This window comes from Paenibacillus dendrobii, from assembly GCF_009807035.1.
Classification (GTDB): Bacteria; Bacillota; Bacilli; order Paenibacillales; family Paenibacillaceae; genus Paenibacillus_AQ; species Paenibacillus_AQ dendrobii.
In genome coordinates this window covers 610999-668669 of sequence record NZ_WUBI01000003.1, presented here as the reverse complement: position 1 = coordinate 668669, position 57671 = coordinate 610999, and the positions used below count along the sequence as shown (strand labels likewise).

The following is a 57671-nucleotide window of genomic DNA, read 5'->3' as shown; positions in this document are numbered from 1 at the left end:
AAAAGTGCTGTGCGACTTTCTGCAGAGAAGAAGAGCAGCACGTTGAGTTGATCTCAACACAGTTGTGTCACTTCGTATTCGAATGGTTCTTACGATCGCTGTTGCCCCCGGATTTATTGAATGTTTTTTAGTTGTAGAAATCCGGTGGCAAAGGCGAACGCTACGCTTCTTCAGAATCCATTCGTCTACTACGTTCAGATGTTTGATTTTTAAGAAATGGACTCATTCACTCATCTTGAACACTCATCGGTGAAACCGAAATCAAGCTAAAGAAGTATCTTTGATTGCTCGATCCTAGGAAGAGACCATGAGACAACAGCGATCGGAAGCACGATCCGTACTCGGAGCGGTCTCATTCACGAGAAGCCCAAGCACGATCCGTACTCGGAGCGGCCTTCCCCGCACCCCAACTCCATTTTCACAAACCATTAAATATAAAAAGTGAGGGATTTACGACCATGTCCAAAACGATTAAAGGAATGCTGCTTACATTATTCGCGATCAGCCTGGTCATTGCCATGGCAGGATGCAGCAGCGGCAAAGCTGAGGAAGCCAAGAAAGTTGTCATTTACACGAATGGTGATGAAGAAGCGGTCGCATCCATGGAAACCGCACTGAAAAACGCAGGCTATGACGGCAAATACGTGCTGCAATCGCTGGGAACTTCGGAGCTCGGCGGCAAGCTTATGGCAGAGGGCAGCAAAATCGAAGCGGATCTGATCACGATGAGCTCCTATTTTATCGAAAGCTCGCAAACCCAGTACTCCATGTACAAAGACCTTGCGTTTACAACGAATGCAATGGATCAATACCCGTCTTACTATACGCCGATTTTGGCGAACACCGGCTCTATTTTCGTGAATACCGAAGTACTGAAGCAAAAAGGGCTGCCAATGCCGACATCGATCAAGGACTTGACGAAGCCTGAGTTTAAAGGCATGGTCTCCATTCCGAACATCATGGACTCCTCCACCGGTTGGCTGCTCGTTCAAGCGATCATCAGCCAGTACGGCCAGGATGAAGGCAAAACCGTTCTCCACGATCTGATCGCGAACGTCGGCCCGCATCTGGAAAGCTCCGGCTCCGGTCCGATCAAGAAGGTTGAGGCGGGAGAGGTTGCTGCCGGCTTCGGTCTGCGCCATCAGGCGGTTAAGGCCAAAGCAGCCGGAGCACCAATCGATTATGTCGACCCAACCGAAGGAAACTTCTCGCTGACCGAATCCGTGGCCGTGGTCGACAAGAAAAATGCGACGACAGACCTGGCGATGAAGATGGCCGAGACGATTATTAAGGATGCAAGAAAAGATCTGATTACCAACTATCCGGTGGCTTTGTATCAAGGCGAGACCGTGGAAGATGTCAACAAGCCAGCCAAATCGATGAAATTTACGAAACCGTTGACCGTTGAACTGCTCAAAGAACACCAGGATTTCTTCAATAGCGCAAAATAATTCAACAGGGAGCGAAGCGAAATGAACCAATATAAGCTGTTAACACCAGGACCGCTGACCACGACGAGCACCGTAAAGGAAGTTATGCTGTTTGACCGCTGCACATGGGATGATGATTATAAATCCATTACGCAAAAAATCAGAACGCAGCTGCTGAACTTTGCAGGAGCTGATCCGCAGGAGTATACAACTGTGCTGATGCAAGGCAGCGGTACGTTCGCTGTGGAATCGGTGATGACCTCGACCATTTCTGATGATGATAAGGTACTGATTATCACCAACGGCGCTTACGGCGAGCGGATTGTCCAGATGGCGGAATATATCGGATTGAATTTTACGGAATATCGCGTAAGCTATGATGAACAACCTGAGGAAGCGGAACTTAGAGCCCTGCTTGCGACAGACCAGGAGCTGACGCATATCGCAATGGTTCATTGTGAGACGACGACGGGTATTTTGAATCCGATCGATATGGTTGCTGGCTTGTCCCAAGAATACGGGAAAACATTAATCATTGATGCCATGAGCAGCTTCGGCGGCATTGAAATCGATGTGGCAGGGCTTGGAATCGACTATCTGATCAGCAGTGCGAACAAATGCATTCAAGGCGTTCCCGGCTTCGGATTTGTCATTGCCAAACTGGAGAAGCTTAAGGCTTGTCAAGGCATCGCGCGCAGCTTGTCCCTCGATTTATACGATCAGTGGAAGGGAATGGACAAGGACGGCAAATGGCGCTTTACATCCCCAACCCATGTCGTTGCCGCATTCTCCAAGGCCATTGATGAACTGGTCGAAGAGGGCGGGGTACCTGCAAGATATGCACGCTACCGGGAAAATAACCGTCTACTCCGTCAAAAACTTGCGGAAATTGGCATTCATGCCTATATTTCAGATGAAAAGCAGTCTCCCATCATTACAACGTTCCTGTTTCCAAGCGAAAGCTTTAGTTTTGGAGACTTCTACGCTTACGTGAAGGAAAGAGGGTACGTGATCTATCCAGGTAAATTGACTGACGTGGATACCTTCCGCATTGGCAATATCGGGGAAATTTACTTGGAAGATATCGAAAGATTATGTGCTATCATCGGAGAATACATGGGAGGAGTGGGACAATGAACAAAATCGAGGGCATTATCCTGGACTGGGCTGGAACGGCGGTAGATTTTGGATGCTTCGCACCGGTAAACGTATTTGTGGATATTTTCAACCATGCCGGTATCGAGGTCACGATGGAGGAAGCCAGAGGCCCGATGGGCATGCTGAAGATCGATCATATCCGCGCTATGCTGTCCATGCCAAGAGTCTCGGCACTTTGGGAAGACAAGTACGGAAGATCCTTTAACGAAGAGGATGTGAAGCATCTGTACGCTGAATTTGAGCCTGCATTGATGGCTTCTCTGTCCGAATACACTGATCCGATTGATGGTGTCATCGAGACGGTACAGGAGCTTCGCGCCCAAGGACTGAAAATCGGCTCCACAACGGGCTATACCAGCTCCATGATGGAGGTCGTCGTGTCCAATGCCCGGCAAAAGGGCTACAGTCCGGATCATGTCGTAACACCGGATGACACCGACTCTTACGGAAGACCATATCCTTATATGATCTACCGGAATATGGAGCAGCTGAAGCTGTCCGCCTCTTGGAAGGTCATCAAGATTGGCGATACGACTTCTGATATCAAGGAAGGTGTACAAGCCGGCGTGTGGTCGGTTGGGGTTGCTGTCGGCAGCTCCGAGATGGGACTGACGGAAGCCGAGTACCAAGAACTCTCTGAATCCGAAAAAGAAGCAATCATCTCCAGAACAAAACAAACGTTTATGCAGCATGGAGCGGATTTTACAATGAATACGATACGTGAGCTCCCGCAGTTGATCGAGAGCATCAACGGGCTGCTGGCGGAAGGAAAGAGACCAGGCTCCGTCAAATAATTGAACATATAAAAAACCACAACCATGCCGGTTGTGGTTTTTTTGCATCTGTGAAGCTGTTATTTGCGATTGGAATCCGTATAGAGCCCCAAGTGTTCTCCAAGGTCGGTTTTACTATTGGGTTTCAGATCTACATTCGAATACAGGGTTTCCATCGCTTTCGTCAAATCATCCTTGTTCCAGTAGACATACGGGCTTTTCCAATCTCCCTCTACCGTCAGCAGATTGGTGCTATCGGGCTTCATTTTTTTGAAATTCAGCAGCCACCGCGTCAAGCTTTTTTCAGGGATGTCCGTATTGACATTGTCGCCAATAATGTCCAGGATGCTGCCCCATTGACTGATGCCATTCAGGGAAGTCAGCTTGTCCAGCATTTGGCTCAGCACCTGCTGCTGGCGCTTGTTGCGGTCAAAGTCCGATGAAGGCGAGGAGCCGTCGTTGGATTTGCGATATCTCACGAAATCCAGCGTTTCCTTCCCGCTCAGATGCTGCGGTCCTTTGGTCAAATTAATATTGGTACCGTCTGCGGTATCGATATAGTGCATATCCATGTCGACATCGACATCAACGCCGCCTACGGCATCGATCGCTTGTCGGAATCCGTCAAAATTAATAAGTACCATGTAATCGATTGGGAGGTGGAACAAGTCTCCTATAAGCTGCTTGGTTTCGTTCATGGCGGTTGATTTATCTTTAATATAGTTATGAGCATAGAAATAGTTCGCTTTGTGGCTGGATTGGCCGGCCGGCGTGATTTTTAAGTCGCGCGGGATCGACAGCAGGCTGGCGGACTTGGTTTTTGGGTTCAACGTCACCAGCATCATAACGTCGGTATTCATCGTTCCTCCGCTGCCCTCACGGTTGTCGACTCCGGCAAGCAGGAACGTCATGGGCTTCATATCATCTTCGGTCACGTTTTCAGTGACTTGCACCGCATTTTTCGTTTCCTCATGCTGGGGTGACTGATACTCGGCAGCGGAAATTTTATGTACGGCTGACATCGCTTTATGATGTAAAAATCCCGCATAGGATCCGGCGATCAGAATCAAAAGTCCGATAACGCTGACAAAGCTCCATATGACGGTACGGTAAACATTCTTTTTTTTCTTGGGACGGGCCATAGAATCCTCCAATTACTGTGATAAATCAGCTCCGGAAAGTTACCAGGCTGCCGGCATGAAGCTGGAGTCGTACGAATGATGCACACGACTCAGTCATCGATTTCCGAAGAGGGTCTTCTTATTCCCTCCTTTCCGTTGGTTCCACATTATCTATGTATACTATAAAAACCTATCATGGATCAAATGCTGGTGGCAAGCAGAGCCGCCGTAGCATCAGTCGGGGCAGTCCGACATGCGGCAACCGCACAGGCGGACATACGGGCAATTGTACAGGAAACAGGGGCAAATATTAGCAGAGGAATACGTAGAAGTCGCGAAGTCGCAGGGGATGAGGTGCCAACGAATAAGGAGCAGGAGTACAGCCCGTCCGTTCCATAAAAAAACCATGTGCACGAACCGGGCTTGAGGAAAAAAGGATGAATGGAAGATTCTACGAATTCAACACTGGAACACGGCAGGGCATGAATCAGCAGTCACCTCGGGCTGTTCACGTCTGATTTGGACACGGATGCCCGATAACGGTCCAATGCCTGCTGCTGGATATCGATAGCCCGCTGGATGTCCAGCAACCGAATTTTTTTCACGTATTCGTCAAAGGCCGATACCGGTTCCATGCCCATGATGATCTTCAGCGACATTTCGGTGACGACCTGGTTGACTTCCTGCTTGATGACAGACAGTTCCGTGCTTTCCTTCTCCGTGGTCGGAAGCGCAGGCAGCGTATGAAGCACTGCATCCGTATCGGACCACACCCGAACCGCTTCCTTCTGTTCGGGCAGGGAATAGTACTGTTCCATATAACGGACATCTTGGACGAAGGGTCCGAAATAGCTCGCTCTGGTGTACATCGCCAGCGCCTGCGACGGAGCCAGCTTATCCGGGTTATGCAGAATGGCGTCCGTATATGCCGGATATCCGTCTTTCATCACGTAGCTGACCCCTTCGATCCCGAAGTTGAAGAGCAAATGTCCTTCCGTTCCGTAGCCGTAATCCAACATTTTTACAGCTTCTTCTACGTGCTTGCTCTTCGCCGAAATGGCCACGCCGCTGGACCCGATAGCCGGGGCAAGCTGGCCGAACTTGGGACGTTCCCCTTGGTGAAGCACCGGATACGGCGCGGGAACCAACTCCACGGACGGATCCTTCGACTTCATGACGGGCAGCCAGGTACCGATGCCGGCGCCTGCATTCCAAATGCCTGTTCCGCTTCGGCTCAGGATCATGCTTGTATCTTGCGTCTCGGAGTCTACCGTGGCAAAGTTCCGATCGATCAATCCTTCTTCATACCATTTCCGGAACAGCGTTAGAAAATCTTTATATCCGGGCTCAACCGGGCCGAACTTGACTTTTCCATCCTCCTGGTAAAAGTCTTTCTTGATCCCGAATGCGCCGATAAAACCGCCGCCCTCAATGCCGAATAGCGGGTTCGGCACGCCAAGGAAGGTCAGGGGAGCTTGCGCTCCTTTTTTATCTTTGAAGGCTTGGAGAACCGTATGCCAATCGTCGATCGTTACAGGCACGTCCAACCCCAGCTCATCCAGCCAGTCCTTGCGGATAATCGGTCCCTGGTAAGTCCGCAGCTTGTCGTCTCCCTGGATAAACGGAAAAGCGTAATAGCTTCCTCCGGCCGTACGGATTTGCATGTCGATATCGGGATGGTCCTGAAGGTACCGCTTCAAATTCGGGGCATACCGGTCGATGGCTTCGTTCAAGCGCAGAATATAGCCGTCGTTGATCGCCTTCTCGGGTCCTCCCGGATAATTGATCCATTCATACTCCATCATGTCCGGCAATTCACCGGATGCCAGCAGCACGTTAATCGCTTCCTTAGCCTGGTTGGCCGGCGGTTGAATGAACGTCAGCTGGACACCGGTTCTTCGCTGCCATTCCTGAAAGAACGGCACCTGGTTGAAGGTGGTCTTGATTCCAGCGGCGTTGCCGTTCAGTTCCGCCCAATAGGTGAGCTTGCCTTCCGAATGGAATGAACCTTTGCTGTCGCTCGGCATAGACGTTGATTCGGCGGACTGCTCCGTACTTGGTTCCTGCGCTGTGCGTTCGGCACGGTCGCAAGCCGACAGCACGAGCATCAGCAGCGCGATGCACGCCATCCATTCCCAAACCGCTGATCTTCTGCTTCCTTTCCGCTTCATAGGTACCTCCCGAAGAAAACCATTAGATAGTTTCTTTGTATTTGCCTGGCGTAATGCCTTCGTATTTTTTGAACACGCGAATGAAGGTCGCCGGATCGTTATATCCGACCTGTCCGGAAATCTCGCTGACCGACTCCGCTTTGGTCTGCATCAGGCGTTTGGCTTGCTCAATCCGGTACTTGTGAATGCTGTCCAGTATGCCTTCGCCGGTCTGGGTCTTGTACAGCTTGGACAGGTAACTTCCCTTTAGCTCGAAATGCTCGCCGATGGCGTTCACGTTCAAGTTCAGGTCCATATAATTCGCTTGGATATACTGGAGGACTTCCTCCGTCAGGTTACGCAGGGAATCCTCCCGCTCCCGGGATACATGGGAGGATCGTTTGGCCGATGCGTAAGCGCACACTTCCTGAAGGAGGGCCTGCAGCTTATCCTGCATTTCCCGAACCGTGCCGCATGCCATGATATCGTCGATCCAGCGGGGATTGTCGGCAAGCGTAATGCCGCCGCTTCCTTCGCCGAGCTCGTTGATCGCCTTGATCATCGTCCCGACAAGGTTGAACATCAGGCATCTCGCCAGCGTGAGCGTGAGCGGCATGACGGGCTTGTCCAGATTTTTCTCGATGATCTCGTTCATGTACGATGCGGCCTGATCCTGATCTCCGGCCTTGATCACGTTAATCAGCTGCTGTTCCGCCTGAAGCGGATAATAATAGCCGTAACCGATGCCGGCGGATCCGTCGGCACGGACATCCTCGTACGCAATGATGCCTTTTTTGCCAAGGACCATCTTGTATTCCATCGCGTCAACCGCTTCCCGGTACGCCTCGGAGATGCCAATCCAGGAAGCATGGCGTCCGCTCAGCGATATTGTCAGCTCCATGTCGTACCGCTCCAGGAACCGCTGAGCTTCGGCGGCGATGTCATGGAGATCCCGCTCCCAATCGGGAGAATCCGCTTTCAAATTAACGAGGCAAGCGGTCATGTCATCCGTTTCGACCACGTATCCGGCATGTCCCTTCCGTTCCGCCAGTTCTTCCACCACATTGGAAATGATCAATTGGATCAGCTTATCCCGTTCATTCATGTCGATGCCCGGCAGGAACTCGTACAGTTTCTCTTCGTTTTCGATCACGAACAGGATGACGGCGAATTCCGTGGAAATCTGCTTCATCTGAAAGGATCGGAATGCCTCCTCATAGGGAACGAGGGTGTCCGGCTTGCCTTTCAGAAGCCGGTTGATCATATTGGAACGCAGCGCTTGCTGGTGCTTTCTAAGCTGCAGGGCAATCTCGTCATTTTCGGTCCGGGTACGGGCAACCACCTTCTGGATGAACCTGAATTCGTTCGCATCGGCATAGGTTCGGTCCGTGTTCTTATCCATGAGCGACTCGATCAGCTGCTGTACCGGCGAATAGTTACGGCGCATAAAAAACCAGGTCAGAACCCCGGCTCCCGCCAGGCTGACGAGTATGCTGACATACGTAAATTTGCGCACGTATTCCGCCTTCTCCCAATAAATCCCGCTCGGAATGATCAGTGCGTATTTGAGGTCCGAAACGGATGAGTCGATCGAGAACAGCTCCGATGTTTCGGCCTTATCGGGATCGATCTGAATGCGCTTACCATTCATGAAGGGCGCCAGCTCCTTCGATTCCGGATGGTTGGACATGAGGATCTCATTGTTATGGTTAAGGATGAGCAGCGTCGCTCCGCTGAAGCCCGATATGCCTTCCACCGCTTCCTGAAACCGGCGGGTATCGGACATGACCACCACGCTGCCCGTGCTCCGCCCGTTCATGTCCTTCGGCAGCTGCGTAATATAGGCGATCGCCGTTTTGGCATCGGCCGCATTGGCATGGGGCAGCACGACGAAGGAATTGCTCACCCCGTTAAGCACGGTGTTTTTCCAGTCATCGAACGAGAGCGCACCGGTTTGGTGAATCGTATGGAATGCGGTGTTCAAGTCGCGGATATTCCCGGACCGGTACACGGCGCCATCCCGGCTGGAGACGACATAAAACTCGTCGATCGACGCATAAGACGTCTTGTAGAGGCGAAATTCGTTCACAAGCTGGTATGCCGTGTACGGCACTTCCTGGGCCGGCATGCTGGAATACATCAGATGCTGCAAGTTCGCGCTCCAGGTCATTTCCATATTCAGACGCTTCATCAGGTCGATTTGATTGTCAATCGTGTACCTCATCTGCTTCAGGAGCGAGTCGTTGGCCCGATGGATCTCGCTCTTCAGCGCATGGCTGGCCTGGGCATAGATCACCAGACTGATCACGATGGGAATGAACAGCACAGCACTGTAAGATACGAGCCACGTGACGATGATGCTCTCCCGCTTCCGCCATAGATTTTGAATGTTCAGCAAAGACCATCACCCGTATTTCAATAGTTTTGTCTCGATTGATTAGACACTCATTATATCGAATATCGCCCGGGACGCGTATAGGCAAAAAGTTCAAACCGATTGACAAAAGCGCAAATCGCCGCGGTTTACGCCGCATCAACGCGAATAAGCCCGGGAGACCTTGCGGTCTTCCCAGGCTCTGCGAATGAATAGGACAAAATATCATAAACGCCCTTTTTCGCCGATGGTAGATTCAATTAAAAGATTCGGTGCTTCCAGCCGTTCAGCTTAGAGAACGCCTCGACGAAGAAGTAATCGCCGTAAATGAGAGACACGTCCACATTTTGCGAGACCGGCTTATGGCCGGTTCCGTGCAAAAGGATAGCCTCATGCTCAGGATTCGTCCAGGTGCTGTAGTCCGTGTACAGCGAATGCAGCATCCGTTTTGCGGCGTCCAGGTACCCTCTGCCCCGGATACCGCCGAGCGCGTCCGCAAGCTCCAGCAGTCCGGAAGCAGCGATGGCGCCAGCCGAACTGTCGCGCAAGATGCCGCCTTCTTCCGGGACTGCTTCCGCACGAAAGTCCCAATACGGCACGTAGTCCTCCGGCAAGTGCGCAATGAAAAAGTGAGCCACGCGCTGTGCAGCCGCAAGATAATCCGGCCGGCCCGTATAACGGTACGCATTCGTTAAACCGTACAGAGCCCAAGCCGCTCCCCGGCTCCAGGCCGAATCCGGCGCAAAGCCCTGACCGCCGATCGCTTCAAGGGCTTCCCCGGTTTCAGGATCGAACCGGATGATATGATGCACGGATCCGTCCGGACGGACAAAGTGACGGACAACCGTGTCCGCATGCTGCTGCGCAATCTGCGCAAACCGCGGATCGCCGCTCTCCTCCGACGCCCAGAACAACAGCGTCAGATTCATCATCGTATCGATGATGGACCAGCCGTGCATGTCGCCGTTCCAGGCGCGGATGAACTTGCCGGCTGTATTGAAGCGTCCGGCCATGAACCCGGCGGCGAGCAGCGCGCGCCTTGCGGCATCCGCGTCTCCGGTCAGCTTATGCTTCATGACTGCGGTCGGCAGAAATTGAAAGCCGACGTCATGATCATAAGAATTTGGAGCGAGCCACAGCTCCGACAGCCGTTCATCCCAGCTCCAGGCTGCCTCCCGGTACCGGTCTTCACCGGTCATGTCGTACACCAGCCATAAAATGCCCGGCCAAAAGCCCGAAGTCCACCAATCGAGCCGCATATCGTCATATTTGCCGTCCTGGCCGGCGACATGCGGCGATTTGTCGCCAATCAATTCCAGCATCCGTCCCGCCTTACGGACGATCTGCTGCCACATCTCCTGCTTTTTCGTCTCGAATTCCTTCATCCGAAGACCTCCTTTTTATGACCCATACCAAGCATCGCAGCTTTACGAATCAACCTTTCAGCGACCCGACCATGACCCCTTTCACGAAAAACCGCTGCAGGAAAGGGTAGACGCATAGAATCGGCAGCGTCGCCACCATAATTGTTGCGTATTTGATCGTCTCCCCGATTTGGAAACGGTCCCCCGCTGAAGCTCCCGCCGACATGCTCTCAGTCGAGTTGGAGATCAGAATTTCGCGCAGTATCAGCTGCAGGGGGAACAGGTCTCTGTCTTTGATAAACACCGACGCGTAGAACCATCCGTTCCACTTGTCCACCGCATAGTAAAGGATCATCACGGCGATGACCGGCATCGACAGCGGGATAATGATCCGGAACAAAATGGTGAAATGATTCGCGCCGTCGATTTTGGCTGATTCCTCCAGGGCGTCCGGAATGCCCATAAACGCCGTCCGCATAATGATCAGATTAAACGTGCTGACGCTGAACGGAATGATGGTGGACCACAGCGTGTCGAGAAGTCCGACCCCTTTGACCACGAGATACAATGGGATCAGTCCGCCACTGAAGAACATGGTGAAGATGATGACGAACATGAGCACCTTGTTCCACATCACGTTTTTACGGGACAGGACATAAGCTCCCATGGAGGTGAGCAGGAGGTTGACCGCCACCCCGAAGACAAGAATAAACAGCGTGTTGCGAAAACCGATGCCGATACCGGGGTTATCCAGCACGCTCTTGTAAGCGTCTAGACTGAAGCCGACTGGCTTCCACAAAAATCCTTTATGCCCGAGCAGCTGGGCCGAATCGCTGAAGGAAGCGAATAGGACGTACAGCAGCGGGTACAAGGTCACGATGACCAGCATAATCATCAGGCTGTAGTTTATGACATTAAATATACGGTCACCCCAACCGTTCTCTCTTTTCAAGCTTACCACCTCACCATAGGCTGTTTTGGCTCACCCTCCGGCTGATGGCGTTGGCCGTGATCAGGAGGACGAGATTGATGACCGAGTTGAACAAACCGACAGCGGAGCTGTAGCTCCAGCCGAACTCCAGCAGACCTTTCCGGTACACGAAGGACGAGATGACGTCAGCCGTTTCGTATGTAACCGGATTGTATAAGAGGATGATTTTTTCAAACCCGACGTTGAGCAGATTCCCCATCCGGAGAATGAACATGATCATGATGGTCGGGAGCAGGCCGGGCAGTGTAACGTACAGCATTTGCTTGATCCGGCTGGCTCCGTCGATCCGGGCGGCTTCGTATTGCTCCAGATCGATGCTCATCAAAGCCGCGATGTAGATAATGGATTCCCATCCGATCCGCTGCCAGATTTCGGACAGCACGTAGATGGGACGGAACAGCTCGGGCTTTTGCAGCATCGCCTGGCCGTCATAGCCCAGGAACATGAACAGGCGGTTAATGAGCCCGTCCGCGTTCGTAAAATCGGTAATAATGCCGCAAATGACCACGAGCGAAATAAAATAAGGCATGTATGTGACCGTCTGCACGACCCGTTTGAACTTCTTCTTGCGGACCTCGTTGATCAGAAGTGCCAGCAAGATAGGCGCCGGAAACTCAAATACCAGCGTATACAGGCTGATCAAGACCGTATTTTTCAATACTCTCAGAAAATAATAGCTGCCGAAAAAATCTTGAAAATGCTTCAGTCCGACCCAGTTGCTGCCCAGAATCCCCTTCATGGGCGAATAATCCTTGAACGCGATCAACGCCCCGTACATGGGCGCATAATGAAAGATCAAATAATAGGCGATCACCGGCAGCATCATGATGTACAAATATTTGTTGAGCACAAAATCACGAACCAGCCGACTTCGAAACGATTGCCGATTTGCCATGCCTGAATGTTCACCTCAATTTCATGAGGGGAGGGAAGGCCCTCCCCTTTGTTTGTGCTTACCGGCTGTTGTACCGCTGCAGCGCCGCCGTTTGGATTTCGATCGCCCGGTCTAGGCCTAGCGATTTCATTTTGGCGACATAGCTGTCGTATTGATCGACCGACTCGGAGCCGAGAATGATCTTGATCGTCATTTCATCCACCAGTGTATTGATATCGTTCATGATGGTAGCATACTCGGAACTCTCTTCCGGCGTCGGCGTGATGGACGGCAAGTTGTACTTCGCCGCATCGGTGTTTTTCCAAATATCCACCGCATCCCGCTGGGTCTGAAGCGCAAAGAACTGCTCCGCATAGCGCTTGTCCTGTACGAACGGTCCGTTATAGCTGCTGCGCGCATACATGGAAATCGCCTGGGCGGGAGCTAGCTTGTCCGGATTTTTCATCAAGAGATCGGTGAATTTCGGATAGCCGTTCTCCATGTTGTAGCTGACGCCTTCTTCACCGAAATTGAAGAACATATGCCCTTCTTCGCTGTAGCCGTAATCCAGCATACGCACTGCGAGAGCAGGATCCTTGGCGGATGTCGTGACCGCTACGGTTCCTTCGGAGGCGTAGGCCTGGTTCAGTTGTCCAAATTTGGGCTTGTCTCCTTTGTTCAGCACCGGATAAGGTGTCGCGACGAGAACGGCTTTCGGATCGTTTGCCGCAACGAGCGGCTGCCATTTTCCGATGCCGCCCCCGGCGTTTCCTACCGACGCTCCGGTAGCTCCGGAAGCGAAGTTGCCGTCGACCGCCTTCGTGTCGGCCGTCGCAATGTTTTTGTCGATCAGGCCTTCCTTATACCAGTCATGAAACTGCTTCATATACTCTTTAAATCCAGGCTCGGCGGGGCCGAATTTAACCTTCCCGTCTTCCTGGTAGAATCCCCGGTTCACGCCGAATGCGCCGATAAACGCGCCGTTGCCGGACTCGTTGAAGAAGCGCGGTTTGCTCACTACCGAGAACGGTGCTGCTGCGCCTTTCTTCTCTTTGAAGGCTCTCAGCGTTGTCGTCCATTCATCGATCGTCTCCGGCACCGGCAGTCCGAGCTCATCTAGCCAGTCCTTCCGGATGATCGGACCCTGGAATACGCGTAAATACTCATCGCCCCGGATGAACGGGAACGCGTAATAGCTGCCGTTGTCCGTCTTGACCATCTTGTCGATGTCGGGATTCTCCTGCAAGTACTTCTTCAGGTTCGGAGCATACTTGTCGATCAGATCGTTCAGCTTCAAAATGTAGCCGTCACTGATGGCCTTCTCCGGCCCGCCAGGGAAATCGCCGATAAAGTTATATTCGATCATATCCGGCAAATCTCCGGAAGCCAGCATCACGTTGAAGGTTTCCTTGACCTGACCGGTCGGCGGCGCGTTGAAATTCAGCTTCACCCCGGTTTTTTCCTGCCACTTTTGGAAGAATGGAATTTCGTTATGCGAAGCCTTGACCCCGACCAGGTTGCCGTTGATCTCTCCCCAATAGGACAGCTTCTCATCCGTTTTGAGCGGGTATGCAGTCGATTCGGCCGCCCCGTCCGAACTTGCCCCCTTGGCCGCACCTTCGTCACTCTTGCCGCCGGATGAACAGCCCGCCAGCAGAGAAGCCAGCATTGCGAAGATCAGACCCGCAGCTGCAATTTTTTTCATGCTTCTACAACCTCCACTTGGATATGTGTGATTCTTACCATTTCAGATTATCGAAACGCCATCCCGGCGGATATGTGCAGAAACGCTAAAGCGATCGTCTTTTTTGGCATGCCCGATGACGATTTCTCCAATCGAATGAACAAAATCGGAAATTCCCCGGTACGGGCAATAAGCAGGCCTAGGGTCTGAGTGAAGACGAATAATATAGGCAGCGCTGAGGCGCGATTATTTTTGAGAATCCTCTTCCATCTGGAGTTACTCCATCCTTTATAATTAGGGCGAACCAGTACTGATGCAGGTAAGGGTTATATGCAGATAAGATCAAACAAAAGGAAATCTTGCGTTCAACAGCCACGCCAAATGAGGAGGGCGGTCAGATGAATAGCCCGCTGCTTAAGCTGAAATTTACGATTGGAGAAGTCTCAAAGATCTTGGATGTTCCCATGGATACCCTGCGCTACTATGACAAAATCGGACTGCTGCCTTCCAATGCCCGGGATGGGAACGGCTACCGCTACTATGATCTGGAGCAGTTCGATTCACTGATCACTATCCGAATGCTGCGAGCGATGGATGTTCCGATCGAGCGGATTCAGGGGCTTTTGACCAGTGACAGTCTGGAGGATGTCCGCAGGCTGATTGCCGATAAAAAAGAGGATATCAGCCGTCAGCTTACGTTTTTGACGCAGTTGTCCCGCAAACTGGATACGCTGGATGAGCAGTTCCGCAGATTCGAGGATACAGACATGATCGAGCTGGTCAAAAGGAATCCCTATTGGGTACTGCTCACGGATTCGGTGATGGAAAGCGGAGACAAAAAGCTGGGAAGCCGTGTTCAGCAGCAGGTGCGCAGTATTAGCGCCCATCAGGAGTGGCTGGCGTTCTGCCATATTATCTCGGTGGTCTCCAAGGAGAACCTGGAGTCCGGACAATTCCACAGTTACCTGCATAACGGCATTCTCTCGACCTTCCCGATGGAGGAACATACGGGCGGCTTCCATAGGCTTGCTCCCTGCTACTGTGCAAGAAAATGCGTCGTGATCAGAAAGGACGGTTATGCCGAGCTGGATGGGCATTACGAACAGATGAAGGCTTTTATCCGCCGCAGGGGAATGCGCATTGACGGCCATTCACTCGAAATCAATCTGTATAACCAATACGACAAGCATTACATCGAGATGTATATTCCGGTTGCGGAAGACAGGGGCATGGAGGGCGGAGATTACATATGAAGAAGCTGAAAATCGATGGGCAGCGGATTGTAAATGAAGATGGGCAGCAGGTGATTTTAAGCGGGGTGAACCTGGTCTGCAAGGAGAAGGAAAAGGGCTATGTTACTCCCTGCGGCCCTGAGCTTTTCGCCTGGTTTCGGGAACAGGGCTTTAATGTGATCCGTCTTGGCCTCATCTGGGATGGCGTGGAGCCGGAGCCGAGCGTATATGATGATGTTTACCTGGGCCGGATCAAGCAGCAGATCCACTGGGCAGAGCAGCACGATATCTATGTTTTTCTGGATATGCATCAGGACCTGTACAGCTCACTGTATGGAGATGGAGCGCCCGGGTGGGCGACGCTGCATGATAATCTTCCCCACGCGGCAGGCAGTCTGTGGAGCGATGCTTATCTGGAAAGCCCGGCGGTGAACCGGTCGCTGGATCAATTTTGGGCCAATGCGCCGGCTGGGGACGGAATCGGCCTGCAGGACCATTATGCGGCGATGTGGAGACATGCGGCGGCTTTTTTTGCGGATTGTCCCAATATCATCGGCTATGACATCATGAACGAGCCTTATCCGGGTACCCAGGGACAAGAGGTGTTCGGCAGGATGATTGCCGCTTATGCCCGCGAGGTGATGGGCCAGGAGGATGCGGACATGTCGGATTTGGCAGAACTCTGGTTCGATGAGGAGAAGAAGCAGGACGTACTGGCAGGCATGGCTGATATGGGGATATACCGGATGCTCGTGGATTGTGCGAAGGAAGCTTCGCAGCGGTTTGAGGAGAATGTGCTGGCTCCCTTTTTCGGCAAGACGGGGGCGGCGATCCGTATGGCTGCTGCGGACGGTTTCTTGATGCTGGAGAGCAGTTATTTTTCCAATATGGGTGTCGAGTCGGGTCTTGCACTTGCGGATGCTGGCGGATCTGTCTTCCCGGGCCAGATATTTGCGCCTCACGGTTACGATCTGGTGGTCGATACGGAGCATTATGAGATTTATAACCAGGAGCGGGTGGAGCTGATTTTTGCCACGCATCGCAAGGTGCAGGAGCGCTTAGATGTTCCTGTGTTGATAGGGGAGTGGGGCGCTTTTACCCATCATGGCGCGACCTATGAGCTGGCGCAAAAACTGATTTTTATTTTTGAGAAGTACTTATGGAGCAATACGTATTGGTGCTGGTGTGACGGTTTCCGGGAGGCCCCTTACCGGCAGGCGCTGCAGCGGGCTTACCCGCAAGCCACGGGCGGTGTGCTGAATGGCTATCATTACGACTATGATACGGGCATATTAACCATGGACTTCATATCAACCGGTGGTGAGACGGTAATCTATCATCCTCGCGCGGCGTATCTTGAAAAAGGGCATTTCACCATTGACGGTGCGAGTGACTGCAAGATTGAAATCAGGCCATTGCCGGAGTCCGGAAGCGGCTGCGTGGCTGTCTGCATTCCGGAGACTGGAGGGGAGGTTTCCATTCGGATAGCCATACCGAGTTACCAATAGCCCTCGAAGAAATACGGAAACCAACGGATGAAAAATGAGGGGGAGGTTATCCCTTTCACTTGAGTTTTATGAAGGACCCTTCGAAGCCGAAGCTTCTTTTTTGAAGTTTTTGGCTTTTTTCCTATTGCATTATACAGTCTGACTATATATAGTGTAACTATACAGTTACGCGATATAAAGCGGCACTGAACAGAAGGAGGAATTTTCATTGACCAGAGACAAGAATCTGCCGCTGACCGAAACGGTTTATTATATACTGCTCGCTTTACTCGAACCTGCGCATGGATACTTGATTATGCAAAAAGTGGAGGAACTCAGCTCGGGTCAGGTGCACATGGCTGCCGGAACGCTTTACGGGGCGGTGGAAAATCTGCTCAAGCAAAAACTCATCCAGCCGGTCCACAGTGAGGACAGCCGCCGCAAGGTATACGTGATCACGGACAGGGGACTCGGGATGCTGCGACAGGATTATGAGCGCATGCGCCATATGATTGAAATGACGAATACGATATTGGGGTAGGAAGAGGAGGAAGGGGCATGAAGAAGTTTAAGTTTTTCACGAATTTTGACCATGAGGAACAGTGGCTGAATGAAATGGCCAGACAGGGATATGTGTTGACCGGAAAATCGCTGTCCTACGAGTTTGCGCAGGTTCAGCCGGAAAATGCGAACTTCCGAATGGATTATCGGACCTTTAAAAGCAGGCAGGATTTTGAAGATTACAAAGCGTTGTTCGAGGATAGCGGCTGGACCCATATCGCCGGAACCAGAAGTTCAGGCTCGCAGTACTTCAAGCAGACCGGTGCGGAAGGGAGCGAGGATATTTTCTCTGATGTGGATTCGAAGGCTGCGCGGTACAAACGGATCTCCGACATGTGGTTATCGCTTGCCTGCTGCTTTATTCCGCTGTTTGCCGTGCTGATCTCGACTGATGCCATTGACGTGACTGCCTTTCTTAAACCCCAATTGCTGTATTATACGCCGGGGCTGTGGGACATGAGCGGGGGACAATTTTGGAGAGCTTTTCTTTTTGAAACGCCATTTGCGTTCTTCCGGGGCTTTACCTGGATGATGATTCCGGTCATGATTCTGGTATATAGCCTGTTTGCATATAAAGCCAAAAAGCAGTATGAAAAAACGCAGCAAGGCCGGTAATTTCCGGCCTTTTTTTTGTTCAAATTTGTGATATGATCGGATTGGAATTTTATAGAATTTATAGGGGGACATTATGAAGAGAATCCTGACTATTCTTTGTACGCTAACCATCATTTTACTTTGGACGGAAAAGGCACCCGCAGTACACGCAGCGGCCAAATATGACGGCAAGTGGAGATATTATCAGGATGTTGGCCAGTACGGATTGGACGAAATTACGCTTCTCATGGAAAACAGGGGGAAGCAAGTCTATCTGGAATGCCAATGGGAGTATTTTTTACCTCTCTATGATTTGAGAGAGAACTTCCAAAACAGGAATGGAAAAGTGCGAAGCAGCATTGTATACGGAAACGTGCAATTTAATAGTAAGGGACAGGCAGTTCTAAAGTTCAAGGATCCCTACAATAACGGCCAGTTGACGGTTCAGATGCAAAAAAACGGCGTGAACATAACCTGGAAGGGCCAAGGTTCTTCCGAATACTCATTCCCGAATGGGACGTATAATCTTAACAAAAAAATCAATACATCCGCTGCAGAGTCCAAGTCCATCGGCATCCTGTTAAGCAATTTAACAGAACTGCACTGGAAGCAATTTAATGTCAGTAAGGCAAGCAGCTTGGATCTGATTGATTTTGGAGTGTTACATAACTTCATCAATAATTTTGAAACCACGATTACAGGTACGAGTGACGGAAGGCTGTTCATTCCGAAAGCCGCGGTAGAACAATCTTTGCTCAAGTATTTCAACATTAATTTTCGCAGTCATCAGTCTGTAACAGGCTATGAATATAATGGAAAAGGATACCTGTTTGATGGGTACAACGTGTATCCGATCGATTATGTGAAAGTGAAAGGCATTTATGATCTGGGGTCGGGCAAAGTAGAAGTTAACGGGGAACTTTACGACCCGAATGACCCATCTTCCGGCACATATGGCCGAGTCGAGGCAGTCATACAAAAGGCAGGATCACGGTATGTGATTAAAACATTGATGGTGAAGAACTAGGTAACATGCGTACTCGACAGAAAAAGAATGCCCTCCATCGGAGGGCATTTCTTTGGTTAGCAGACCCTCGCGTTATATGTTTAATAAACCAGGGAGACTTTAAACATGATGCCAATAATCGGATATCAAAACTTGAAACTTTTTGGCGCACTGCTCAGTCTAACGGGCAAAAGCAGCATTCAATGATTCATTCGGATGGGATGCGGCCGCATGTTGAATGCTTTTCAACCGCCAAGGGGGTGAAGGAACTGAAAGGAAACGCCAAACTAACCGAACAACAATTCAGCGAGCGGATCGAGTCATGTAAAGAGAAGCTTTACCGCTTTGCATATTGCTACGTGAAAAACGAGCAGGAGGCTTTGGAAATCGTATCGGAAGCAACGTATAAGGCCTTTCTGTCCTATAAAAACATGCATAATCCGGAGTATTTCGAAACATGGATCAGCCGGATCCTGATCAACTGCGCATTGGATCATATGCGGAAAAACAAAAGATACACCTACATGGAAGACAGCTCGGTCGAGTTTTCCGCCAAGGAAGGTCCGTTGTCTCTGGAAGACAAGTGGGATCTGTACGAGGCGCTGGATCAGCTTCAACCGGAGGACAGGGCATTTATCATTCTGAAATATTTTGAGGATAAACGATTCAAGGATATGGCCGAAGTATTATCTCTCCCGGAAAATACCGTCAAAACCAAGGTGTACCGGATTCTCGCCAAACTCAAAAAACACTTGATCAAAGAAGAGGTGGATATCACATGACAGGAAAAGAACGCTACGACAATATCGAGATCCCTTCCCGCCTCTCCGGAGTCATTCAGGAATCCGTGCAGCGGGGACGAATCCACAAACGGAAAATGAGGCTGCTGCGCGGCTCATCCATCCTTGTGGCCGCCTGCGCAGCCCTGATGATTACCGTGAACGTGCCAAGCGTTGCCATGGCTTTATCCGATGTGCCGGTCTTGGGTTCGATCGTTAAGGTACTGCAGGTTGGCGGGGGCGGAGAGCGGACGGACGGCGTTTCCGTAACAACGACGGTTCAGGAGAACACGCTTAATATTCATTTTATGATCGATGGCGAACAAACCGAGAGCGCCCCGGCCTACGCGGTGGATCATAGGGAAGCGCCGAATCGTCTGATCTTTACCTTTAATGGTGTCCGTAATCTGGATTTGGAGAAGCTGAAGCAGGATATCGGCGCCCTCTCGAATGTGAAGGATATATACAGCAATGTCATTCTCGATGATTCCGCGGTTCGCTTTGTGGTTGAGCTGAAGGATAATATCGACTACTCCGTGTCCGAATATCAGAAGCCGGGATATATCCAGCTGAAGCTGTTTGGCACAGCGAAAAGGGAGAAAGCCCGTGAGGTTTTCTATGTGCGGAGCCAGGGAATGGAGCTTGGCGAAACGCTGGGAATCCTTGACGAACAGTATGCAGAGGACGGCAGCAGCGTCATTAAGACGAAGGATGGCAAGTATGTTCTGGCGCTGGGCGGGTTCGCGTCCCGAGCAGAGGCTGAAGAGCTTCTCCAGAAGTTGTCCGCCCGGGAGGATTACGGCGAACCGCTTCAAGTTGACAGCTGGATGAGTAATGAAAATCCGGAGTAGGGCGTATTGAAACCGATGAATTCATGAAAAAAGGGTTCCCAAAGCCGTGAAAACGGCTCGCGGGGACCCTTCTTTATGCATGCGATTAATCCTGTTTGGCTCCCATCGCCTCTGCCTTTTCGAGCAGGCGATTTCTCTTTTCCGCCGACAACATCTTCACGGTGTTCACTTCGTTGATCCGCACAGGGGTAATGCCGCTGAACTGCAGGATGCCCCGCTTCATAATCGTATGTCCGGCACGTCTGAGCACAAAACGGTAATACCACGAAGGGGAATCCATCGTGACGAACAGCCGGGCTGTCTTTCCCTTGAGAAGTTTCTTGGAAATCAGGCTGTCCGGCGCCGAAGTAAAAGCAAATCCCGGCAGAAATACCCGATCGATGAAGCCCTTCAGAATGGCAGGCATGGTGCCCCACCAGGTGGGGTATACCCAGACCAGATGATCTGCCCAAAGTAGGGTTTCCCGCGCGGAGACCAGGTCCGGTTCAAGCTCGGTTCGCTTGCGGTAGCCGTATTGCAATATGGGGCTGAATTCCATTGCTGCGAGATCGAGGATGCGAACGCTCGCACCCGTGCGTTCAGCTCCCCGGATATAGGCCTGCGCGAGCGCATGGCAATAACTCTGTGAATCGGAATGACCGATAATGACTGCGATTTTTTTCATGGGAATGTCCTCCTCGGAACCGGCATCATTGAGCAGAGTCTTCATGCTGCTGCACGGGTAGATGCCATGTTAAAATAAAGCCAACATCATCATAAACGGGAACGCATCACCTGCGACATGAGAAAACGCGCCAAGATCATGTTCATATGCGCTAAGTGGAGGGGAAATGGGCTTGAAAAAAGAGGATGTGTCAGTATCCATGCTGTGGCCTATACGAAAATCGATCGTGACGAGGGGATATGACTGGGAGGAGTTTTGCACGAAAGCGGGAATCGAAGGAGGGCTGCTCAGCCAAACCGAGGCGCGGATCGAAGCGGGCCGTTTCGAGCAGATCGTTCAGGCGGCGGCCGATTTTACGGAGGACCACGCCTTCGGGCTTCATCAGGGACAGGCCATGAATCTCGCCGATCTCGGGGTGCTGGGATATGTCATGCTGCATTCGGAGACGATTGGCGAGGCACTTGCAGCCTATCAGAAATACAATTACGTTGTCTGCAGCCAGTACAATGCGAAGCTCGAATACGCAGACGGACATGCCCTCATCCATCTGGTTTTGAACCATTCTGCTCAAGGCGGCTTCAGTCGGCACTGCATAGAGGATATGGCGGTTTCATTGGTTCAGATCATGCTGCAGCTCAGCGGCAAGCCGATCAAGATTATGGGAGTGAATTTTTCTCATGAGCGACAGGCAGCGGAGGAGGAATATATGGCGGCTTTGGGAGTGTCGCCGCAGTTCAAACAGGAGGGAAATGGGCTTGCGTTTAACGTAGAGGTGCTGGATTATCCCGTGTTGGGAGCCGATACGCGGTTGCTCGGTGTTTTCAAAACGATTGCGGAGGAAGTGCGGTTAAAGCTGACACAGGGGGCGGTGCTGTCGTCCCGTCTGCGGGAATGGATTCTATCGTGTATGCCATCCTATTTCCCTACGCTGCAGGACGCGGCCCGGGAGATGAAGCTGAGCGCCAGAACGCTGCAGGCCCGGTTGAAGGATGAGCAGACGACCTATAATCGGCTGGCCAACGAGGTTCGGCGGGAACTGGCCATCCGTCATCTTGCGCAGCCGGAGCACACCGTCGCCGAAATCGCCTATCTGCTGCATTTTTCCGAGCCTAGCTCGTTTCATGCCGCCTTCAAAAAGTGGACGGGTACCGCACCGGGGGAGTATCGGCAGCAGTTATTTGCTTAGCCGTATACAATTTAGGACAAAAGCGGTAGTTATATTAAGCATGCGGCGACTATGCTGCGAGGCGCAATTTGTAAACGGAGATCTTTCCCATCTTGAAAAAAGGGGTATCCCAGACCCTATGGCCTGAGATACCCTTTTCTAGACAGCTGGATATATTAGTGGATATATAACGTATGAGTAGAAGATTTAGCCTAGATCGGCATGGTCCTGCAGTGTAATGAATGTATTTTGACCATGGTGAAGCTCGAACAAAACGATTTCATTGCTTCCTTGCTTCAAGAACGGGGCAGGGATATAAAGCGTGGTCTGGGGACCGATTTCCCAATATCGTCCCAGGTTATGGCCGTTCACGAAAGCCACGCCTTTGGTCCAGCCTGCAAAGTTCAGGAAGGTATCGGCGGTTTCGCCGACATGAAAGGTTCCTCTGTAGAAAGCAGGCGTATCTTTGCCGCTTACCTTCATTCCGCCAGCATCGGCAGCAGCTTCGGGTGTCCCGGGGCTTGCATTCCCGGCTTCTTCCGCAAAGTTCAATGGTTCCAAATCGCTCAGCGGAAGAGCATGAATCGTCCAGCCGTACAGAAACTGATTTCCCAGCCGTACGCCTTCCGTAATTCCCTTCGGATCTTTCATGAACGGCCCGTAATTGATGCGGCCCATATTTTCCACCAGAATCTGTAGCTTGGCTCCTTCCGGGGGAATAGCCAGTTTGATCGGCTGCTTATGCTGCACCCGGTCAATAATGCCCTGATATTCGCCGTTTACGAAGATCAGCGCCCGGTCGCGAACTTCCTGCAGTACGAGCTCGCTGGCTCCACGCGGACCGGTGACTTCCGTGGTGTAGAGAATGAAGCCGTAATCCTGATCCAACTGTTCCATCGTCAGAGGAACCGAACTCTCTACCGGAACGGATAAGCTGGATAGCGCATCGAATAATGTCACCCGCTCCGTTAGTGCCACCTGGCCATAATTCTTTTTCGCAATCGGTTCCGGCAGCACCAATTCTGGAAGATCCACGTACTTTGCGAGCGTCTCCCTGTACGCATAGAACTTATCCGTCAGGTCGCCGCATTCGCTGATGGCGGAATCGTAATCATAGCTGGTCGTTGTCGGGGCGTAACCGTCTTCTCCGCAGTTCGCGCCGTTATAGAAGCCGAAGTTGGTCCCACCATGGAACATGTAAAAGTTCACCGACGCGCCCGCCTCCAGCATCTGCCCGAAGACGCCGGCCGCTTCCGCGGCATCGCGGGTATGATGGGACTCACCCCAGTGATCGAACCAGCCGTTCCAGAACTCCATGCACATATCCGGCAGCTCCTGCTGGTATTCGCCTAGCTTGGCGAAGGCCTCCGTCACTCTGGAGCCGAAGTTGACCGTCTCGAGAACGCCCGGAACCATGCCGCCCTGCAGCATGAAGTCCCCGGGGCCGTCCGATGTGAAGAGCAGCACGTCGATGCCGCGTGACGTCATGGCTTCCTTCAGATGGTTCAGATACCGCTGGTCATTTCCGTAGCTGCCGTATTCATTTTCGATCTGCATGGCAATGATCGGTCCGCCGTTTGAACGCTGCAGCGAGGCGAGCTTGGGCAGCAGCACATCGTAATAAGAATCCACATGATCCAGAAACGGCTTGTAGTCGCAGCGCAGCCGCATGCCCGGGTCTTTAAGCAGCCAGGCCGGCAGTCCGCCGAATTCCCATTCCGCACAGATATAGGGACTCGGCCTCACAATTACATATAATCCGAGTTTACCTGCAGTTTCGATGAAGGAGGCGAGATCCGCCATTCCTTCGAATACAAATTCGCCTTTACGGGGCTCATGGATATTCCAGGCGACATAGGTCTCCACCGTATTAAAGCCGCATGCTTTAAGTTTTCGGAGCCGGTCTTCCCAGTACTCGGGCACAACCCGGAAATAATGGATCGCGCCCGAGATGATGCGGACGGGCGCTCCGTCGACAATGAACTCTTTGCCTCTGGTTTCGAGTCCTTTCAAGTAAGTCACCTCTATTCCTCGGCTGCCGCGGTTTCCGCAAGCATCAGCCGGTTTTTGTATTCGGACAAATCAATCGCTTTTCCGTGATGCAGTCTCGACTCCTCCGCAGCGAAGGCCATCAGGTGGCTGCCGACGGAGACGCTGGCGGAAGACAGGCTTTCGGTATTCCGCTCGCCGTAATGCCGGACTTCATCGATAAAGGAACGGACGATGCCGGCATCTCCGCCTCCATGTCCCGATTCGGACACTTCAATCGGCACCAATCGTTTTTCTTTGGTTACGAACGAATGGACGGTGATCGTATCATCCTCCATATTGCCGCGGATATCGCCCTTGGTTCCCATAATCTGCACGATTCGGGTGTTATCCTGCGTGAAACCGCACATGCTGAACGTTGCCGTCGCACCGCTTCTAAACTCCATGTTCACGACCTGATGATCGACGACGTTGTTGTCCGTCTGATAGACGCACCGTCCGTAAGGTCCGCTGCGGAGTGCCTCCAGAATCCCCTCGTCCGTGTGATGATCCGTAATCTTCCGTGCCCAGCCGCGCCCTTCGTTCATGTAATAGTTCACGGCGTGGTACTGGCAGTCCCGTTCCGCCGGGCAGCCTTCGATGCAGAAGGAAGGAGCGCCTTCCGGCTTGTTTCCTTGATGGAAATGCATCAGGGAGCCAAACGAGCTGATGCGCTCGCAGGGCTCATCCATGATATAAGCCAGAATATCCATGTCATGGCAGGATTTCTGGAGGATCATCGGGCTGGTCATATCGCTGTTCCGCCAGTTGCCACGGACGAAACTGTGAGCCATATGCATGTTGCCCACATTTTCATTGAGCTGAACGGATACGATGTCGCCGATGGCTCCCTGCTCGATCTCTCTTTTGATCGTTTGCCAAAATGGCGTATATCGCAGTACATGGCAAATGGTAAGCAGGCGGTTATGCTTCTTGGCTTCCTGTTCCATCAGTACGCATTCGGCAGGTACGGGCGACATGGGTTTTTCCAACAGAACATGATAACCGAGCTGCAGCGCTTTGAGTGTGGGTTCCAAGTGCATCGTGTCCATTGTGCAAATGATCGCAACATCCGCAAATTTTTCTAGGGCAAGGATGTCCCCGGCTGATTCAAATTGCTGATCTTCGGTCAGATGATGCTCCTTGGCAAAGGCTTCACGGCGCAGACGGTTGGGATCGGCTACGCCGACGATCTGAAGCTCCTCCGGATGGGCAAGCGCGTAGGGGGCATAAGCTCTCATGCCCCGGTCGCCTGCACCAATCACAATTGCAGTAATAGGTTTCATCGTAGTCTCCCTTTAATGTAGTCGTAGAAGTAAAGGCGATTCTTACTGGCTGCTCATTTTTTTGTGATAAGCTTCCGTCATTTCATCTGCCACTTGCTTGAGCGTTGGATCATTGCGCAGCTGCTCGATGAGCTTGTCGTAGTTCTCGATGGTGTCTTTGCCGATGATCACCTTGGTACGCATATCGCTCACTTTTTTCGAAATCTCAGGATAATACTTGTTGTAGGCTTCGGAATACAGCTCGTTGCTCGGATTCGGTGTCTTGATTTTCTTGCGCTCATTCACGATTTCGACGTTGCGGTCATAGACATCATCCGGCATGCCCACGGCACCGATGGACATATCGTCGCTGATGAGGTGGATCAGATTGTTCATGTTTCCGTCACCCAAATGGTCGGTAGCGCTTTGAGGCGTCGGTATTTTGCGGCCGTTCTCGACGTTGTAGTGCACGCCCTCAATGCCGTAGGTAGCCAGTTCATTGCCTTCTTTACCGTAGGCATAGTCGAAGAACTCCAGAATCTTCTTCACTTTGGCCTCTGGAACTTTCTTAGGGATCAGATAAACGCCATAATACGGCGATCCTGATGGAGTATATTGATCTCCGCCGGCATTTTGCAGATACGTGATCGGCATGTAGTCGGCTGTAGGGACCACTTCACGGATTTTCGAGCCGGTGACCCAGGCATGGTTCATGGATTGGGAAGTTCCGCCCGAATTGCCTCCGCGAATCAGGTCAACCGTCTGGGAATATTTCATAATAGCAAAATCTTTCGGAAACAATCCGGCTTCAAAGGCCTTTTTGATCCAGAGAACGGCATCGCGGGACGCATCCTCGGTAATGACAGGGACGAGCTTGTCATCCTTCAGCTTCCACTGGCCTTGAACTCCGTTAAACACGCCGTATACGAAGCCCAGTGTGTCCGGGTTGGCGGCGTACGGAATCTCATCTGCTTGTCCGTTGCCGTTCGGGTCCTTCTCCTTAAAAGCCTTCAGCACATCGAAAAATTGATCCATGTTGGTCGGTGTCTGCAGCCCGAGCTTATCCATCCAGTCCTTGCGCAGAATCGGGAAAGCGCCGCCGCCATAACTCGGATAATACCGCGGGATGACAATGTTCTTGCCGTCTACTTTGGAGTCCGTCCACATTTCCTCCAGGTTTGGCGCGCTGAGGTTCGGATAATCCTTGATATACGGTGTCAAATCCCAGAATACGCCCTGCTGGATCATTTTTTGCAGCTGCGGGTTGACCAGGGATTCCACGAACGTCACTTCAGGCAAATCGCCGGAAGCGAGCATGACGTTGATTTTTTCCTCCGATGTGGATGGCGACAGCCAGGTAATATCCAGCTTGGTGTTGGTGCGTTTCTCGAATTCTTTCCAGATCACGTTGGTATTGTCAATGAATTCGGTAGCATAATTCAGCGTCTGCATCTGAATTTTCGTTGGTCCGGATGAATCGGTCGATGCACCTTTGGAACCGCCGCATGCTGTGAGAAGAACGCTTGCGCCCAGCACGACCAGCACGGATTTCGTCAGCAAAGATTTCTTTACCTGTTTTCTTGGTGGATTCATTTTCTATAACCTCCTTTGGATTGGCAACACCTATATATCCATCATTCCTTTACAGAACCGACCATGGCGCCTTTCGCGAAGTGCTTCTGAAGGAACGGATACACCAACATAATGGGAATGGTAGCAATGACGACCGCAGCCATTTTGAGCGTTTCCGTCGGGAGCTGACGGTTCATTTGCAGCGACACGCTCTGATTGCCCCCTCCGCCGCCCATGGTGGTCGGATCAACCAGCATATTCTGCAAAAGTACCTGCAGCGGCCACTTCGACTGCTCGTTGATGAACATAATGCCGTTAAAGTATGTATTCCAGTAGCCCACGGCGAAAAAAAGTCCGAAGGCAACGATCGCCGGCAGCGAAAGCGGGATGATAATCCGCCAGAATACGCTGATTTCGGTGCATCCGTCAATACGAGCTGCTTCATCGAGGCTTTCCGGAATGCTGTCAAAAAAGCCTTTCATCAATAGCACGTACCATCCGCTCGTGAGCGACGGGAGAATGAGGGACCAGATACTGTCGATCAGGCCCAGGTTTCTTACGACCATATATAGAGGGACAAGACCCGGCGTGAACAAAAAGGTCAGCAGAATCATGAACATCATGGTTTTGCGGAAACGGAGCCTCCGGCAGGAGATGGCATACGCCAACCCTCCCGTTACCAGCAGGCTTAAAGCCGTTCCGACCGTCGCGAGAAAAATGCTGACCATCAGGGAGTTCACGAACAAGCCGTTGCCCAGCAGATATTTATAGGCATCCAGTGACCACTGCTTCGGCCAGAGGATCAAATCACGGGTGTAATATTCCGTCGGATCGGTGAATGAAAGCACGATGGTGTAGTAGATGGGGAAGACCATCGCCAAGCTAAACAGGATAAGCAGGCCCAGGTTGGTGACGTTGAACAGACGGTCTTTCCAAGACGTATTGAGTTCCATGATCATCTGAAGACTCTCCTTTCCGTTGACTTTAATATAAGCTCTCCTGGCCGAAGCGTTTGGCGGCTTTGTTCGCGCCAACGACCAGAATGACGCCTACAATGGATTTGAACAGGCCGATTGCGGTACTGTAGCTGAATTCGCCTTGCCGGATACCCACACGGTATACGTATGTATCGAATACTTCGGCCACCTGCGTTACCGCAGCATTCATCATCAGGTAGACCTGCTCGAAGCCCGTATCCATGATGGTTCCCAGGCGAAGGATGAACAGGATCATAATGACGTTTCGCATCGCGGGTAGCGTAATATGCCACATTCTCCGGAAGCGTCCGGCTCCATCGATGACGGCGGCTTCATATTGCTGCGGATCAACGCCGGCGATGGAAGCGAGGAAGATAATCGTGCCCCAGCCGACCTCTTTCCAGATCGACTGTACGGTCAGCATCCCCCAGAAATAATTCGGATTCGATAGAATATCGATCGTGTTCTTATCCATCGCGGTCAGCAGCTTATTGAACAAACCCTCGGATTGGGAGAACATCAGGAAGGTGAGTCCGTAAATCAGCACCCAGGATAGGAAATGAGGGATATAGATCAGGGATTGCACGGTGCGCTTCATGATCTGGTTGCGAACCTCGTTCATCATAAGCGCCAGGATGATCGGTGCCGGGAAGAAGAAGATCAGGTTCATGACGCTGATGCCAAGCGTATTGCGCAGCAGCATCCAGAAGTCCGGATTCGAGAAGAAACGGGTGAAATGTTCGAATCCGACCCATTCGCTTCCAGTGATCCCGAGGTACGGGGAGTAATCCTGGAAACCGATGATCAGATTCGTGATGGGAATATATTTGAAGATAATAAAAAATAAAATGCCTGGCAGTGCCAGCAGGTACAGGTACTTATCTCTTTTCAAATCCGGCCATATCGATCGTTTGGGCTGTCTTGGTTTTGTTCTCGACTTCGTTGCTTGCATCGGGCTACCTCGCTTTCTTTGGGTCAAAAAGTGAACGATAAACCCAATGTAAAGGCTTACAACATTTTCGGCAATTCGACTTTATTTCAAGGTCGCGGGGCGGCTTGGAATGCTGTTGTTACAAGCATTTCACGGATTTTTATTTCAGGGGATTGCACTTTTTTGATAAGCGTTATTTTGGGGTCTTTTTTCCGTAAAAACCGGTTTTTTTCTGTCTGAAAGCCTTTCCATGTCAACTTCATTTCGCTATGATGGATGAAAACATTGCCACGAATCATCAGAGTTTCATATCCGAATTGGGAAACGGTCAGGAGTGAGGGGTTTGGGTAAAGAGTGGACGAGGAAACTGGCGTCAAAGGGAATCATGTACTGGAAAACCATTGCGCTTGCCATATTGCTCACATGCGTTCCGATATCCATTGTGAGTTTTATCAGCTGGCATGTCGGCAATCAATACCTCATCAGGCAGCATCAGCAGAACAACGAAGAGCTGGTGAAGGATACCGCGCGGCAAATCGACGAGCAGTTTTCCCAGCTGGTTCAATATGCCGTACACATGATCTCCAATCCCATCCTGAAGCCTTCCCTGGCCGACAGGAACTTTGTGGATCAATTCGAAAAAACGCAGGAACTGAGCGACACGCTGTATTTTATCGAGAATGGGGACCCGCTGATCGACCAAGCGTATCTGTATGTGGAGAAGCAAAATAAGATCATGCAGCCCATGCTTGGTCTGCGCACGCTGGATAACCCGGCGGATGCGGTTGCCTGGAGAAATATCATGCGCTCCGATAAGGGCATCTTCTGGACCAATCATCTATCCAAACCCTTCAATCAAGGGAACTCGTCTCATGCCATCGTGATGAAACTGCCCTTCAACAGCCAACAGTCCTACGGGGCGCTTGTGTTATACGTTAATCCGGCCAAGGTTCATCTGAATGCCAATTCCGAACAGGTAGCTTTTGTTTTGGACGGGGAGGACACCCTTGTCGGACAATCCGATGCCAGCATGCAGTATCCGGAGGTCATACCCGATATTCAGGAGGTCATGAGCACCACCAAGCGTTCTTACGACACCCAGATGCATTTCCAGCTTCCGATGAAGAATGACAAATTACTGGTGAGCGCGTTATCTTTTGAGAAAATGGGGGGTATCTGGACCTTTGTTTCAGGTACGCCTTCCTCGGCGATTACGGCACCTACCGGACCATACAGGCATGTCGTGCTGACCTACTGGGGCGTTTCTCTGTTGCTGGCCTTAGCCCTGAGCTGGTTTGCCTCAAAACGGATGTATAGGCCGATCCGCCGGATGGTGGATTTATTCAAAGAAGGCAAATCCGAGACGACGACGGAAAATAACGAGTTGAAATACATCGAGGAAAAATGGCGGCAGTACCGCTCCGTGAACGAAACGCTGCAGAGCAATCTGAATCAGTCCATCCCGAAGGTTCGGGAGGCGCTGATCAACCAATTCGTATCGGGGCAGGCCGCCCATCTGACGGAATCCGAGATCGCAGAGAAGCTGCAAGGCTTGCAGCTGGACATTACGAAGCAGCACTTCTTCATCATCGTATGCCAGCTCCATTCCCTCAGCGAGGACCGCGGCCAGCTAACGGCGAAGGATCATCAGCTGCTTGCCTATGCGGCAATCAATCTGCTGCATGAAATGTCCGAGCGCCTGGCTTCCTATGTGCATACCATCGATTTTATGGACGGCTCCTTTGCCGTGATCGGATTCGTACCGGCAGCTTCGCCGGTTGAGGAGCTGAAGTCGCCGCTGAAGGAATTAAGCGCGGACATGATCGGTACGCTCCGGGATGTGATGAATATGCCGGCAACGATCGTTGTGAGCGGCCCGGCGGGGGTCTGGACGGATGTGCCTTACCTGCTGGAGCAGGGCAGAAGAGCGCTGAGTTACCGCAGCTTTACATCGGAGAGCCAGTTGCTTGAAGCTTCTGTCGTGCTGGAACAGGCGAACCTGGAGGTGGAGTTTCCCTTTGATCTGGAGCAGGAGTTTACGCATACGCTGAATCTGGGTCTGGAAAAAGAAGCCGAGGAAATCCTGATCCGGTTTGTGGAGGTGCTTCAGAATGACGGGGCGCCGGAATGGGTCGTTCATCAGGGGCTGATGCGGCTGAAGAACAGCTTGTACCGTTCCATGCTGCAGTCCAACCGTAACCCATATGCGCTGTATGATGGGGTGAAATTACAAGAGGAGCTGGAGGCGCTCCGGGATTCAAACGCTTGTATTGGGTGGTTCCGCACCAGCATTATCAAGCCATATATCGAAGTGCTGCACAAAAGCTACCATCAATCCATGAAGCATATTGTCGATCAGGTGATCTTGACGATTAAGGAAAACTATATGAGCGATATTTCTTTGGAGACGCTCGCCACGGAAGCGAATGTAAGCGTGTCTCAGTTGAGCAAGGCCTTTAGGCAGATGACGGGCTCTAATTATATTGATTATTTAACCTCGATCAAAATGAATCACTGTAAGAAGCTGCTCGTGACCACGGATATGAAGATCAGCGAAATTGCCAAGGCTGTCAGTTATCAGCCTCCGTATTTCAACCGGATGTTCAAGAAATTGGAGGGGATGACGCCCGGGCAGTACAGGGAGCAGTTTAACTCCGTCCAAGCGGATCGGAAACAGGCTTAGTGTGCACGGATGCTCATAAATAGAATAGTATAACGTTAGGACATCCCTCGGATGTTCTTTTTTTTCGCTATTTTGCATAGCTTGGTTAGTCCTCGTGTTTAGACAACGGCGTGGAAGGAATGATACAATAGTAACTTCATTTTTCGAGGAGGTGTCACCATGAAAGTTTGGGAATGGGCAGGGGATGTTTACCACCAGATCCGGTGGATGGACGTGTTGATTGCCTTTGGCATTATGGCCTTATTTTTCATTGTAAACCGATTGCTCGTTACATACGTATTTTCATTTATGAACAAAAAATTCAAAGCGGGCGAGCAAGCGCTCATGTGGCGGCAGGCTTTCGAAAAGCCGTTGCGGCTGTTCATTGTGCTGCTCGGCGTGTATTTGGGCTTGAAATATCTCCTTCCGGCCGCGTGGCTCGCGGGGATGATGTTTGACCGGTGGTTTCGGAGCGCGGTCATCATTTTGGCCGGATGGGGACTGCTTGTTCTATCGAACCAATCCTCCTTCCTGCTAGAGGAAATCAGCAAAAAAATCCGGCTGGACGATTCCAGCATGCTGATCCCCTTTCTGTCCAAAGTGCTCCGTTTTGTCGTCTTTGTATTGATCATCACCCTGGTTGCATCCGAGTGGGGATTCAGCATGAGCGGCGTGGTTGCGGGTATGGGACTCGGCAGTTTGGCGATCGCGCTGGCTGCTAAAGATACACTCGGCAATATCATCGGCGGGATCGTCATCATTTTGGAGAAACCCTTTTCCAAGGGAGACTGGATCTTGACGCCAAGCGTGGAGGGCTTTGTGGATGACATCACCTTTCGAAGCACGAAAATCCGTACCTTTGCGGATGCTCTGGTCACCGTGCCCAATGCTACGCTTTCGGGCCAGCCCATTACGAATTGGAGCCGGATGGGCAAACGAAGAATCAATTTTACGCTGAATGTGGCACTGGATACGGACCGAGGGCGGCTCGCGGCGGCAACGGAACGCCTGGAACGAATGCTCCGGGGAGATGAGAGGATCGATCCGGCCACCATCATGGTCAAATTTACGGAGTTCCAGGAGAGCAGTCTCGGCATCATGTTCTATTTCTTTACGAAAACGACCGTATGGGCGGAGTATTTGATAGTTAAGGAGGAAGTGAATCTGACGGTGCTGGAGGTGCTGGAAGAAGAGGGGATCCGGCTGGCCTATCCGGCGCAGCGGGTACTGCTCGAAGCGTTGGGGGAGGAGAACGGGAGCCCGAAGGAGGTACAATCCTATTCGGCAGCGAAATATTGACTAACCGGCATTTTATCTAAAACAAAACCCCCCGACGCATATAAGCGCACGGGGGTGTCTTGTATTCCTATACATGCTCGCTGGCTGCACTCATGCAGCTGCGCCTAATAGTCAGACCAATCCCGGTCGCCTGAGAGGAATTTTTCCGTCAGGATCGACAGGAGCTGAATGCCTACTTCGTTTTGTCCGCCTTCGGGAATGATCAGGTCGGCGTATTTCTTGGAAGGCTCAATAAATGCCTCATGCATCGGCTTGACTGTAGTCAGATACTGCTGATTCACCGATTGGATGGAACGACCGCGTTCCTCGATATCGCGAACGACGCGGCGCAGTATGCGGACATCGGGATCAGTATCGACGAATACCTTGATATCAAGCATTCCGCGAAGATTCTCGTCGGACAGCACATGCAGTCCTTCGATAATCACAATATTATTGGGTCTCAGTTCAACCGTTTCCGATTCGGAGCGGGCATGGACCGTGAAGTCGTACACCGGTGCGTATGCTGCTTCTCCTGCCCGAAGCCGGGCTAGGTGTTCGATCAGCAGCTCATTATCAAAGGCGAAGGGGTGATCGTAATTAATCAGCGCCCGTTCCTCCATCGTGAGTTGTTTGTGATCTTTATAATAGTTGTCCTGGGATATAAATGTAACTTTTCCCGTGCCAAGACGGTCAATGACGGAGAGGGCTACTGTCGTTTTGCCGGAGCCTGTCCCGCCTGCGATACCAATAATGAGCATGGCTTGTATATAAACCTCCCTGATCTATTTGCCGGTGCAATTCCAGTATTGTAGCACAGCATCCGCATTTTTTCACCTTCCTTCCGCATGTGTAAGGCAAGATGGGGATAATTGCAGGGAATGAAGCATTACCGTCATTTGCTCTTTTACTAGGCGTGGGCTATCTTTGAAGTGAATATGAGAACCTAAGGACGGAAGGGAGGGATGTGAAAATGCAAAGTAAAGTTATTTTTCTGACTACGGACAGCATGGGTAACGGAGAACGGGAGCTGGGAACGCAAATACTGGAGACGTTCTTTACCCTGCTTAAACAGCGGGAGCAGCTGCCTGCGGCCGTTTTTTGCGCAAACCGGGGCGTGCTTGCACTAACCGAGCAGTCGCTGGCTTCCGTACATCTGAAGGAACTGGCAGACCGAGGCGTGCCGGTGCTGGCCTGCGCGACATGCGTTGACTACTATGATGTGCGTGAAAAGCTCACGGTAGGCGAGATTTCGAGTATGGGTTACTTTATGGAGCTGGCCGAGAAATATGAAGTCATGACTCTGGCCTAACGGTTTCCCCAAGCGAAAAAGGCGGCACAAGGGGTTCTGTATCTTCCGATGCAGAGCCTTATTTTGATTCCCCGAAAAAGCCGAAAAATTAATATGTAGATAATGACATATTGCTAATATTTTACTTGTAAACGGTAACAAAAAAGGCAGAAAATAGTCCCGATTTAGTACCATTTCTCTGCCCATTCTTCCACCGCACGCAAAGCTCTCCCGAGTTCCGTTCCCTTCCTCGTCAGCGAATATTCCGTACGAATGGGACGCTCCGTAATGACATTCCGAATTATGATTCCGTTATCCTCCAATTCCTTGATCCGCTCATTCAGCATGCGCTTACTCAGGTCTGGAATATACGCCTGAATCTCGCTAAAACGTTTGGGCTCCTCCATTAGGGTATGAATAATGAGATTGACCCACTTCTTCCCTGTAATTTGGTAAGCGATTTCTACCTTTTCACATAACGGATTGTCTTGTTTTTCGCCGTCCATTTGACTCACTCCTCTACTATGTGGTTACTAAACGTATTTAAGTTACTACTCAAGTAAAATGGATAAAAACTTGATGAATCCATATTGATTATACAACATAATATCACGGAAAGCGCTATCATTAAAGGCCTGAGGGCACTGTTCATAATTTGGACAAAAAATGTTTGACAGAGCGGAAAAATGGGTTTAATATTGCCCATGTTAAGTAATCGGGTTATTTTTAGTAACCATATAGCGGTGATAAACTGCTGCCGGCAGCTTAGAGTTTTATGGTGGAATGGAGGAACATACGGTGGACAATATGTCATTTGTTTTGTTTGGAGGCACAGGGGATTTAGCGAAGAGAAAAATATACCCTGCCCTATTCAATCTGTATATAGATAACAAAATGCCTGAGGCATTCTCGATCATTGCACTGGGAAGAAAAGAGCAGTCCCATGCAGAGTTTCAGCAAGTTGTAGCCAAATCGCTGCAGACCTTCTCCAGAAGAGCGGCGAACGACCCGGCTGTGCTTAATTCCTTTTTGAATTCGATCCGTTATTCCTCGTTGGACGCGGGTCATTTGGAGGATTTCCGGAAACTGCGGGTTTTGGTAGAGTCGCGCGAGCAGGAGCTGAGCATTCCGGGTAACCGCATGTTCTACCTCTCGGTCGGACCGGAATTCTTCGATGTCATTGCGCTCAGCATCAAAGAAAGCGGCCTAGGAACCACGAACGGATGGAAACGTCTGATTATCGAGAAACCGTTCGGACGCGATCTGAAATCGGCACGTCACCTCAACGAGCAGCTCAGCAGAGCTTTTGACGAAAACGAAATTTACCGGATTGACCACTATCTTGGCAAGTCGATGGTGCAAAACCTTGAAATCCTCGAATCCTCAAATCCTATCCTCAAAGCCCTGTGGTCCAACCACCACATCGCCAACGTTCAGATTACCGCGAGCGAAACGGTCGGTGTCGAAGAAAGAGCGGGATACTACGATAACGCTGGAGCCATTCGCGACATGGTACAAAACCATATGCTTCAACTTCTTATGATGATTAGCATGCGTCTTCCGCGCAAAAGCGACGCCAGCGAAGTCCGCATGAAGAAGAGAAACGTGATGGAATCCTTGCGCCCCCTTCATATCGATAACATCACGAGCAACGTGATCCGCGGTCAATATACGGCTGGTGAAATTCAAGGCAAGCCTGTGGCTGGCTATACGGATGAGCCAAACGTTCCGAAATCCTCGAAGAACGATACTTTTATTGCACTCCGTTTATGGATCGATAATTATTTCTGGAACGAAGTCCCTTTCTATATCCGTACAGGCAAACGCATGGCGGAAAAATCTACGCGGATCGTCATTGAATTTAAAGAACCTTTAAAAGGACAAACTACCACGAGCGACCCTAATCTTCTGGTCATCGAAATTAATCCGAACGAAGGCATCTTTATTCAGTTGAACAAAAAAGATCCGTTGAACACAGAGAAGCTTGAGCCAATGCGCGTTAACTTCTTCTCGAACGAAAAGGAAGTGCCGGAAGCTTACGAAAATCTGATTTTCGATGCGGTCCGCGGCGATTCCACTTTCTTCGCTCACTGGGATGAAGTTGAGTTGTCATGGGAATATGTACAACCGATTCTGGATAGCTTCGAGCAAGATATCATTCCTTTGTCGTACTACCCTGCAGGCTCCAACGGACCTGAGGCTTCCGACCAATTGGTGGAGGCGGACGGATTCAAATGGTGGCTTGATAAAACCCCGTCTGAAGCAAAGGCGGAAGATAAAGAATTGGTGGCTCAATCCTGATCGCTTGGAGATCATACGGGTTAAATAAATTAATAATAGATAAAAACAGCATGGTGTGGAGGTAATTATATGAAAGTCGGATTAGTTGGATTAGGAAAAATGGGTCTTAACCTGGGACAAAATCTTATGGATCATAACCATAACGTGGTTGCGTTTGACCTCAATACTGCTGCAGTTGCAGACATGAAAAGCAAAGGCGCTGAAGGCGCCGCAACTTTGAAAGAACTTGTGTCCAAAATGGAATCCCCAAGAATCGTCTGGATCATGGTTCCGCATTCGGTAGTCGATTCTGTCATCGATGAACTGTCTCCGCTTCTATCGAAGGGCGATATCGTCATCGAAGCAGGGAATTCTCATTACAAAGAATCGATCGCCAGATACAACAAGCTCAAGGAAATCGGCGTGAGCTTCCTTGATGTGGGTACATCAGGTGGTATGGAAGGCGCACGTAATGGCGCATGCTATATGATCGGCGGAGATCAAGAGGCTTGGAACATCGTTGAACCGATCTTCAAAGATACAGCGGTCGAAAATGGTTATCTGTACGCAGGTAAAGCCGGCAGCGGTCACTTCCTGAAAATGGTCCACAACGGCGTGGAATACGGCATGATGGCCGCGATCGGAGAAGGCTTTGAAGTCCTTGAGAAGAGCGATTTTGATTATGACTATGAGAAAGTGGCACGCGTATGGAATAACGGGTCCGTTATCCGCTCTTGGCTCATGGAATTGACCGAGCAGGCCTTCTCGAAGGATGCGAATCTCGATGGCATCAAAGGCGTAATGCAATCCTCCGGCGAAGGCAAATGGACCGTGGAGACGGCTCTCGACCTGCAAACCGCGACTCCGGTAATTGCATTGTCCCTGCTCATGCGTTATCGTTCTCTTGAGAATGACTCGTTCACAGGCAAAGTGGTTGCCGCGCTTCGCAATGAGTTTGGCGGTCACGCTGTAGTCAAAAACTAATCAAAAAACAAATTGGAGGTAAGTGAATCATGAAATTTTTTATCGATACTGCAAATTTGGATGACATTAAAAAGGCATACAAAGTCGGCGTATTGTCCGGTGTAACAACCAACCCTTCGCTGGTTGCCAAAGAAGGCGTGAAGTTCGAGGACCGTATCGCTGAAATTTTGCAGGCTGTTCCTGAGGTTGAATCGGTATCTGCCGAGGTGACTCCGGATGCTGAAACCGCAGCAGAAATGATCGCACAGGCTGAAGAGCTGATCAAGATCAACGGCGGCGACAAAAATATCACGATCAAACTTCCAATGACATTGGATGGTCTTGAAGCTTGCCGCTACCTGACCAAAAAAGGCGTGAAAACCAACGTTACGCTGATCTTCACCGTGAACCAGGCTCTGCTGGCTGCACGCGCAGGCGCAACGTATGTTTCTCCATTCCTGGGCCGCTTGGACGATATTTCGGAAGATGGCGTGCTGCTGGTATCCAAAATCGCCGAGCTGTTCCGCATTCATAACCTGGACGCGCAGATCATTGCCGCTTCGGTCCGCCATCCGGATCATGTAACCCGTGTAGCTATGGCTGGAGCGCATATCGCAACCGTTCCGTTCAGCGTTATCGCGCAGCTTGCAAAACATCCTTTGACAGATCAAGGCATCGAGAAATTTGCTGCTGATTGGAAAAACGCTACGAAATAAGCTTGCCCCGTTCAACTTGTAAAAAAATTAAAAACCGCATGGAAAGGCGCTTGTCCGCAGGCGTCTATCCTGCGGTTTTTTTTGCGAGATTCGGAATGTAAAGAAATTAATATAAAACAAAACAAAATCGTGCATAGAAACATGGAGAAGAGTTGGTTATAATCTTTGCTGTAAGCGCTGCCGCAAATAATGATAAACCCGGCTTCAAGCCGGGGTGGTGAGATATGAAGGGAGGATTTAATTCATGACGCAAGTATTTGAGACCCGTATTGTCCATTCTTTGGTGAAAATTTTTTCTGATGAGGAATTGACGGAGATCGCCGCGGCTTCGGGCGCCGCGCTGTTGAACGAGGTGTTCTCGTATCAAGTGGCCTATCGGTCACAGCAGCTTATTCCTGAGGTTAAGGTAACCGTGGAGTCTGGCCTTGGTAATCGGATTATGCTGCGCAGCGTCGGCCTGGCGCCATCGGAGTATCCTGTGCAGCATGATCATGATGATAACATGCTTCGGACGAAACCCGGCTTATACCCGGATCCGCTGCTGCCGCTGGACGGCGACGTCGTGCGTGCATATCCGGGGCAATGGCGTTCGATATGGATCACGGTGAATCCGCAAAATGAGGTGAAGCCCGGCGTATACCCGATCGTGGTTCGCTTTGAGTCGGTATCCGGCGAACAGTTGGCGGAGGAGCGCTTTGAGCTGGAGATCATCGGCGCCTCGCTGCCGAAACAGCAGCTGCTCCATACGGAGTGGTTCCATACGGACTGCCTGACGACGCACTACCATACGGAAGCTTTCGACGAAAAGCATTGGGATTTGCTTCGGCAGTACATACAAACCGCTGTTGACCATGGCGTTAACATGCTGCTGACCCCATTGTTCACGCCGCCGCTTGATACAGAAGTCGGGGGCGAGCGTCCGACGGTTCAGTTGGTGGACGTTGAGGTGACGGGCGAAGGCGAATACCGTTTCGGATTTGACCGCCTGAAGCGCTGGACCGATCTATGCGATGCCTGCGGCATCGAGTATTTCGAATTCTCGCATCTGTTCACGCAGTGGGGCGCTCAGCACGCGCCGAAAATCATGGCAACCGTTGGCGGCGAAACGAAGCGCATCTTCGGCTGGGAGACCAACGCGTCGGGCGAAGCTTATCATGCCTTCCTGAACCAATTCCTGCCGCAGCTAGTGGAATGGATCCGGGAGAATGGGCTGGAAAGCCGCAGCTATTTCCATATTTCCGATGAGCCGACGCTGGATCATCTGGACTCTTACGAAAGTGCCCGCAATATCGTTAAGGACCTGCTCGAGGGATTCCCGATCATCGACGCGCTGTCGGATTATGATTTTTATGAAAAGGGTCTGGTGGAGAATCCGATCCCGGCCAACGATCACATCGAGCCTTTCTTGAAGAATGGGGTAACGCCGCTGTGGACGTATTACTGTGTCTCGCAGTATAAGAAGGTATCCAACCGGTTCTTCAGCATGCCATCCGCACGGAACCGGATTCTGGGCTACCAATTGTACAAATACGATGCGGCCGGATTCCTGCACTGGGGTTATAACTTCTGGTATACGCAGTATTCCAAAAAGGTAATCGACCCGTTCCGCGTCACAGACGCAGGGGGCGCTTTCCCTTCAGGGGATCCTTTCCTGGTATATCCGGGCGAGAACGGTCCGATCGAATCGATTCGGATGGAGGTGCTGAGGGAGGCACTGCAGGATTTGCGGGCGATGAGGCTGTTGGAGGAGCTGATCGGACGAGAAGCGGTTCTCGCGGCATTGGACGAAGGGCTGGACGAACCGATCACCTTCAGCGTTTATCCCAAGAATGCTGACTGGCTTCTGTCCAAGCGTGAATGGATGAACGGAAAAATTAAAGAGCATGTCATGCTGAAAAAATAAAAAAATGGTTGAAGAGAGGCATCTGCGGATGCTTCTTTTGTTGTTCGTGGTTTATGATATCCATGAGTAAAATTACAATATATACAAATTATTACAAGGTTAAGGGCGTTTTATTAGCTTTTCAACGTCAAAGGGGGAGCCATGATAAGAGGATGAAAGCGGATGATGGCTTGGTTCTTGCTGACTCTGCAGCTCGCCGGGTGCGCCGGTTCGAAGCCGCAGGTGGACACACTGGCGGTCATTCAGCCGCAGAAAGACTCAAGCTACTCGGATATGTTCAAGACCCTGTCGCTCGGCAGCGTATTCGATTATAACCTGCGGCTGCCGCATGCGGATACAACCTGGTTTGAGGTTTGGGTGGAGGGCTATAAAAAGGGTGAAAAAATGCAGGATTCGCAGCTGATCCGTCTCTCTTACGGCAACGCCCCTCCGGATCAAGCGAGGGTGCGATGGGCTGGGGAATGGTCACAAAAGGCGGGGAGCAGAAGTCCATGATTTTATACGCCCCAGGAGTCAGCACGGGCCTCATTGACGTCCCCGGTGTCGTCGATAAAGATCTTTCGTCCATGATGGGCTCTGTCATAGGGGATAAGGAGCTGGAGCTGAAAGCGGGGGAGTCTGCCACCTTGGCCGTATTTCGCCAGAATAAGTCCGGCGGTTATCGGACCTATGACGTGAATAACCCCCTGGACCTGAAGGAGATGCTGGCAACGGATGCTTTAACACTGCTGCTGAAGATCAAGGTCGATACACAGCGCCCGAAACCATAGAGTTGAAAGAGAGATCAGTTAACGTTTCGGGTTTTTCCTGAACGCAATTGATGAAGAAGACATCGATAAGATGTCTTTTTTTGCGCAAAGCGCAACATGATAAGGATCATTTCCGTCACAGGAGTATATGGAAGGAGGAGGAACATGCGCAAGCATTGGATCTTTGCCGTTATACTGCTGCTAATAACGGGCTGCTCCGCAGCGAAGGTTGCGGAACCGGAAGGGCGCTGGGATCACAAACACGGATATGTCGTGGCCAAAGAAAACGGGAGGGTGCTGGTCGTGCGCAAGCAGGCAGCGCCGGAAACGCCGCTGAACGATATCCTGGCGGAAGCTCAGCCCGATGCGATTTGGCTGTCTGTCGGAAAGGGTGATTACGACGCCGTTTCTGTGGGTGACGAGGTCGGGATTCGGATTGCGAACGGGGCTATCGATGAATCTTATCCTGCGCAGGCGGGAGCCGATATCGACATAAAGTAGGCGAGGGTTTACGATACCCTCGCCGTTCTCTTACACGATATTCACATCATTACAAGCGTAGGTTATGATTTCATGCTTTAGGCATTTCGTTAAAGAAAGCGACATCCTCAATTGGCAATCTTACCGTCGGGTGTCCGGGCTTCGCCCCCTTGCCGATGGCGATGAGCATAACAGGAGCGTATCTCTCCGGAATATTGAACGCTTCTGTTAATTTACCTTGGTCAAACCCGCCCATCGGGACCGTATCATAGCCTTTAGCGTGGGCGACAAGCATCAGCTGCATGGATACCAATCCACAGTCAATCAATACTTTTCGGAGAACAGTCTCTGTAGGCATGCTCGCGAACATCCCTTGATAGCGTTCCACGAATGATTTGGCTGTCTCTTCAGGCATGTAACCCGCATCGACTGTCATTCCGTAGATTTTCTCAGCCAACGTGTAGCCTTCCAAATCTCCGAGTACCGCAATGACAGCCGATGCCTCAATCACTTGCTGCTGCTGGTTGGCGATCGGAAACAGTTTTTGCTTCAGCTCCTGTGAGTCGATGACGAGGAACCGCCACGGTTGCAGATTGGCCCCTGAAGGAGATAGTGTAGCTTGCTGCAGGATTTCGTTCATTTCCTCCCGCGGGATCTTTGCTTCAGAATGATAGTAGCGTACGGACCGCCGATCTTGAATCACATTAAAGAACTGCTGCTGTTCCACCTTTTGAGACGATTGTACAACGGACATGCTATTCTCCTCCTCATGATTACCGTGCTCTATGCAGGCACAAGATGTCTTCAAACAAAATGCAGACGAACTATTAACTGATATCATAATGATTACAGTTTTGAGCTCATATGGCCTTCGGTCTTCGAATGCCAGCCCTGGTAATTAGAATTTCATGTACCCTCTATATGAAACAATGTCTAAGTCTCCTTCCTAAGCTTTGTAAGACTAACGCTGCTTAAGCTAAATCATAGCAGTGAGATATGTCTTAATGTTACTATAAATTATCAGATGTATAATCTAAAGTAGACACATTATTTTTATATAGCTCTATAAAATAGACTAGATATATTATAGTAAGGAGTGATTTTAGTGGATGTAAGCAAAGAGGATGAACTATGCCTCATTTCCATTCGTGAAGCTTTGAAGGTTGTCCGCGGAAAATGGTCTATTTTGGTGCTTACCTTACTTAGTCTGGGTCCGCAGCGCTTTAATCAAATGCGAAGAAATTTAGACCATATCAGTATCAAGTCTCTAACGGATGTCCTGCACCACTTGGAGCAGCATGAAGTCATCAATCGCCAGGTTTTCCCTACCAGACCTGTAACCGTTGAGTACACCCTAACGGATAAAGGCAGGGCGTACATCCCCGTGCTTCGGGAATTGCGCATTTGGGGTGAAAACTGGGGAGAACATCCGAAGCTCGGTTGATGGCGAAACCTCGTTCTTTGCTTCGGAATCCAAGTAGATACAGGATCGCTGATCCTGAATTACGTTAAAAAACTGCGTCTAAGTCCGTAATAACGGGACTGGGCGTGGTTTTTTTGTTTTGCTGAAAACTTTCAATATATATTTTCAAAAGGGGTTGACATGGCGTACGGATGCGTTATAATAATAGTCAAAGAAAGTCAAAGTCAAAAGATTTGATCAAACGTCAAACCGGACGGATCAAGCTTAGACTGGACGCCGGTATCCGTGTTTATAGGAGCAGTATTAGCAGGCAGATACCTTGTACTAAACCAAACCATAATCCAGCTATACAAGAAAGGGGCAATGAATATGCGTTGTCAAAAATGTAATCATAACGAAGCAACCGTAGGACTTAGCCTAACCGTAAATCAACAATCCGAGAGACTTTATATATGTAAGGAATGCTATGCAGAAATAAACAGCGGAATTCCGTTCCACGCCGGCTTCGGCTCGTCCGGCATGTCGCCGATTGATGAATTTTTCAAAGGCTTCATGCAGCCGCCGCAATCCCATCAGGATGCAAATGGCGCGAATGGTGCAGCCACCCGGGCTCCCGGCCGCAGCGGCCAGGGCGGGAACGGCATACTGGATCAGCTGGGACGTAACTTGAACGACGCGGCGAAGGCAGGCCAGATCGATGCCGTGATCGGCCGTGACGAAGAGATCGAGCGCGTCATCGAAATTTTGAACCGCCGCAGCAAGAATAACCCGGTGCTGATTGGTGAACCGGGGGTCGGTAAAACGGCGATCGCCGAAGGGCTTGCCCTTCGCATTACGGAAGGCAAAGTGCCTGCCAAGCTGCTGAATAAAGAAGTCTATTCGCTGGATGTGGCTTCGCTCGTAGCCGGCACTGGCATCCGTGGCCAATTTGAAGAGAAGGTCAAGCAATTGATTGCTGAACTGCAGCAGCGTGAGAACATCTTGCTGTTCATCGACGAAATCCATCTGTTAGTGGGTGCAGGCTCAGCCGAAGGCTCCATGGATGCAGGCAACATCCTGAAACCGGTGCTGGCGCGGGGCGAACTGCAGGTGATTGGTGCGACGACTCTGAAGGAATACCGTCAAATCGAGAAGGATGCCGCTCTGGAGCGTCGGTTCCAACCTGTCATGGTCGATGAACCGAATGTGCAGGAAACCATCGAGATTCTGAACGGACTGCGTCCGAAATACGAGGAATTCCATGGTGTTCGTTATCCGGATGAGACCATTGCAGCCTGTGTTCAGTTGTCACACCGCTATATTCAGGACCGCTTCCTGCCGGACAAAGCGATTGATCTGCTCGATGAAGCAGGCGCCAAACTGAATCTGCGGATGTCCGATAGCGGACAGGGGCAGGTTAAGGCTCGATTGGAGCAGGTTAAGGCTGAGAAAGATCAAGCGACACGCAGCGAAAATTACGAACGCGCCGCCAAGCTGCGCGACGAGGAGAACGAGCTGTTTAGCCAGCTGCATACCGCAGGGCAGCCAGAAGCCCAGGCAGAAGTTAGCGTGGAAGACATTCAGCACATTATTGAACGGAAGACCGGCATTCCAGTCGGCAAGCTGCAGCGGGATGAGCAGGATAAAATGAGAAACCTTGCAGTCCGTCTCGGCACAAAGGTGATTGGCCAGACCGAAGCGGTCGACAAGGTGGCTAAAGCGGTCCGCCGCAGCCGCGCAGGCCTCAAGCCGAAGAATAAACCGATTGCATCCTTCCTGTTCGTCGGACCGACCGGCGTCGGTAAAACCGAATTGTCCAAGTCGCTCGCCGAAGAGCTGTTCGGCCAAGCAGATGCGATGATCCGGCTTGATATGAGCGAATACATGGAGAAGCATTCGGTTTCGAAGCTGATCGGTTCGCCTCCAGGTTATATCGGTCATGACGAAGCCGGCCAGCTGACGGAGCGCGTACGCCGCAATCCTTACAGCATCATCCTGCTCGATGAGATCGAGAAGGCGCATCCTGACGTGCAGAATATGTTCCTGCAGGTGCTGGATGACGGCCGCCTGACGGATAGCCAGGGACGGACCGTAAGCTTCAAGGATACGGTCATCATCATGACGTCGAACGCAGGCATTATGGAGAAGAAAATTACCGTCGGATTCTCAGCCGCCGAATCGGTGCAGACCAGCTCGATTCTGGATTCGCTGGGCGCGTACTTCCGTCCCGAATTTCTGAATCGTTTCGATGCAATCATTCCGTTCGCTTCCCTGAAGGAAGAGGTTTTGGTCCAAATCGTCGATCATATGCTCGATGAAATCGTGAGCACTTTGGGCGAACAGGGCATTACGCTCAGCGTGACCGATGAGGCGAAGAAGAAACTGTCCGAGCTCGGCTATAACCCAGCATTCGGGGCCCGTCCGCTGCGCCGCGTCATCCAGCAGTACGTGGAGGACGGCATCACCGATCTCGTACTGGACGACGAGAATGTATCGCACATCAACGTGGATGTTCAGGATAACGCCATTCAGGTAATGAAAGGCTGAAGGTTACGAATGAATAACTAAATATGATGTCTTAGCAACGCACCTTTCCAAATGGAGCATGAAGAACCCGCCGGTTCGATGCATGGCCATTTGGGAGGTGCTTTTTATATTTTCCGCAATAGGCCACACAATTGTAATCAGGCTTACGCTCATGACGGCGGGACAGATGAAGAGACTTATTTATATTGTGAAAAAATGAACAAATTTCGAAAATAGACTACAAACCTCTTGCAATGTGAAAAAAATCACAGTATATTATAAATGTGAAATAAATCACAAAAACGAAATGGAAGACAAGAACGATTCGCTGATCACTTAAATAATGGCCAACCCCAATATTCAAATGGCACGAAGGCCTCAAGCACAACATTCAATTCTTCTTACTCATATTTTTCATTCAACTCGATTTGATACCCAAGGAGGAATTTTTCATGAAAATCGCAGTCATCGGATGTACTCATGCAGGAACCGCAGCGGTGGTTAACGCCGCAAAGCTTTATCCTGAAGCTCAGATCACCGTCTACGAGCGTAACGATAACGTATCGTTTTTATCTTGCGGTATCGCCCTGTACGTGGGCGGCGTTGTGCAGGACCCGCAAGGACTTTTCTACTCTTCGCCGCAGCAGCTGTCCGATTTGGGCGTCGTCACGCATATGCGCCATGAGGTTCTGTCGGTCGATACGGACGCCAAAACGCTGCAGGTCCGCAACCTGTCGTCGGGTGAAGCTTTTACGGATACTTTTGACAAACTCATCGTCACGACGGGTTCGTGGCCGATTATACCGAAGCTTGCCGGGATGGAACTGGGCAATATCCTGCTCTGCAAAAACTATGAGCATTCGAATACCATCATCGAAAAGGCAAAGGCTGCGAATCACATTACGGTGGTCGGCGCAGGCTACATCGGCGTGGAGCTGGTGGAAGCATTTCAGCAAAGCGGCAAACAGGTGACGCTGATTGACAGCGCGGATCGGATTTTGAACCGGTACCTGGACGCCGAATTCAGCAGTCGGATCGAGGATGCATTCCGCGGTAAAGGCATTGAGCTGGCGCTGGGCCAGACGGTGCAGGCTTTCGAAGGACGGGATGGCAAGGTAAGCCGTGTCATTACCAGCAAAGGCGAAATCGAGACGGATCTGGTCATTCTTTGTATCGGATTTCGTCCGAACACGGAGCTGCTTAAGGGTCAGGTGGATATGCTGCCGAACGGCGCGATCATCGTCGACGAATACATGCAGACGAGCAAGCAGGATGTGTTTGCCGCCGGCGACAGCTGCGCGGTACGTTATAATCCGACAGGGAAGGCAGCCTACATCCCGCTGGCGACCAATGCGGTACGCATGGGGATGCTGGTCGCCCGCAACCTGATGCGGCAAACGACCAAGTATCTGGGTACACAAGGAACGTCCGGCCTGAAAATATATGAGTTGAATTTGGCTTCGACCGGCCTTACCGAGGGAGCCTGCGCAGATGAGAAGCTGAGCGCGGAAGCCGTTACGATTGAGGATGCCTACCGGCCGGAATTTATGCCTACCGCAGAGACGGTGACACTCAAAGTCGTGTATGAAAAAGAAAGCCGTCGCCTTCTCGGGGCGCAGATCATGTCGGCCGTCGATTTAACCCAGGCGATGAACACGCTGTCGGTATGCATTCAAAACGAAATGACCGTTGATGAACTCGCCTTTGTGGACTTCTTCTTCCAACCGCACTACAACAAGCCGTGGAACTTCCTGAATTCGGCAGGCATTGCGGCGCTGCCTGGGGTTAAGACAGAGCAGCTGCAGCATGCTTAATCGCTGAATCATCTGGACAGGATTCATACAACAAAGGTCCCTTCGAAATACCAAAAAGGTCATCTTCACAGATGACCTTTTTTTGCTGCATTCTTGAGAGAATCGAGCCTGCTTCCCGGTGATGCTTCTGACTGTCTACTCAGCCTGCTTCTTCTCTTTGCCGCCCAGATTGATGCCCACCTGTCCGTCATGGCTGCCGACATTCCCGCCGAGCTTGAGGCTCACACCCTGACCGCCACCCATTTGGGCACCGGCATGGGCACCTAGACCATGGTCTCCGCCAATGGATGCGCCGGTGCTGAATTCAGCACCTTGACCGCCGCCCAACTGGCTCTTCACGTGAGCACCAATCCCATGCTCGCCGCCGACCTGGGCCTCTGTGTTCAGACCAATTCCCTGCTGTAAGCCGGCATGGCCCTCTACATGAGCCTGAATGCCGTATTTGCCGCCGACTTGGCTGCCGGTCTCGAATTGAAAGCCCTTGGCCGTGTTGTTCAGGTTCGCTTCACCTTGCACATTCAAACCGTAGTTTTCCGAACCTACATGGCTGCTGACCTGATTGCTGACACCGTGTTTGTCTACCTGCGTCGTGGCTTGAAAACCTGCACCATGCTTGCCTCCGACCTCAATGCCGGTATTCATTTTCACTCCCGGTTGGTTTTCTGCCTTCAAGTTCTCGGGTTGAACATTTTCGGGTTTCTTCTCCGGCTGAGGTTGAAGCTTTACTTGAAACCCCTTGGGAGTAGGCTCGAACCGGTTGGGATCCAGCGGTTGGTACGGTGCGGCATAGGAGATGCCGGGGTAGGGAGAAGGGTAGGCGGGATATGACGGATACGGCGCGTATCCCGGATAAGATCCCATATAGGGATAGGCCCGTTCCGGTGAGGGCCAGTAATAGAAGGATGGCGGAAACGGACTGCGGAATGTATAAGGATACGGATCATACATAAAAGGAACCGGATGTATGTGCTGGAAGCCAGGCCCGTAGGGATAGCTAGTCGTCATGTGAAAGAACCTCCAGATCAAATGTGATGATATAGCCTATTCACGGGAATGCGAAATGACACATATTATCCGGGTTTGATTTCACTGATTGTAGAGGTCCTTTGAAGGACGTTCTCCTTATGAGCCTGTCCGAACGGCCGGGAGACGGATCGTAATCGTCGTGCCAGTGACGGGACTGCTGTCCATGGCCATGCCGTATTGCGTGCCAAAATAGAGATGAATCCGTTCTTGGACGTTCACCAGCCCGATATGATTATCATCATTCACCGCATCGGTATGGTCGGCAAGCCGTTGCCGCAGAGCAGCAAGCTGCTCCGGATTCATCCCCGCTCCGTTGTCACGGACGGTGATAAGCAGTTGGTGCTCATGCAGCTCGGCGCATACTTCCAGCAGTCCGTGGCCGGGTTTCTTTTCGAGGCCGTGAATAATGGCGTTCTCCACCAGCGGCTGCAAGGAAAAATGGACGACCTGCAAGGACTCGGTATGAGGCGCCAGCTGCTCGGAATACCGGATTTTTTCTCCAAAACGCATCTGCTGCACCTTGATGTACAGCCGGATATGCTGCAGCTCCTGTTCCAGCGAAACGATATCCTTGCTCATCTTGGTATGGATGCGGAAAAGCTGCCCCAGCGTGCCGATCATCTCCCCGATTCCGCGTTGGTCGTTCAAAATGGCCTTCATTTGCACCGTTTCCAGGGCATTGGCGAGAAAGTGCGGATTAATCTGGCTCTTTAGGGCGCCCAGCCTCGCAACCTTTTGCTGTACCTTGGCTTTGGAAGAGCGTTCAATATAATCTTGCAGCTCCTCGACCATTTTGCGCAGACCCTGATACAGCACGCCGAATTCATCCTGCCGTTTGCTTCCGAGGTCCACGTCAAAATTGCCCATACCGACCCGTTCCACCTGGCGCTTCAGGAAAATAATCGGCTTCGTTACGCGTGCCCGCATGATGAGCAGAAAAAGAATGGCCATACCGATGGAGCCGACAGCAAGGAAGAGAATGATCCGGCCGAGCATTGCGGAATCCTTGGTCATTTCCTTCTCATTCGTATATTGAATGACCTTCCAGCCGGAATAAGGGGAGGTGACAAAGTTGAAGTAGGAATCATGGCCCTCGAAATAGCTGTAAAAACTGCCTGTCTGCTGACCCAGCACCTGCTCGAACTTTTGGCTGTCGATTTGCATCGGCTTCGAAAAATCCGGGTTTTTTGATGCATAAATAATGGCTCCTGATGGGTCCGTAATGGCAAAATTCCGCTTCGTATTCTCGGACAGGCTCAGAATTTCGCGCAGGGAATCCAGCCGGATGTCCACCAGCATGACGCCAAGCGGCTGCTTGCCGCCGGTTTTGTTAATGACCCTCGCGATCGAGATCACCTTTTCTTTGGTATCGATCTTGTGGAAGGGGGTATGCGTGCCGAAGATGACAATGCCACCCTTTTTTTCGAGCGTTTTGAGGTACCAATCCTCCTGTTCGAAATTTTCATAATGCAGGTCCGCGCGGTTGAAGTTGGCAGAATAGAAAAGCTGATGCCCGGCGTAAATCTGCACGCTGTCGACGTTTTTGATCGTCATTTCTAACGTACCTATAAAATGCTGGATGACGTACTGGGAGGAGAGCTTCTGGTCGTCATCCGGATTATGGATCCATTTTTCCAGCGCATTCTGCAGCTGCCCGTCCATATGCGCGTAAAGCGTCCCTTTTTCAATGCTCTGCAGGTATTGGTCGATATTAAAGGATAAATTTTTCAAGATCAGGTCGGAGCTGCTGGTGTATTCCGATTTAACCGTTTGCAAAGAGGCGGAGTAGATGATGGCCGAGATGATCAGCAGCGGAATGGTGACCGTCAGGATCATCAGGACGAATATTTGCGTGTTGAGATGCCTCATATGAAAAATTTTGCGCAGCCACAATGAGCTTTTCAATCCATCATCCCCATTTGCTTCCGGTAATCGGAGGGTGTCATATCGGTTAATTTTCGAAAGGTTTTGACAAAATGCTTATAACTGGCGTAACCGCACATCTGGGCCACATCCGTCATCGGAACCTTGGACTGCACCAAGCAGCGTTTGGCATACGCAATACGGATTTCGGTCACGAAAGTCATGTAATTTTTGTTCAGCTTGATCTTGAATAGGCGGCTGAGATAAGACGGATTGTAGAAAAAACGGTCGGCAACCATTTGAAGGGTGATCTCCTGGTCAATATGCTGGAGAATGTAGGCTTCAATCTGCTCAAATACGGCTGTATCCAAGCTTCCGTCGCTCTTGGCGGCCTGCCCGGCATCCGAACGGAGCTGCATCATCCAGTCGGTAAGCCAATCAAACATGACGGGCATTGAATCAAAGTCGTCCACGAACCGGAAATAAAGCAGCCGCTGGTGATACATCTCTTCGATGTTAATTCCATGCTTGCCCGCATAACGGATCGCCGTCGCAATGACTTCTTGAATGAAACCGAGACTTTGTTCCATGGGGATGTGGCCGGCTTTGGACTTGAGATCTTGAGCCAGGCGGCGCATAAGTAGCTGCAGCTGCTTCATATCGCCGTGTTCCAGACAAGAGAGCAGCTGCATTTTGTCCTTGTCTCCGAGCTGCATGAGGACTGACCTCATGGGGTCGGCTGCAGCAGCCTGTAACTCATACATATGCTGCCCATCCCCGGAAAACCTGGCGAAAAGCGAGTTCTCGGCTTGCTGAAGCAGGGAAGCAAGGGTCTTGATGTCAGAGGTTGCCGTTCCCTGACCCAGGTACAACTGTATGCTGCGCCCCGCTGCCACATTGCGGAGAAAGGATTCGGCTTCCCTCCGCATTCCAGGTGACAGGATGAGGGGCGTGTTTTCCTCAACCAAAATTGTAAACGCATACATTTTATTGTGGGAAATGTAGCTGAATAGAAGCTGACGTTCCATGGAAGGTATGAACTGCTGCAGCATGGATGCCAGCAGCTTCTCGGCGTTTTGCCGCCACCAGGTTCTGGACTGCGGCGAAGGCACAGTTTCAGGCACATAGGATAGAACGAAGGGCTGCATTAGCAGGTTCGCGGTTTCCACTCCGATTAAGGCCGCAAGGTGTCTGGAATCTGAATATGCTTCCCCATCTTCCAGCAGCTGCTTAACGAAATGGCTGCGCTTCAGCTGGATATTTTCCACCAGATTATGTTGCATGGCGGAAGCCAGGTGCTCCTGTTCGCGCTTACTCTCCAATTTCTTTACGCAGTCTTGAATGGTCTTCAGGCTTTCTTCGTATTGAAGCGGCTTTAACAGATAGGCAGACACATTGCCGAGACGGATGGCCTCCTGGGCATATTCGAACTCATTGTAGCCGGTCCAGATGACAAAAAGCGTCTCCGGCAGCTTATGACGCAGCGAACCGATCATTTCCAGTCCATCCATCAGCGGCATCCGAATGTCGGTAATAATAAGGTCAGGCTTCTCTTTCAGCGCAATGTCGACGCCTTCGGCCCCGTTTTCAGCCTCCACAATCTCCTGAAATCCTAGATCCTTCCAGTCCAAATACTTTTGAAGCCCCATGCGAATTAACGGCTCGTCCTCAACAATCATCAATTTATACATCGCTTAGCCCCCGGTAATTCGTTGTGAAAAAGATTCCGCTGCATACGGTTTGTCTTTTAAAAGAGAATACGTCGAAAGACTTCCTACTGGATCATGTCTTGTGACATCGGTGAGCGAATCTATGAAGGATTCTAAAGAATCCTTCAGGTTTATTCCGATTGTATCGGATGCTGTTCGAAGATAAAAAACAATATCTGGAAATTCAAAAGCGGCGTAAAAGAGTTTGCTATATGGGTCAATTTTGAGGGATGAAAGTAAAAATAAGGGTATTCAAGAAAAGAGTCCAAAGCCCCTATAATTACACTTGTAAGCGCTATACAAGATAATTTCAAACCATTCAGGGGGGTAAGAAATGAAAACAGTAAAAAAAGGGTTGATGACGCTCCTAGGCATCACGCTGATCGGCACCCAGCTCGTTGCTTGCGGATCGACAACCGATACGGCGAAAACAACGGAGCCTGCTGGCACCGACAACAAAGAAACAACGACGGACACGCCAAAAAAGGATGAGGCCAAGCCCGTAGAAATCACGTGGTGGAACTTTCCGAGCTTTCAAGCGCTTGATGGGGAAGTCGGCAAGTACGAGAAACAGATCATCGAGGCCTTCAACAAGAAATACCCTGAGATCAAGGTCAATCTGGAGATGATCACTTTCGAAGCCGGCCCGGAAAAACTGAATGTCGCGATTGCATCGAATACCGCGCCGGACGTCATCTATGACGCCCCGGGACGAATTCTGGACTGGGCCAAAAAGGATCTGCTCGCTCCGCTGGACGACATGGTGACGGATGAGGTCCGCAAGGACGTACCGGAAGCGCTCTGGAAGCAGTCCATGGTCGGCGATAAAACCTACATGTATCCAATTAACACCGCACCATTCATGATGGGCGTTAACAAAACCGTATTCGAAAAAATCGGCGCTCTCGATTTGCTGCCGCTGGATCGTCCGGACCGTACCTGGACCTTTGACGAATATAAGAAAGCGCTGCAGGCTGTCAAAGAAAAAGCACCTGATATCATTCCATCCGGATTTTTTGCGAAGAGCCAGGCGGGAGACCAAGGTACGCGCGCTTATATCGCCAACCTGGGGAACTCCAGCTTCCTGAACGACGATTATTCCAAAATAGCGATTAACACGGACAAGGCTGGCGCTGCTCTGGACTGGATCCGGCAAGGCGTGAAGGATAAGCTGGTCGTTTCGGGCTCCGAATCCCTCACTGGCGGTGACGTTAACGATCTGTTCCTGCAAGGCAAGCTGGCGATTACGCTGAACTACTCGCCTGTACTTCGAGCACAGAACCAAACGCTTAAAAAAGCCGAATTCGAAGATGTTCTTGTGCCGTTCCCAACCATCGATGGCGCGAAGCCAAAGCTCGAGCCTTACCTTGGCGGCATGGCTATTTTCAACAATGGGAATGATGCCAAAATTGCCGCTTCCAAGAAACTGATCGACTTTATCGCGAATGATCCGGAATGGGGCAAGAAGGACTTGATCCAAACCGGCGGCTTGTCTGCACGCAGCTCCATTACAGGACTGTATAACGATCCGGAGTACACTTATGCGGAGCAAGCCCGCGAGTTCTATTCCAATCCGCCAACCATCGTAGACGGTTACGCTGAAGTGCGTACGTTCTGGTTCCCGGAACTGCAAAGAGTGCTGCTCGGCAAAGCCTCAGGCAAGGAAGTACTGGATGAATTCGCACAGAAGGCGGATGAAGCCATCGCCAAGGCCAAGGCCGAAGCCGGCAAATAGCCACATGAACGACCCGAAAGAGCCAGGGGTAGCGCACCGAATGGTGCGCTACTCTTTCAATCAGGATTGTTGCAGAGCCGTTCAACCAAGAGATAGGGAAAGTAGGGGAGAGAGCCATGGAAACAAGGGTACGTAAAATAAATCCTAACATTTTGCGTGACTGGTTCATGAGTTACCTGTTTTTGCTCCCGGCATTCGGATTCTTCCTCGTGTTTGTTGCATATCCGATGCTGAGAGGGATATACATCAGTTTTTTCAACTACAGTCTGCGCAAGTTTGAATATGTAGGCTTGAGCAATTATGTTGACCTGTTCCACAATGAAACATTTATCAAATCGCTGTGGAATACGTCGCTGCTGGTACTGATCACAGTTCCGATCGTCATTGTGTTCTCCATTTTTGTAGCCATGAGCATTTACCGTAAAAGAGAGTTCGCGCGTTCCTTCTTCAGAGGCGTATTTTATCTTCCGGCCGTGTCTTCCGTGGTAAGCATCACGGTGGTATGGGGCTGGATTTATCACCCGAACTACGGCGTGCTCAATTATTTGACCGGTCTGTTCGGAGCTGAACCGATCTCCTGGCTGGGGAATGAGAAAACGGCGCTGCTATCCATCATAGCCGTGCTGATCACCACCTCCGTCGGGCAGCCGATTATTCTCTATGTCGCTTCACTGGGCAATATTCCAACCTCATATATCGAAGCGGCACAAATCGACCGGGCCTCGTCCTGGCAAATATTTCGGAAAATCATTTGGCCGATGCTGATGCCGACCAATCTCTATATTATCGTGATTACGACCATCAACACGTTCCAATGCTTTGCAATTATCCAGCTGTTGACCTCCGGGGGCCCGTATTACAGCACCTCCACCGTCATGTACGGCGTGTATGAGCAGGCATTCAAGCTGGGCAACTTCGGCATGGCTTCCGCCATGGGCATTATACTGGCCGTGATCATTGGCATTATTTCCACCATCCAATTCAAATATTTTGGCAGCGATGTGGAGTACTAGGAGGGGCATGCGATGAGTTCATCAATACAGGCCGGTATGAAGACGGGAATCAATCCATCCGATTTGGCCGGCAAGAAACCATTGAATTTCGGCAAGTGGATATCCAATGTGATTTTGACGTTGTCTACGCTGTTTTTCATCTTTCCTTTTTACTGGATCATTACAGGCGCATTTAAAAAGCAAACGACGGCGACGGCCATTCCGCCAGAGTGGTTCCCTGTGCATCCTACGTTACAGAACTGGTCCGACCTCTTCAAAAATGCGGTATGGCGCTGGACGTTCAACAGCTTTTTCATTTCTTTCTGCGAAATGGCTGCGGTTTGTCTGGTGGCTGCGCTCGCGGGTTATGTGCTGGCCAAAAAATCCTTTCCCGGCCGAAAAATCATCTTCACGATGTTTGTCGCCGCAATGGCGTTGCCCAAGCAGGTCATTCTCGTGCCGCTGTTTACGATGCTGGCCGACTTTGGCTGGGTCAACACGTACCGTGGTCTGATTTTGCCGGCAATCGGCTGGCCGTTCGGCGTGTTCCTGATGAAACAGTTTTCCCAAACGATTCCGGCGGAGGTCATCGAGGCATCCAAAATCGATGGCTGCTCAGAGGTGCGCATGTTCTCCACGATTATTCTGCCGCTGTTGACGCCAGCCCTCGGCGCGCTTGCGATCTTCACCTTTATCGGATCATGGAACGACTATTTCAGCCAGCTGATCATGACACGCTCCACTTCAATGATGACGCTGCCGATGGGAATTGCCACCCTGCAAGGGGAGTACACCACCAACTATGGCGTGATGATGGCAGGCGCGGCGTTGGCATCGGTTCCGATGATCGCGATTTTCCTTACATTCCAAAAAGCGTTCACGCAAGGTATTACCATGGGTGCGGTAAAAGGTTAATGGCTCGTCCATCCTGCGGTATGTGATGCGGACTTTCAATAATCAGGATGGTGCAATCATTCATGAATAGATCAATGCGCGGGAAGGAAGAGATGATGAATATGTTCGATCTCGAAAAATTCAAGGGAATTATCGTGGCATTATATGCCTGCTATGACGAAGAGGGCAACGTAGATGCGTTAAGGGTCAAAAAACTTGCCCGGCACTACGCGGATAAGGGAGTCAAAGGGCTCTATGTCGGCGGAAGCAGCGGGGAAGGCATGCTGCAAACGGCTGCGGAACGGAAGGTCGTCCTGGAGGCCGTAATGGAGGAGGTTGGAAGCGAACTGACGATTATCGCTCATGTCGGTTCGGCATCCACGCGTGAGAGTGTGGGACTGGCGAAGCATGCGGAGTCGGCTGGCGCCGACGCGATTTCCGCAGTTCCCGCCATCTATTACCGCTTGTCACCCGCAAGCGTTGAGCGGCACTGGCAGGAGATGATCGACAGCACGTCGCTGCCGTTTATTATCTATCACATTCCGCAAACAACGGGGTTTCAACTCCAGGCGGACTTGCTGGCGAAAATGGCTGCGCAGGATAAAGTCATCGGCGTGAAAATTTCCTCGGAGAGCACGTATGAACTGCAGCAGTTCAAGGCCATCGGCGGACCGGACTTTCTGGTGCTGAACGGTCCTGATGAACAATATCTGGCAGGCCGGAGCATCGGCGCTGACGGCGGAATCGGAGGAACCTATGGCGTTATGCCGGAGCTGTTCCTGAAGGTAGAAAGCTGCTACCGTGAAGGCCTCATGGATGAGGCGCGTAAGTGGCAGTTCAACATCAATGAAATTATTAAAGGCCTGCTTAGCTTTCCCTCGCTGTACGGGGCATGCAAGGCCGTTCTGAGGCTTCAAGGCGTAGAGTGCGGGGAGCCAAGGCTGCCGCTGCTTCCGGTGTCCGATGCAGACCACGGGCGCATTGTCCTGCTGCACAAGCAAATTCATGAATACACGGAAGCGGCCTTGGCATCCGTCAAAGCCTGATTTTCGAAAAGAGAGGAGCTGACATATGAATCGCATATTCAAAAACCGGGGCTTGATCGTATCCTGTCAGGCACTGGAGAATGAGCCGCTGCATGGTGGAGATACGATGATCAAGATGGCTCAGGCTGCGCAGCAATCCGGCGCCATCGGTATCCGTGCGAACGGCGTTCTGGATATTTGGGGCATCAAGCAGGCGGTGGAGCTGCCGGTGATCGGCATCATCAAGCGTGTCATGACGGGCTCGGATATTTTTATTACGCCCACTTTGACAGAAGTGAACCAGATCATTGAAGCGGGGGCAGATATCGTTGCGCTGGATGTGACGGACCGCGAGAACCGTCTGGAAACGGTCAAGAAGTTGATTGACGCCGCACATGCAGCCGGGGCGGCTGTGATGGCGGATGTATCGACTTTCGAAGAAGGAATGGCAGCTGAAAAGCTAGGTGTGGACTATGTTGGAACAACGCTGTCTGGATATACATCCTATAGCACCCAAATCGCTGGACCGGATATCCGTTTGATGTCGCAGCTCGCCAAGTCGCTGACGAAGGCGGTCCTGATTGCCGAAGGCAAAATTTCCACACCGGCGGATGCGGCATTGGCACTGGCCGTCGGCGCGGAATACGTGGTTGTCGGCAGCGCGATCACCAGACCGCAGCTGATCACCGAACACTATGTACAGGCGATGTCTGCCGTACTGGGATAGGCGGGGCCAAATGGGGACGACAAGATTTGTTTACGCTCCGGATTCGACTTATGCCGTCGGGATTGATCTTGGCGGCACCAAAATTAATGCAGGCATCGTGGATGAGAAGGGGCATGTGCTTAGCGCATGCTCCCTGCCTACGCTGCCGGGTCATGGAAGCATTCCGGACCGGATCATAGAGACATTACAGAAGCTGTTTCAAAATGAAGACGGACCCGATCTGATTCGCATCCGCGGCATCGGCGTTGCGAGTGCGGGTCAGATCAATTGGGGGGAAGGATCCGTGCATTTTTCCACGGACCTGATTCCGGGTTATACGGGCACGCCTCTTCGGCGGATTCTGGAGGAGCGTTTCCAGATGCCCGTATTTGTGGACAATGACGTGAATGTGCTGACGCTCACGGAGAAGAGGCTCGGCTCTGCCCAAGGTTTGCGCAATTTCGTATGTCTTGCCCTCGGTACGGGCGTCGGCGGAGGCATTATGGCGGACGGGCAGATTGTCCGCGGCAGCTGGGGGGGAGCTGGAGAAGTCGGCCACATGTCGGTGGACTTTGACGGGCTGCCTTGCGTCTGCGGGGGCATGGGTTGTTTGGAACAGTATGCTT

The 57671-nt window shown here is 51.2% G+C and carries 51 protein-coding genes (2 of these 51 only partly in view); 32 read left to right on the top strand and 19 right to left on the bottom strand.

Translation table 11 applies throughout. The annotated features are described in order from the left end of the window. The 4 genes from GRF59_RS21035 to phnX all read left to right on the top strand — a co-directional run. Positions 1-46: the 3' portion of an ABC transporter permease subunit gene (locus GRF59_RS21035; protein ID WP_160499660.1), read on the top strand. It extends 1571 nt beyond the left edge of the window; the window shows 46 of its 1617 coding nt (coding positions 1572-1617); its start codon lies beyond the left edge, outside the window; it ends in the stop codon at positions 44-46. A gap of 412 nt (positions 47-458) precedes the next feature. After that, positions 459-1451, top strand: coding sequence for an extracellular solute-binding protein (locus GRF59_RS21030; protein ID WP_160499659.1), 993 nt, complete (start codon positions 459-461; stop codon positions 1449-1451). A gap of 21 nt (positions 1452-1472) precedes the next feature. Continuing rightward, the gene (gene phnW, locus GRF59_RS21025; protein ID WP_160499658.1) at positions 1473-2567 is read left to right on the top strand and encodes a 2-aminoethylphosphonate--pyruvate transaminase; all 1095 of its coding nucleotides are present in this window, start codon (positions 1473-1475) and stop codon (positions 2565-2567) included. Continuing rightward, complete coding sequence (gene phnX / locus GRF59_RS21020; RefSeq protein ID WP_160499657.1) at positions 2564-3382, top strand: phosphonoacetaldehyde hydrolase; 819 nt, start codon at positions 2564-2566, stop codon at positions 3380-3382. Before phnW ends, phnX begins: the two co-directional genes overlap by 4 nt. Before the next feature lie 59 nt (positions 3383-3441). Here phnX and GRF59_RS21015 read toward each other — a convergent pair whose 3' ends face one another. After that, positions 3442-4503: an LCP family protein gene (locus GRF59_RS21015; RefSeq protein ID WP_160499656.1), complete on the bottom strand. Its 1062-nt coding sequence runs from the start codon at positions 4501-4503 to the stop codon at positions 3442-3444. Between the two features lie 174 nt (positions 4504-4677). Between GRF59_RS21015 and GRF59_RS21010 the strand changes: the two genes are divergently transcribed. Beyond that, the gene (locus GRF59_RS21010; RefSeq protein WP_160499655.1) at positions 4678-4881 is read left to right on the top strand and encodes a hypothetical protein; all 204 of its coding nucleotides are present in this window, start codon (positions 4678-4680) and stop codon (positions 4879-4881) included. Between the two features lie 95 nt (positions 4882-4976). Here the strand turns inward: GRF59_RS21010 and GRF59_RS21005 are convergent, their stop codons facing one another. The 6 genes from GRF59_RS21005 to GRF59_RS20980 all read right to left on the bottom strand — a co-directional run bounded on the left by GRF59_RS21005 (position 4977) and on the right by GRF59_RS20980 (position 13940). Next, positions 4977-6653 (bottom strand): extracellular solute-binding protein, encoded by a 1677-nt coding sequence (locus GRF59_RS21005; protein WP_237391946.1) that lies wholly within the window; start codon positions 6651-6653, stop codon positions 4977-4979. Between the two features lie 22 nt (positions 6654-6675). Next, positions 6676-9030: a helix-turn-helix domain-containing protein gene (locus tag GRF59_RS21000; protein WP_160499654.1), complete on the bottom strand. Its 2355-nt coding sequence runs from the start codon at positions 9028-9030 to the stop codon at positions 6676-6678. 236 nt (positions 9031-9266) lie between these two features. After that, positions 9267-10391: a glycoside hydrolase family 88 protein gene (locus GRF59_RS20995; RefSeq protein WP_160499653.1), complete on the bottom strand. Its 1125-nt coding sequence runs from the start codon at positions 10389-10391 to the stop codon at positions 9267-9269. Positions 10392-10440: 49 nt separating this feature from the next. Next, complete coding sequence (locus GRF59_RS20990) at positions 10441-11265, bottom strand: carbohydrate ABC transporter permease (RefSeq protein WP_160499758.1); 825 nt, start codon at positions 11263-11265, stop codon at positions 10441-10443. A gap of 67 nt (positions 11266-11332) precedes the next feature. Further along, complete coding sequence (locus GRF59_RS20985; RefSeq protein ID WP_160499652.1) at positions 11333-12256, bottom strand: ABC transporter permease; 924 nt, start codon at positions 12254-12256, stop codon at positions 11333-11335. Between the two features lie 58 nt (positions 12257-12314). Continuing rightward, positions 12315-13940: an extracellular solute-binding protein gene (locus GRF59_RS20980; RefSeq protein WP_160499651.1), complete on the bottom strand. Its 1626-nt coding sequence runs from the start codon at positions 13938-13940 to the stop codon at positions 12315-12317. Positions 13941-14317: 377 nt separating this feature from the next. Between GRF59_RS20980 and GRF59_RS20975 the strand changes: the two genes are divergently transcribed. The 7 genes from GRF59_RS20975 (at position 14318) to GRF59_RS20945 (ending at position 20429) form a co-directional block, all read left to right on the top strand. Beyond that, positions 14318-15172 (top strand): MerR family DNA-binding transcriptional regulator, encoded by an 855-nt coding sequence (locus tag GRF59_RS20975; protein WP_237391945.1) that lies wholly within the window; start codon positions 14318-14320, stop codon positions 15170-15172. Beyond that, positions 15169-16659: a cellulase family glycosylhydrolase gene (locus GRF59_RS20970; RefSeq protein ID WP_160499650.1), complete on the top strand. Its 1491-nt coding sequence runs from the start codon at positions 15169-15171 to the stop codon at positions 16657-16659. Before GRF59_RS20975 ends, GRF59_RS20970 begins: the two co-directional genes overlap by 4 nt. 208 nt (positions 16660-16867) lie before the next feature. After that, on the top strand, positions 16868-17179 hold the full coding sequence (locus tag GRF59_RS20965; protein ID WP_160499649.1) for a PadR family transcriptional regulator: 312 nt from the start codon (positions 16868-16870) through the stop codon (positions 17177-17179). Positions 17180-17196: 17 nt separating this feature from the next. Continuing rightward, the gene (locus tag GRF59_RS20960; RefSeq protein ID WP_160499648.1) at positions 17197-17814 is read left to right on the top strand and encodes a DUF2812 domain-containing protein; all 618 of its coding nucleotides are present in this window, start codon (positions 17197-17199) and stop codon (positions 17812-17814) included. Positions 17815-17887: 73 nt separating this feature from the next. Then, entirely contained in the window at positions 17888-18820 is a 933-nt protein-coding gene (locus GRF59_RS20955) for a hypothetical protein (protein ID WP_160499647.1), read from the top strand. A 239-nt stretch (positions 18821-19059) separates the two neighbouring features. Beyond that, positions 19060-19581 (top strand): sigma-70 family RNA polymerase sigma factor, encoded by a 522-nt coding sequence (locus tag GRF59_RS20950; RefSeq protein ID WP_341480118.1) that lies wholly within the window; start codon positions 19060-19062, stop codon positions 19579-19581. Next, on the top strand, positions 19578-20429 hold the full coding sequence (locus GRF59_RS20945) for an SPOR domain-containing protein (protein WP_160499645.1): 852 nt from the start codon (positions 19578-19580) through the stop codon (positions 20427-20429). The genes GRF59_RS20950 and GRF59_RS20945 overlap by 4 nt, the downstream gene beginning before the upstream one ends. Positions 20430-20514: 85 nt before the next feature. Here the strand turns inward: GRF59_RS20945 and GRF59_RS20940 are convergent, their stop codons facing one another. Beyond that, the gene (locus GRF59_RS20940) at positions 20515-21093 is read right to left on the bottom strand and encodes an NAD(P)H-dependent oxidoreductase (protein WP_160499644.1); all 579 of its coding nucleotides are present in this window, start codon (positions 21091-21093) and stop codon (positions 20515-20517) included. 172 nt (positions 21094-21265) lie between these two features. On the opposite strand from GRF59_RS20940, the gene GRF59_RS20935 reads away from it, so the two are divergent. Continuing rightward, entirely contained in the window at positions 21266-22279 is a 1014-nt protein-coding gene (locus tag GRF59_RS20935; RefSeq protein ID WP_160499643.1) for an AraC family transcriptional regulator, read from the top strand. A gap of 186 nt (positions 22280-22465) precedes the next feature. Here GRF59_RS20935 and GRF59_RS20930 read toward each other — a convergent pair whose 3' ends face one another. The 5 genes from GRF59_RS20930 to GRF59_RS20910 are packed head-to-tail and all read right to left on the bottom strand — an operon-like array spanning position 22466 to position 29052. After that, a complete protein-coding gene (locus tag GRF59_RS20930) occupies positions 22466-24271 on the bottom strand; it encodes a glycoside hydrolase family 35 protein (RefSeq protein WP_160499756.1) in 1806 nt (601 codons plus the stop codon). A gap of 11 nt (positions 24272-24282) precedes the next feature. Next, positions 24283-25572 carry a Gfo/Idh/MocA family protein gene (locus GRF59_RS20925; protein WP_160499642.1) on the bottom strand — a complete coding sequence of 430 codons (1290 nt, stop codon included), beginning with the start codon at positions 25570-25572 and terminating at the stop codon, positions 24283-24285. Between the two features lie 42 nt (positions 25573-25614). Continuing rightward, positions 25615-27144 (bottom strand): extracellular solute-binding protein, encoded by a 1530-nt coding sequence (locus GRF59_RS20920; protein WP_160499641.1) that lies wholly within the window; start codon positions 27142-27144, stop codon positions 25615-25617. Positions 27145-27185: 41 nt separating this feature from the next. Next, a complete protein-coding gene (locus tag GRF59_RS20915) occupies positions 27186-28082 on the bottom strand; it encodes a carbohydrate ABC transporter permease (RefSeq protein WP_237391944.1) in 897 nt (298 codons plus the stop codon). Between the two features lie 25 nt (positions 28083-28107). Beyond that, positions 28108-29052 carry an ABC transporter permease gene (locus tag GRF59_RS20910; protein ID WP_160499640.1) on the bottom strand — a complete coding sequence of 315 codons (945 nt, stop codon included), beginning with the start codon at positions 29050-29052 and terminating at the stop codon, positions 28108-28110. A gap of 364 nt (positions 29053-29416) precedes the next feature. Between GRF59_RS20910 and GRF59_RS20905 the strand changes: the two genes are divergently transcribed. Then, complete coding sequence (locus tag GRF59_RS20905; RefSeq protein WP_160499754.1) at positions 29417-31714, top strand: AraC family transcriptional regulator; 2298 nt, start codon at positions 29417-29419, stop codon at positions 31712-31714. A gap of 159 nt (positions 31715-31873) precedes the next feature. After that, positions 31874-32992: a mechanosensitive ion channel family protein gene (locus GRF59_RS20900; protein WP_202128779.1), complete on the top strand. Its 1119-nt coding sequence runs from the start codon at positions 31874-31876 to the stop codon at positions 32990-32992. Positions 32993-33096: 104 nt separating this feature from the next. Here GRF59_RS20900 and udk read toward each other — a convergent pair whose 3' ends face one another. Next, a complete protein-coding gene (gene udk, locus GRF59_RS20895; protein WP_160499639.1) occupies positions 33097-33732 on the bottom strand; it encodes a uridine kinase in 636 nt (211 codons plus the stop codon). A gap of 212 nt (positions 33733-33944) precedes the next feature. Here udk and GRF59_RS20890 point away from each other — a divergent pair, with 212 nt between their 5' ends. Next, on the top strand, positions 33945-34283 hold the full coding sequence (locus GRF59_RS20890; protein WP_160499638.1) for a DsrE family protein: 339 nt from the start codon (positions 33945-33947) through the stop codon (positions 34281-34283). Positions 34284-34447: 164 nt separating this feature from the next. On the opposite strand, the gene GRF59_RS20885 is transcribed toward GRF59_RS20890, so the two are convergent. Further along, a complete protein-coding gene (locus GRF59_RS20885; RefSeq protein ID WP_160499637.1) occupies positions 34448-34768 on the bottom strand; it encodes a winged helix-turn-helix transcriptional regulator in 321 nt (106 codons plus the stop codon). Positions 34769-35060: 292 nt separating this feature from the next. On the opposite strand from GRF59_RS20885, the gene zwf reads away from it, so the two are divergent. From zwf to GRF59_RS20850, 7 genes are all read left to right on the top strand, one after another. Further along, positions 35061-36563: a glucose-6-phosphate dehydrogenase gene (zwf, locus tag GRF59_RS20880; RefSeq protein WP_160499636.1), complete on the top strand. Its 1503-nt coding sequence runs from the start codon at positions 35061-35063 to the stop codon at positions 36561-36563. 69 nt (positions 36564-36632) lie between these two features. Beyond that, complete coding sequence (gene gnd, locus GRF59_RS20875) at positions 36633-37526, top strand: phosphogluconate dehydrogenase (NAD(+)-dependent, decarboxylating) (protein WP_160499635.1); 894 nt, start codon at positions 36633-36635, stop codon at positions 37524-37526. 29 nt (positions 37527-37555) lie between these two features. Continuing rightward, the gene (fsa, locus tag GRF59_RS20870; RefSeq protein WP_160499634.1) at positions 37556-38221 is read left to right on the top strand and encodes a fructose-6-phosphate aldolase; all 666 of its coding nucleotides are present in this window, start codon (positions 37556-37558) and stop codon (positions 38219-38221) included. Positions 38222-38465: 244 nt separating this feature from the next. Then, positions 38466-40124, top strand: coding sequence for a DUF4091 domain-containing protein (locus tag GRF59_RS20865; RefSeq protein WP_160499633.1), 1659 nt, complete (start codon positions 38466-38468; stop codon positions 40122-40124). Positions 40125-40286: 162 nt separating this feature from the next. Then, entirely contained in the window at positions 40287-40619 is a 333-nt protein-coding gene (locus GRF59_RS20860; protein WP_237391943.1) for a hypothetical protein, read from the top strand. Beyond that, a complete protein-coding gene (locus tag GRF59_RS20855) occupies positions 40616-40894 on the top strand; it encodes a hypothetical protein (RefSeq protein ID WP_160499631.1) in 279 nt (92 codons plus the stop codon). Before GRF59_RS20860 ends, GRF59_RS20855 begins: the two co-directional genes overlap by 4 nt. Before the next feature lie 144 nt (positions 40895-41038). Next, positions 41039-41374 (top strand): DUF3221 domain-containing protein, encoded by a 336-nt coding sequence (locus GRF59_RS20850; RefSeq protein WP_160499630.1) that lies wholly within the window; start codon positions 41039-41041, stop codon positions 41372-41374. 70 nt (positions 41375-41444) lie between these two features. Here GRF59_RS20850 and GRF59_RS20845 read toward each other — a convergent pair whose 3' ends face one another. Further along, positions 41445-42107, bottom strand: a complete 663-nt coding sequence (locus GRF59_RS20845) for a nitroreductase family protein (protein WP_160499629.1) — start codon at positions 42105-42107, stop codon at positions 41445-41447. Between the two features lie 351 nt (positions 42108-42458). Between GRF59_RS20845 and GRF59_RS20840 the strand changes: the two genes are divergently transcribed. From GRF59_RS20840 to GRF59_RS20830, 3 genes are all read left to right on the top strand, one after another. Continuing rightward, positions 42459-42797 carry a winged helix-turn-helix transcriptional regulator gene (locus GRF59_RS20840; protein ID WP_160499628.1) on the top strand — a complete coding sequence of 113 codons (339 nt, stop codon included), beginning with the start codon at positions 42459-42461 and terminating at the stop codon, positions 42795-42797. 348 nt (positions 42798-43145) lie between these two features. Then, positions 43146-45302: an ATP-dependent Clp protease ATP-binding subunit gene (locus GRF59_RS20835; protein ID WP_160499627.1), complete on the top strand. Its 2157-nt coding sequence runs from the start codon at positions 43146-43148 to the stop codon at positions 45300-45302. Positions 45303-45733: 431 nt separating this feature from the next. Beyond that, positions 45734-47095 (top strand): FAD-dependent oxidoreductase, encoded by a 1362-nt coding sequence (locus tag GRF59_RS20830; RefSeq protein WP_160499626.1) that lies wholly within the window; start codon positions 45734-45736, stop codon positions 47093-47095. A gap of 135 nt (positions 47096-47230) precedes the next feature. Here the strand turns inward: GRF59_RS20830 and GRF59_RS20825 are convergent, their stop codons facing one another. The 3 genes from GRF59_RS20825 to GRF59_RS20815 form a co-directional block, all read right to left on the bottom strand. Next, a complete protein-coding gene (locus tag GRF59_RS20825; protein WP_160499625.1) occupies positions 47231-48100 on the bottom strand; it encodes a hypothetical protein in 870 nt (289 codons plus the stop codon). A gap of 117 nt (positions 48101-48217) precedes the next feature. After that, entirely contained in the window at positions 48218-49990 is a 1773-nt protein-coding gene (locus GRF59_RS20820; protein WP_237391942.1) for a cache domain-containing sensor histidine kinase, read from the bottom strand. A gap of 32 nt (positions 49991-50022) precedes the next feature. After that, on the bottom strand, positions 50023-51675 hold the full coding sequence (locus GRF59_RS20815) for a response regulator (protein ID WP_160499623.1): 1653 nt from the start codon (positions 51673-51675) through the stop codon (positions 50023-50025). Between the two features lie 352 nt (positions 51676-52027). Between GRF59_RS20815 and GRF59_RS20810 the strand changes: the two genes are divergently transcribed. From GRF59_RS20810 to GRF59_RS20785, 6 genes are all read left to right on the top strand, one after another. Then, complete coding sequence (locus tag GRF59_RS20810; protein ID WP_237391941.1) at positions 52028-53428, top strand: ABC transporter substrate-binding protein; 1401 nt, start codon at positions 52028-52030, stop codon at positions 53426-53428. A 116-nt stretch (positions 53429-53544) separates the two neighbouring features. Further along, the gene (locus GRF59_RS20805) at positions 53545-54441 is read left to right on the top strand and encodes a carbohydrate ABC transporter permease (protein ID WP_160499622.1); all 897 of its coding nucleotides are present in this window, start codon (positions 53545-53547) and stop codon (positions 54439-54441) included. Between the two features lie 12 nt (positions 54442-54453). Continuing rightward, on the top strand, positions 54454-55335 hold the full coding sequence (locus GRF59_RS20800) for a carbohydrate ABC transporter permease (protein WP_237391940.1): 882 nt from the start codon (positions 54454-54456) through the stop codon (positions 55333-55335). A 62-nt stretch (positions 55336-55397) separates the two neighbouring features. Further along, positions 55398-56360 (top strand): dihydrodipicolinate synthase family protein, encoded by a 963-nt coding sequence (locus tag GRF59_RS20795; RefSeq protein ID WP_237391939.1) that lies wholly within the window; start codon positions 55398-55400, stop codon positions 56358-56360. A gap of 25 nt (positions 56361-56385) precedes the next feature. After that, positions 56386-57066: an N-acetylmannosamine-6-phosphate 2-epimerase gene (locus GRF59_RS20790; protein WP_160499621.1), complete on the top strand. Its 681-nt coding sequence runs from the start codon at positions 56386-56388 to the stop codon at positions 57064-57066. Positions 57067-57076: 10 nt separating this feature from the next. Further along, positions 57077-57671, top strand: the 5' portion of a protein-coding gene (locus GRF59_RS20785) for an ROK family protein (protein ID WP_160499620.1). Its footprint extends 401 nt past the window's final position; 595 of the gene's 996 nt are visible here — the first part of the coding sequence; the start codon lies at positions 57077-57079; its stop codon lies beyond the right edge, outside the window.

Bases quoted from the DNA above. Each gene is read 5' to 3' on its own strand.
- GRF59_RS20995 (WP_160499653.1), bottom strand. From the start codon at position 10,391: ATGAAGGAATTCGAGACGAAAAAGCAGGAGATGTGGCAGCAGATCGTC.
- GRF59_RS20915 (WP_237391944.1), bottom strand. From the start codon at position 28,082: ATGATCATGGAACTCAATACGTCTTGGAAAGACCGTCTGTTCAACGTC.
- GRF59_RS20805 (WP_160499622.1), top strand. From the start codon at position 53,545: ATGGAAACAAGGGTACGTAAAATAAATCCTAACATTTTGCGTGACTGG.
- GRF59_RS20825 (WP_160499625.1), bottom strand. From the start codon at position 48,100: ATGACGACTAGCTATCCCTACGGGCCTGGCTTCCAGCACATACATCCG.
- GRF59_RS20865 (WP_160499633.1), top strand. From the start codon at position 38,466: ATGACGCAAGTATTTGAGACCCGTATTGTCCATTCTTTGGTGAAAATT.
- GRF59_RS20980 (WP_160499651.1), bottom strand. From the start codon at position 13,940: ATGAAAAAAATTGCAGCTGCGGGTCTGATCTTCGCAATGCTGGCTTCT.
- GRF59_RS20970 (WP_160499650.1), top strand. From the start codon at position 15,169: ATGAAGAAGCTGAAAATCGATGGGCAGCGGATTGTAAATGAAGATGGG.
- GRF59_RS20910 (WP_160499640.1), bottom strand. From the start codon at position 29,052: ATGCAAGCAACGAAGTCGAGAACAAAACCAAGACAGCCCAAACGATCG.
- GRF59_RS21015 (WP_160499656.1), bottom strand. From the start codon at position 4,503: ATGGCCCGTCCCAAGAAAAAAAAGAATGTTTACCGTACCGTCATATGG.
- GRF59_RS20975 (WP_237391945.1), top strand. From the start codon at position 14,318: ATGAATAGCCCGCTGCTTAAGCTGAAATTTACGATTGGAGAAGTCTCA.
- GRF59_RS20790 (WP_160499621.1), top strand. From the start codon at position 56,386: ATGAATCGCATATTCAAAAACCGGGGCTTGATCGTATCCTGTCAGGCA.
- GRF59_RS20820 (WP_237391942.1), bottom strand. From the start codon at position 49,990: ATGAGGCATCTCAACACGCAAATATTCGTCCTGATGATCCTGACGGTC.
- GRF59_RS20940 (WP_160499644.1), bottom strand. From the start codon at position 21,093: ATGAAAAAAATCGCAGTCATTATCGGTCATTCCGATTCACAGAGTTAT.
- GRF59_RS20960 (WP_160499648.1), top strand. From the start codon at position 17,197: ATGAAGAAGTTTAAGTTTTTCACGAATTTTGACCATGAGGAACAGTGG.
- GRF59_RS20890 (WP_160499638.1), top strand. From the start codon at position 33,945: ATGCAAAGTAAAGTTATTTTTCTGACTACGGACAGCATGGGTAACGGA.
- GRF59_RS20900 (WP_202128779.1), top strand. From the start codon at position 31,874: ATGAAAGTTTGGGAATGGGCAGGGGATGTTTACCACCAGATCCGGTGG.
- GRF59_RS20905 (WP_160499754.1), top strand. From the start codon at position 29,417: ATGTACTGGAAAACCATTGCGCTTGCCATATTGCTCACATGCGTTCCG.
- GRF59_RS20810 (WP_237391941.1), top strand. From the start codon at position 52,028: ATGAAAACAGTAAAAAAAGGGTTGATGACGCTCCTAGGCATCACGCTG.
- GRF59_RS20850 (WP_160499630.1), top strand. From the start codon at position 41,039: ATGCGCAAGCATTGGATCTTTGCCGTTATACTGCTGCTAATAACGGGC.
- GRF59_RS20800 (WP_237391940.1), top strand. From the start codon at position 54,454: ATGAGTTCATCAATACAGGCCGGTATGAAGACGGGAATCAATCCATCC.
- GRF59_RS20990 (WP_160499758.1), bottom strand. From the start codon at position 11,265: ATGATTATGCTGGTCATCGTGACCTTGTACCCGCTGCTGTACGTCCTA.
- gnd (WP_160499635.1), top strand. From the start codon at position 36,633: ATGAAAGTCGGATTAGTTGGATTAGGAAAAATGGGTCTTAACCTGGGA.
- GRF59_RS20925 (WP_160499642.1), bottom strand. From the start codon at position 25,572: ATGAAACCTATTACTGCAATTGTGATTGGTGCAGGCGACCGGGGCATG.
- GRF59_RS20955 (WP_160499647.1), top strand. From the start codon at position 17,888: ATGAAGAGAATCCTGACTATTCTTTGTACGCTAACCATCATTTTACTT.
- phnX (WP_160499657.1), top strand. From the start codon at position 2,564: ATGAACAAAATCGAGGGCATTATCCTGGACTGGGCTGGAACGGCGGTA.
- phnW (WP_160499658.1), top strand. From the start codon at position 1,473: ATGAACCAATATAAGCTGTTAACACCAGGACCGCTGACCACGACGAGC.
- GRF59_RS20885 (WP_160499637.1), bottom strand. From the start codon at position 34,768: ATGGACGGCGAAAAACAAGACAATCCGTTATGTGAAAAGGTAGAAATC.
- GRF59_RS21010 (WP_160499655.1), top strand. From the start codon at position 4,678: ATGGATCAAATGCTGGTGGCAAGCAGAGCCGCCGTAGCATCAGTCGGG.
- GRF59_RS20815 (WP_160499623.1), bottom strand. From the start codon at position 51,675: ATGTATAAATTGATGATTGTTGAGGACGAGCCGTTAATTCGCATGGGG.
- GRF59_RS20855 (WP_160499631.1), top strand. From the start codon at position 40,616: ATGATTTTATACGCCCCAGGAGTCAGCACGGGCCTCATTGACGTCCCC.
- GRF59_RS20920 (WP_160499641.1), bottom strand. From the start codon at position 27,144: ATGAATCCACCAAGAAAACAGGTAAAGAAATCTTTGCTGACGAAATCC.
- GRF59_RS20985 (WP_160499652.1), bottom strand. From the start codon at position 12,256: ATGGCAAATCGGCAATCGTTTCGAAGTCGGCTGGTTCGTGATTTTGTG.
- GRF59_RS21005 (WP_237391946.1), bottom strand. From the start codon at position 6,653: ATGAAGCGGAAAGGAAGCAGAAGATCAGCGGTTTGGGAATGGATGGCG.
- GRF59_RS20945 (WP_160499645.1), top strand. From the start codon at position 19,578: ATGACAGGAAAAGAACGCTACGACAATATCGAGATCCCTTCCCGCCTC.
- GRF59_RS20860 (WP_237391943.1), top strand. From the start codon at position 40,287: ATGATGGCTTGGTTCTTGCTGACTCTGCAGCTCGCCGGGTGCGCCGGT.
- GRF59_RS20795 (WP_237391939.1), top strand. From the start codon at position 55,398: ATGAATAGATCAATGCGCGGGAAGGAAGAGATGATGAATATGTTCGAT.
- GRF59_RS20835 (WP_160499627.1), top strand. From the start codon at position 43,146: ATGCGTTGTCAAAAATGTAATCATAACGAAGCAACCGTAGGACTTAGC.
- udk (WP_160499639.1), bottom strand. From the start codon at position 33,732: ATGCTCATTATTGGTATCGCAGGCGGGACAGGCTCCGGCAAAACGACA.
- fsa (WP_160499634.1), top strand. From the start codon at position 37,556: ATGAAATTTTTTATCGATACTGCAAATTTGGATGACATTAAAAAGGCA.
- GRF59_RS20845 (WP_160499629.1), bottom strand. From the start codon at position 42,107: ATGTCCGTTGTACAATCGTCTCAAAAGGTGGAACAGCAGCAGTTCTTT.
- GRF59_RS21030 (WP_160499659.1), top strand. From the start codon at position 459: ATGTCCAAAACGATTAAAGGAATGCTGCTTACATTATTCGCGATCAGC.
- GRF59_RS20830 (WP_160499626.1), top strand. From the start codon at position 45,734: ATGAAAATCGCAGTCATCGGATGTACTCATGCAGGAACCGCAGCGGTG.